The 54,604-nt window shown below is 64.5% G+C and carries 60 protein-coding genes, 1 tRNA gene and 1 pseudogene (2 of these 62 cut by a window edge); 17 read left to right on the top strand and 45 right to left on the bottom strand.

Going from position 1 to position 54,604, the window contains the following annotated elements; genetic code table 11:
- From F2P47_RS01370 to F2P47_RS01340, 7 genes are all read right to left on the bottom strand, one after another.
- Nucleotides 1-182, bottom strand: partial view of a head-tail joining protein gene (locus tag F2P47_RS01370; RefSeq protein ID WP_152214360.1) — the 5' portion only. Its footprint begins 130 nt before the window's first position; 182 of the gene's 312 nt are visible here — the first part of the coding sequence; the start codon lies at nucleotides 180-182; its stop codon lies off the left edge, out of view.
- Complete coding sequence (locus F2P47_RS01365; protein ID WP_152214359.1) at nucleotides 182-517, bottom strand: DUF2190 family protein; 336 nt, start codon at nucleotides 515-517, stop codon at nucleotides 182-184. Before F2P47_RS01365 ends, F2P47_RS01370 begins: the two co-directional genes overlap by 1 nt.
- A gap of 80 nt (nucleotides 518-597) precedes the next feature.
- Nucleotides 598-2,643, bottom strand: a complete 2,046-nt coding sequence (locus F2P47_RS01360; protein WP_152214358.1) for a prohead protease/major capsid protein fusion protein — start codon at nucleotides 2,641-2,643, stop codon at nucleotides 598-600.
- A 5-nt stretch (nucleotides 2,644-2,648) separates the two neighbouring features.
- On the bottom strand, nucleotides 2,649-4,202 hold the full coding sequence (locus F2P47_RS01355) for a phage portal protein (RefSeq protein ID WP_152214357.1): 1,554 nt from the start codon (nucleotides 4,200-4,202) through the stop codon (nucleotides 2,649-2,651).
- On the bottom strand, nucleotides 4,202-4,411 hold the full coding sequence (locus F2P47_RS01350) for a phage head-tail joining protein (RefSeq protein ID WP_023851464.1): 210 nt from the start codon (nucleotides 4,409-4,411) through the stop codon (nucleotides 4,202-4,204). The genes F2P47_RS01355 and F2P47_RS01350 overlap by 1 nt, the downstream gene beginning before the upstream one ends.
- Before the next feature lie 2 nt (nucleotides 4,412-4,413).
- Nucleotides 4,414-6,432, bottom strand: coding sequence for a phage terminase large subunit family protein (locus F2P47_RS01345; protein WP_246176684.1), 2,019 nt, complete (start codon nucleotides 6,430-6,432; stop codon nucleotides 4,414-4,416).
- Nucleotides 6,380-6,940 (bottom strand): hypothetical protein, encoded by a 561-nt coding sequence (locus F2P47_RS01340; RefSeq protein ID WP_152214356.1) that lies wholly within the window; start codon nucleotides 6,938-6,940, stop codon nucleotides 6,380-6,382. The genes F2P47_RS01345 and F2P47_RS01340 overlap by 53 nt, the downstream gene beginning before the upstream one ends.
- A gap of 96 nt (nucleotides 6,941-7,036) precedes the next feature.
- On the opposite strand from F2P47_RS01340, the gene F2P47_RS01335 reads away from it, so the two are divergent.
- Nucleotides 7,037-7,258: a hypothetical protein gene (locus tag F2P47_RS01335; protein WP_152214355.1), complete on the top strand. Its 222-nt coding sequence runs from the start codon at nucleotides 7,037-7,039 to the stop codon at nucleotides 7,256-7,258.
- A 95-nt stretch (nucleotides 7,259-7,353) separates the two neighbouring features.
- Entirely contained in the window at nucleotides 7,354-7,926 is a 573-nt protein-coding gene (locus F2P47_RS01330; protein WP_152214354.1) for a DUF3489 domain-containing protein, read from the top strand.
- Between the two features lie 51 nt (nucleotides 7,927-7,977).
- Here the strand turns inward: F2P47_RS01330 and F2P47_RS01325 are convergent, their stop codons facing one another.
- From F2P47_RS01325 to F2P47_RS01240, 19 genes and pseudogenes are all read right to left on the bottom strand, one after another.
- Nucleotides 7,978-8,205 carry a DUF7220 family protein gene (locus F2P47_RS01325; RefSeq protein ID WP_152214353.1) on the bottom strand — a complete coding sequence of 76 codons (228 nt, stop codon included), beginning with the start codon at nucleotides 8,203-8,205 and terminating at the stop codon, nucleotides 7,978-7,980.
- Nucleotides 8,202-8,774 carry a hypothetical protein gene (locus F2P47_RS17845; RefSeq protein ID WP_246176698.1) on the bottom strand — a complete coding sequence of 191 codons (573 nt, stop codon included), beginning with the start codon at nucleotides 8,772-8,774 and terminating at the stop codon, nucleotides 8,202-8,204. The genes F2P47_RS01325 and F2P47_RS17845 overlap by 4 nt, the downstream gene beginning before the upstream one ends.
- A 115-nt stretch (nucleotides 8,775-8,889) precedes the next feature.
- Nucleotides 8,890-9,396: pseudogene (locus tag F2P47_RS17840) on the bottom strand (DNA cytosine methyltransferase); the annotation flags it as partial.
- 1 nt (nucleotide 9,397) lies between these two features.
- Nucleotides 9,398-10,768, bottom strand: coding sequence for a site-specific DNA-methyltransferase (locus F2P47_RS01315; RefSeq protein ID WP_152214351.1), 1,371 nt, complete (start codon nucleotides 10,766-10,768; stop codon nucleotides 9,398-9,400).
- Between the two features lie 371 nt (nucleotides 10,769-11,139).
- Nucleotides 11,140-11,574: a DUF6362 family protein gene (locus tag F2P47_RS01310; RefSeq protein WP_152214350.1), complete on the bottom strand. Its 435-nt coding sequence runs from the start codon at nucleotides 11,572-11,574 to the stop codon at nucleotides 11,140-11,142.
- Nucleotides 11,571-11,768: a hypothetical protein gene (locus F2P47_RS01305; protein ID WP_152214349.1), complete on the bottom strand. Its 198-nt coding sequence runs from the start codon at nucleotides 11,766-11,768 to the stop codon at nucleotides 11,571-11,573. Before F2P47_RS01305 ends, F2P47_RS01310 begins: the two co-directional genes overlap by 4 nt.
- Nucleotides 11,765-12,301 carry a crossover junction endodeoxyribonuclease RuvC gene (locus tag F2P47_RS01300; RefSeq protein ID WP_246176681.1) on the bottom strand — a complete coding sequence of 179 codons (537 nt, stop codon included), beginning with the start codon at nucleotides 12,299-12,301 and terminating at the stop codon, nucleotides 11,765-11,767. The genes F2P47_RS01305 and F2P47_RS01300 overlap by 4 nt, the downstream gene beginning before the upstream one ends.
- A 409-nt stretch (nucleotides 12,302-12,710) precedes the next feature.
- On the bottom strand, nucleotides 12,711-14,999 hold the full coding sequence (locus F2P47_RS01295) for an AAA family ATPase (protein WP_185680884.1): 2,289 nt from the start codon (nucleotides 14,997-14,999) through the stop codon (nucleotides 12,711-12,713).
- Nucleotides 14,996-15,763: a hypothetical protein gene (locus F2P47_RS01290; protein WP_152214347.1), complete on the bottom strand. Its 768-nt coding sequence runs from the start codon at nucleotides 15,761-15,763 to the stop codon at nucleotides 14,996-14,998. The genes F2P47_RS01295 and F2P47_RS01290 overlap by 4 nt, the downstream gene beginning before the upstream one ends.
- Nucleotides 15,763-16,176, bottom strand: coding sequence for a DUF6511 domain-containing protein (locus F2P47_RS17795; protein ID WP_204886463.1), 414 nt, complete (start codon nucleotides 16,174-16,176; stop codon nucleotides 15,763-15,765). Before F2P47_RS17795 ends, F2P47_RS01290 begins: the two co-directional genes overlap by 1 nt.
- A 3-nt stretch (nucleotides 16,177-16,179) precedes the next feature.
- A complete protein-coding gene (locus tag F2P47_RS01280; protein WP_152214346.1) occupies nucleotides 16,180-17,883 on the bottom strand; it encodes a DEAD/DEAH box helicase in 1,704 nt (567 codons plus the stop codon).
- A 7-nt stretch (nucleotides 17,884-17,890) separates the two neighbouring features.
- Complete coding sequence (locus tag F2P47_RS01275; protein ID WP_152214345.1) at nucleotides 17,891-18,490, bottom strand: hypothetical protein; 600 nt, start codon at nucleotides 18,488-18,490, stop codon at nucleotides 17,891-17,893.
- A gap of 17 nt (nucleotides 18,491-18,507) precedes the next feature.
- Nucleotides 18,508-19,395, bottom strand: coding sequence for an ATP-binding protein (locus F2P47_RS01270; RefSeq protein ID WP_152214344.1), 888 nt, complete (start codon nucleotides 19,393-19,395; stop codon nucleotides 18,508-18,510).
- On the bottom strand, nucleotides 19,395-19,691 hold the full coding sequence (locus tag F2P47_RS01265) for a hypothetical protein (protein ID WP_152214343.1): 297 nt from the start codon (nucleotides 19,689-19,691) through the stop codon (nucleotides 19,395-19,397). The genes F2P47_RS01270 and F2P47_RS01265 overlap by 1 nt, the downstream gene beginning before the upstream one ends.
- Nucleotides 19,688-20,176 (bottom strand): hypothetical protein, encoded by a 489-nt coding sequence (locus tag F2P47_RS01260; protein WP_152214342.1) that lies wholly within the window; start codon nucleotides 20,174-20,176, stop codon nucleotides 19,688-19,690. The genes F2P47_RS01265 and F2P47_RS01260 overlap by 4 nt, the downstream gene beginning before the upstream one ends.
- 10 nt (nucleotides 20,177-20,186) lie before the next feature.
- Complete coding sequence (locus F2P47_RS01255; protein WP_092763684.1) at nucleotides 20,187-20,396, bottom strand: helix-turn-helix transcriptional regulator; 210 nt, start codon at nucleotides 20,394-20,396, stop codon at nucleotides 20,187-20,189.
- Nucleotides 20,397-20,563: 167 nt separating this feature from the next.
- Nucleotides 20,564-21,502 (bottom strand): hypothetical protein, encoded by a 939-nt coding sequence (locus tag F2P47_RS01250; RefSeq protein WP_152214341.1) that lies wholly within the window; start codon nucleotides 21,500-21,502, stop codon nucleotides 20,564-20,566.
- The gene (locus F2P47_RS01245) at nucleotides 21,486-22,673 is read right to left on the bottom strand and encodes a hypothetical protein (protein WP_152214340.1); all 1,188 of its coding nucleotides are present in this window, start codon (nucleotides 22,671-22,673) and stop codon (nucleotides 21,486-21,488) included. Before F2P47_RS01245 ends, F2P47_RS01250 begins: the two co-directional genes overlap by 17 nt.
- A 12-nt stretch (nucleotides 22,674-22,685) precedes the next feature.
- Nucleotides 22,686-22,922 (bottom strand): DUF2188 domain-containing protein, encoded by a 237-nt coding sequence (locus F2P47_RS01240; RefSeq protein ID WP_152214339.1) that lies wholly within the window; start codon nucleotides 22,920-22,922, stop codon nucleotides 22,686-22,688.
- A 136-nt stretch (nucleotides 22,923-23,058) separates the two neighbouring features.
- On the opposite strand from F2P47_RS01240, the gene F2P47_RS01235 reads away from it, so the two are divergent.
- The 8 genes from F2P47_RS01235 (at nucleotide 23,059) to F2P47_RS01200 (ending at nucleotide 31,925) form a co-directional block, all read left to right on the top strand.
- The gene (locus F2P47_RS01235; protein WP_152214338.1) at nucleotides 23,059-23,379 is read left to right on the top strand and encodes a helix-turn-helix domain-containing protein; all 321 of its coding nucleotides are present in this window, start codon (nucleotides 23,059-23,061) and stop codon (nucleotides 23,377-23,379) included.
- Entirely contained in the window at nucleotides 23,376-24,287 is a 912-nt protein-coding gene (locus F2P47_RS01230) for an ImmA/IrrE family metallo-endopeptidase (RefSeq protein ID WP_152214337.1), read from the top strand. The genes F2P47_RS01235 and F2P47_RS01230 overlap by 4 nt, the downstream gene beginning before the upstream one ends.
- A gap of 7 nt (nucleotides 24,288-24,294) precedes the next feature.
- Nucleotides 24,295-24,813, top strand: coding sequence for a hypothetical protein (locus F2P47_RS01225; RefSeq protein WP_152214336.1), 519 nt, complete (start codon nucleotides 24,295-24,297; stop codon nucleotides 24,811-24,813).
- Nucleotides 24,814-24,942: 129 nt separating this feature from the next.
- A complete protein-coding gene (locus F2P47_RS01220; RefSeq protein WP_152214335.1) occupies nucleotides 24,943-28,278 on the top strand; it encodes a nuclease-related domain-containing protein in 3,336 nt (1,111 codons plus the stop codon).
- A 14-nt stretch (nucleotides 28,279-28,292) separates the two neighbouring features.
- Entirely contained in the window at nucleotides 28,293-28,907 is a 615-nt protein-coding gene (locus F2P47_RS01215) for a hypothetical protein (RefSeq protein WP_152214334.1), read from the top strand.
- Nucleotides 28,908-29,758: 851 nt separating this feature from the next.
- Nucleotides 29,759-30,190, top strand: a complete 432-nt coding sequence (locus F2P47_RS01210) for a DUF2924 domain-containing protein (RefSeq protein ID WP_152214333.1) — start codon at nucleotides 29,759-29,761, stop codon at nucleotides 30,188-30,190.
- Nucleotides 30,187-31,524 (top strand): recombinase family protein, encoded by a 1,338-nt coding sequence (locus F2P47_RS01205; protein ID WP_152214332.1) that lies wholly within the window; start codon nucleotides 30,187-30,189, stop codon nucleotides 31,522-31,524. The genes F2P47_RS01210 and F2P47_RS01205 overlap by 4 nt, the downstream gene beginning before the upstream one ends.
- On the top strand, nucleotides 31,521-31,925 hold the full coding sequence (locus F2P47_RS01200; protein WP_152214331.1) for a hypothetical protein: 405 nt from the start codon (nucleotides 31,521-31,523) through the stop codon (nucleotides 31,923-31,925). The genes F2P47_RS01205 and F2P47_RS01200 overlap by 4 nt, the downstream gene beginning before the upstream one ends.
- Here the strand turns inward: F2P47_RS01200 and F2P47_RS01195 are convergent.
- Nucleotides 31,922-32,539: a thermonuclease family protein gene (locus tag F2P47_RS01195; RefSeq protein ID WP_246176679.1), complete on the bottom strand. Its 618-nt coding sequence runs from the start codon at nucleotides 32,537-32,539 to the stop codon at nucleotides 31,922-31,924. The genes F2P47_RS01200 and F2P47_RS01195 overlap by 4 nt on opposite strands.
- Between F2P47_RS01195 and F2P47_RS17835 the strand changes: the two genes are divergently transcribed.
- Nucleotides 32,508-32,951 carry a hypothetical protein gene (locus F2P47_RS17835; protein WP_246176678.1) on the top strand — a complete coding sequence of 148 codons (444 nt, stop codon included), beginning with the start codon at nucleotides 32,508-32,510 and terminating at the stop codon, nucleotides 32,949-32,951. The two genes, F2P47_RS01195 and F2P47_RS17835, sit on opposite strands and share 32 nt — an antisense overlap.
- A 401-nt stretch (nucleotides 32,952-33,352) precedes the next feature.
- On the opposite strand, the gene F2P47_RS01185 is transcribed toward F2P47_RS17835, so the two are convergent.
- Nucleotides 33,353-33,442, bottom strand: a tRNA-Ser gene (locus F2P47_RS01185).
- A gap of 187 nt (nucleotides 33,443-33,629) precedes the next feature.
- Here F2P47_RS01185 and F2P47_RS01180 point away from each other — a divergent pair.
- Nucleotides 33,630-33,917, top strand: coding sequence for a hypothetical protein (locus tag F2P47_RS01180; RefSeq protein WP_152214328.1), 288 nt, complete (start codon nucleotides 33,630-33,632; stop codon nucleotides 33,915-33,917).
- Between the two features lie 71 nt (nucleotides 33,918-33,988).
- Here the strand turns inward: F2P47_RS01180 and lepA are convergent, their stop codons facing one another.
- From lepA to rpmI, 7 genes are all read right to left on the bottom strand, one after another.
- Nucleotides 33,989-35,791 (bottom strand): translation elongation factor 4, encoded by a 1,803-nt coding sequence (gene lepA / locus F2P47_RS01175; protein WP_152214327.1) that lies wholly within the window; start codon nucleotides 35,789-35,791, stop codon nucleotides 33,989-33,991.
- A gap of 91 nt (nucleotides 35,792-35,882) precedes the next feature.
- On the bottom strand, nucleotides 35,883-36,707 hold the full coding sequence (locus tag F2P47_RS01170) for an enoyl-CoA hydratase-related protein (RefSeq protein WP_152214326.1): 825 nt from the start codon (nucleotides 36,705-36,707) through the stop codon (nucleotides 35,883-35,885).
- Between the two features lie 129 nt (nucleotides 36,708-36,836).
- A complete protein-coding gene (locus tag F2P47_RS01165; protein ID WP_152214325.1) occupies nucleotides 36,837-37,622 on the bottom strand; it encodes an alpha/beta fold hydrolase in 786 nt (261 codons plus the stop codon).
- A gap of 5 nt (nucleotides 37,623-37,627) precedes the next feature.
- Nucleotides 37,628-40,060, bottom strand: coding sequence for a phenylalanine--tRNA ligase subunit beta (pheT, locus tag F2P47_RS01160; protein WP_152214324.1), 2,433 nt, complete (start codon nucleotides 40,058-40,060; stop codon nucleotides 37,628-37,630).
- Nucleotides 40,057-41,151, bottom strand: a complete 1,095-nt coding sequence (pheS, locus tag F2P47_RS01155) for a phenylalanine--tRNA ligase subunit alpha (protein ID WP_152214323.1) — start codon at nucleotides 41,149-41,151, stop codon at nucleotides 40,057-40,059. The genes pheT and pheS overlap by 4 nt, the downstream gene beginning before the upstream one ends.
- A 175-nt stretch (nucleotides 41,152-41,326) precedes the next feature.
- On the bottom strand, nucleotides 41,327-41,683 hold the full coding sequence (rplT, locus tag F2P47_RS01150; RefSeq protein WP_152214322.1) for a 50S ribosomal protein L20: 357 nt from the start codon (nucleotides 41,681-41,683) through the stop codon (nucleotides 41,327-41,329).
- Between the two features lie 29 nt (nucleotides 41,684-41,712).
- Nucleotides 41,713-41,913, bottom strand: a complete 201-nt coding sequence (gene rpmI, locus F2P47_RS01145) for a 50S ribosomal protein L35 (RefSeq protein ID WP_152214321.1) — start codon at nucleotides 41,911-41,913, stop codon at nucleotides 41,713-41,715.
- Nucleotides 41,914-42,119: 206 nt separating this feature from the next.
- On the opposite strand from rpmI, the gene F2P47_RS01140 reads away from it, so the two are divergent.
- Nucleotides 42,120-43,601, top strand: a complete 1,482-nt coding sequence (locus F2P47_RS01140; RefSeq protein WP_152214320.1) for an AMP nucleosidase — start codon at nucleotides 42,120-42,122, stop codon at nucleotides 43,599-43,601.
- 22 nt (nucleotides 43,602-43,623) lie between these two features.
- Here the strand turns inward: F2P47_RS01140 and F2P47_RS01135 are convergent, their stop codons facing one another.
- Complete coding sequence (locus F2P47_RS01135) at nucleotides 43,624-44,010, bottom strand: hypothetical protein (RefSeq protein ID WP_152214319.1); 387 nt, start codon at nucleotides 44,008-44,010, stop codon at nucleotides 43,624-43,626.
- Between the two features lie 156 nt (nucleotides 44,011-44,166).
- Between F2P47_RS01135 and F2P47_RS01130 the strand changes: the two genes are divergently transcribed.
- Nucleotides 44,167-45,549 carry a 4Fe-4S ferredoxin gene (locus F2P47_RS01130; protein ID WP_185680882.1) on the top strand — a complete coding sequence of 461 codons (1,383 nt, stop codon included), beginning with the start codon at nucleotides 44,167-44,169 and terminating at the stop codon, nucleotides 45,547-45,549.
- Here the strand turns inward: F2P47_RS01130 and F2P47_RS01125 are convergent.
- The 3 genes from F2P47_RS01125 to F2P47_RS01115 form a co-directional block, all read right to left on the bottom strand.
- The gene (locus tag F2P47_RS01125) at nucleotides 45,546-45,971 is read right to left on the bottom strand and encodes a MarR family winged helix-turn-helix transcriptional regulator (protein WP_152214318.1); all 426 of its coding nucleotides are present in this window, start codon (nucleotides 45,969-45,971) and stop codon (nucleotides 45,546-45,548) included. The genes F2P47_RS01130 and F2P47_RS01125 overlap by 4 nt on opposite strands.
- A 101-nt stretch (nucleotides 45,972-46,072) precedes the next feature.
- Nucleotides 46,073-47,320, bottom strand: coding sequence for an LLM class flavin-dependent oxidoreductase (locus F2P47_RS01120; protein ID WP_152214317.1), 1,248 nt, complete (start codon nucleotides 47,318-47,320; stop codon nucleotides 46,073-46,075).
- A gap of 82 nt (nucleotides 47,321-47,402) precedes the next feature.
- Nucleotides 47,403-47,654 carry a hypothetical protein gene (locus tag F2P47_RS01115; RefSeq protein ID WP_152214316.1) on the bottom strand — a complete coding sequence of 84 codons (252 nt, stop codon included), beginning with the start codon at nucleotides 47,652-47,654 and terminating at the stop codon, nucleotides 47,403-47,405.
- A 257-nt stretch (nucleotides 47,655-47,911) separates the two neighbouring features.
- Between F2P47_RS01115 and F2P47_RS01110 the strand changes: the two genes are divergently transcribed.
- Nucleotides 47,912-48,865: a glycerophosphodiester phosphodiesterase family protein gene (locus F2P47_RS01110; RefSeq protein WP_185680881.1), complete on the top strand. Its 954-nt coding sequence runs from the start codon at nucleotides 47,912-47,914 to the stop codon at nucleotides 48,863-48,865.
- A gap of 70 nt (nucleotides 48,866-48,935) precedes the next feature.
- Here F2P47_RS01110 and infC read toward each other — a convergent pair whose 3' ends face one another.
- The 3 genes from infC to F2P47_RS01095 form a co-directional block, all read right to left on the bottom strand.
- Nucleotides 48,936-49,472, bottom strand: a complete 537-nt coding sequence (gene infC, locus F2P47_RS01105) for a translation initiation factor IF-3 (protein ID WP_152214314.1) — start codon at nucleotides 49,470-49,472, stop codon at nucleotides 48,936-48,938.
- A gap of 139 nt (nucleotides 49,473-49,611) precedes the next feature.
- Nucleotides 49,612-49,980 (bottom strand): hypothetical protein, encoded by a 369-nt coding sequence (locus F2P47_RS01100; RefSeq protein ID WP_152214313.1) that lies wholly within the window; start codon nucleotides 49,978-49,980, stop codon nucleotides 49,612-49,614.
- A complete protein-coding gene (locus F2P47_RS01095; protein WP_246176676.1) occupies nucleotides 49,973-51,217 on the bottom strand; it encodes a glycosyltransferase family 4 protein in 1,245 nt (414 codons plus the stop codon). Before F2P47_RS01095 ends, F2P47_RS01100 begins: the two co-directional genes overlap by 8 nt.
- Before the next feature lie 66 nt (nucleotides 51,218-51,283).
- Between F2P47_RS01095 and F2P47_RS01090 the strand changes: the two genes are divergently transcribed.
- Complete coding sequence (locus F2P47_RS01090) at nucleotides 51,284-52,066, top strand: alpha/beta hydrolase (protein WP_152214311.1); 783 nt, start codon at nucleotides 51,284-51,286, stop codon at nucleotides 52,064-52,066.
- Between the two features lie 77 nt (nucleotides 52,067-52,143).
- On the opposite strand, the gene F2P47_RS01085 is transcribed toward F2P47_RS01090, so the two are convergent.
- A complete protein-coding gene (locus tag F2P47_RS01085; protein ID WP_152214310.1) occupies nucleotides 52,144-52,536 on the bottom strand; it encodes a translational machinery protein in 393 nt (130 codons plus the stop codon).
- A gap of 78 nt (nucleotides 52,537-52,614) precedes the next feature.
- Complete coding sequence (locus tag F2P47_RS01080) at nucleotides 52,615-53,502, bottom strand: SDR family oxidoreductase (RefSeq protein ID WP_246176675.1); 888 nt, start codon at nucleotides 53,500-53,502, stop codon at nucleotides 52,615-52,617.
- A gap of 77 nt (nucleotides 53,503-53,579) precedes the next feature.
- Here F2P47_RS01080 and F2P47_RS01075 point away from each other — a divergent pair, with 77 nt between their 5' ends.
- Entirely contained in the window at nucleotides 53,580-54,368 is a 789-nt protein-coding gene (locus F2P47_RS01075; RefSeq protein ID WP_152214308.1) for a hypothetical protein, read from the top strand.
- Here the strand turns inward: F2P47_RS01075 and queG are convergent.
- Nucleotides 54,329-54,604: the 3' portion of a tRNA epoxyqueuosine(34) reductase QueG gene (gene queG / locus F2P47_RS01070; RefSeq protein ID WP_152214307.1), read on the bottom strand. 897 nt of this gene lie beyond the right edge of the window; the window shows 276 of its 1,173 coding nt (coding positions 898-1,173); its start codon lies beyond the right edge, outside the window; its stop codon occupies nucleotides 54,329-54,331. The genes F2P47_RS01075 and queG overlap by 40 nt on opposite strands.

Below are 54,604 nucleotides of genomic sequence, written 5' to 3'. Positions count from 1 at the left end.
CGCAGGTCGATCCTCGTGGTTTCGGACCAGAGCCGCGCGTCGCCGAAATCGCTGATCGCATCCGCACGCCTGGCGACGGCGCGCACCAGCACGGGCGCACCGCCGTCGGCGATATAGACCGCGTCCCGGCCGACATTGGGATCGGCGAAGAGCGCGCCGACGGCGGCGGCGAAGGCGCTCATCAGAACGTCGCGTTCAGGCGCACCCGGCCGATGGTGTCGCCCGCGCCGCTCGCCACCGCCTCGACGGCCACGCCGATGAGGGTGTTGTCGGTCGCGACCGTCGTGCAGCGCTTGTTCGTGTCGTCCCAATAGACCTTGGCGCCGGCGGTCCATGCCTGGGAGCCGACCTTGGTGATGTCGAACACGCCGACGAGCGCGGTCTCGACGGGCTCGCCGAGGGCGGCCGCGCCAGCGGCGATGCCGAAGATGGAACCGACGAGCAGGCCATCGCCGGAGGCGACGGCATAGGGCGCGGTCAGGGTGATGGTATTGCCGGGCTGGACGTAGGTTTTCATGGGGAGGATCCTTTTGGAAAGACGAAGGGCGGCCCGTCAGGACCGCCCGTGTGTCGGGGTTCAGCATGTTGGGGTGCGGGTTACGCGCCCGGGTTCTTGTAGAGACCGCGCCAGTCGATGGCCTTGGCGCCGAAGTCGAGGCGGCACTTGATCTCGACGCCGTCGACGTCGAAGCCGTTCCGCGTCTCGATGTAGGCGCCTTGCTGGCCTTCGAGATAGGCGTACTCGATCGTGTCGATCTGGTTCGGGCTGGCCGCCAGATACCAGGCGGTTTCGCTGACCGCATCGAGCCGCGGCTCGCTGATCGGCGCGAGCGTGCGGATCGATTGCGGCACCACGCTCGCGGTCGCGGCCGGCACCAGGTTCTGCGCGACCAGCTGTTCCGCCTTCAGCTCCAGCGAAGCCGGCACGATCAGGAAGGCGGGGCGGATATTGAGCACCGTCTTCTTGTCGAGCCCGGTCTGCTTGGCCATCGCCGCCCGAGCCGCACCGACCGCATCGACCGCGAGTGCCGCGCCGGTGCCGGCGAGGTTCTTGTGGTTGGCGTGGAACAGCGCGTTGCCGTCGGCCATCGCCGGGTTGGCGGTGATGATGCCCCAGACCACGTCGCTTTCCAGCTGCGCGATGGAGTTGCCGTACATCGCCGGGATCCGGGTGAAGGCGTCGAGATCGTCGTTGATCAGCGTCTGGCGGGTGATCGCGACCACCCGGCCATAGGTCTTGACCTTGTAGCTCTCCTTGCTCTCACCCAGCGTCCCGCGCTTGAACTCGCCGCTCTCGCCGACCTCAAGAAGCTGCGGCGCTTCGCCGAGCTGGACCCGGTGCATGGCCTTGAAGTCGGTGGCCAGCACCTGGCGGCAGAACAGCATGAAGGTGCGGGGATAGGCCTCGTAGGCTTGCCGGAGCGTCTTGTTGGTGACGGCCGAGAGGATCTCGGGGAAGTCCGAGGTCGAGTGCAGCGCGCGCGTCGCCACCTCGTCGCGCGACAGGCCGCGCGTGTTCACCCCGGCATTGCCGAGGCTTTCGCGGGCCAGTTCCAGCAGCGTCATGCCGCGATACTGGCGTGCCGCATCCTCAAGCTGGAAGAGGGTCGGGCTGTAGCGGTGCAGCAGCGCATTCGCCACCGCGTCGCGGCGGGTGATCCTCTCGTCGCGGCCGCCCAAGGGAACCGAGACATGCGGGAACGTTCTGGTCTCGTCGGACTTCGCGGCGACCTGATCGAGGATCAGGCGGCGGGATTCGTCAACGCTGACACCGCGCTTCACCAAATCCTCGGCGAAACCGCGCTCGAGGTTCAGCCGCCCCGCCAGATCGTAAATGGTGGAGACGCGGTTGCGCTCGGCTTCGCGGGCGCGGGTTGCGACGGCTTCGGTGTCGGGCGCAGGAGTTGCCTGCGCCTTCGGTTGGGAGCGGGTCTCGCTGGCGGCGACCTCGGGTTCGGGCGCAGCCGCATTCGGCTCGGTCATGGGGGTGTCCTCGGTTTCGACCGGCTCGGCCGGCTGGGTTGCGGCGTCGCTCGCCGGGGTCTTGGTCTGGTCCGTCATCGGAATGGGTCCTTTCTTGCTGGAAGGGGCGTCCCGGCGGTGGAGGACGCAGTCGTGAAGGGGGTGCTGGGCGCGGAAGCCCGCGGCGGGGTCGGCCCCAACCGCGACGGCGGAGACCTCGAAGGGCGTCCAGTCCACCGCACGCCACAGCTCGCGCGCGGCCTCGGGCTTCGAGACCTCGAAACGGTGGACCTGGTAGCCGATCGAGACCGCGCGGATGTGCCCGGCCTGGATGTCGCGCCAGATCGGCTCGACATCGGCACGCTCGCTGATCCGCACCAAGGCGATGCCGCGGCCATTCTCGATCCGCGCCGAGCCCGGCACGACCGACCCGATCACCGCATCCAGCGTGTCGAGCTCGTGCACCTTCAGGAAGGGCGCGCCCGCGTTCAGCCGGTCGAGCCGCACATGGGCTGGGTCGAGGCTCAGTTCCTCGTCATAGGGTTCGCCGAAGAAGGTCGCGCGGCGGACGCGGGCCCCGGCCGACCAGACCACCTCGACGGTGCGGGTGTCGGCGTCGGCCGTGTTCGGCGCAAGCTCCGCCGACCGGCGCATGGCCGGCAGTTCAATCATCGTGTCCATGAGGGTCAGTCCTGTTGGTCGGCCTGCGCCGAATCATTGTTCGCGTCGGCGGCCGGTTCGTCGTCGGCCGGATCGTTTGTCTGATCGGCGGCCGGATCGTTGCTCTGCGCACTGCCGGTCTTAGTCACGCGCCGCGGGTCGCTGTCGAGCACCAGCCCGAGCGCGTCGAGCTTGGTGTTGGTCGCGGCGATCTCGGCCAGCACCGCGTCGGGGTTGCGTCCCTGCTTCGCGATCACCTCCGCCAGCGTCATGGTGCCGGAGCGGATCGACAGCAGGTTCGCCATCGCGTCCTTCTGCGGATCGACCGCCTCGAACTTCGGCGGCGACCATTCAACCGGCACGGTCGGCGACGGGATCTGCCCCGCCGCCCAGGCGGCTTCCGTGAACCAGCGCCAGACCGGCGCGCAGAACATCGGGATGAACAACTGCCACTGCACGGCGTCGATCTGGCGGCGGAATTCCACCAGCCCGGCCCGGATCGAGGAGTAGTTGACCTGGGACAGGTCCCCCGTCAGCAACTCGTAGGGCACGCGGAACCCGGCCGAGATGGTGTGCAGGCTCGCCCGCTTGTATTCGCCATAGCCGCCGGTGGCCGACGGCTGGTTGAACCGGATGTCCTTGCCGCCACGGGCATAGGCGATCAGCCCCGGCTCGAACTGCTCGACCCGGTTGCCGTCGGCGTCGACCACGGAAGGCGCGATGCCCTGTTGCGCCTCGTCGTCGCCGAACACGATGGCGGTGACGCAGGCCTCGGTCTTCTTGCGGACCAGTTCGGCTACTTCATAGTCGTCGAGATCGCGCAAGCTGCGGATCACCGGCGCGCCCCACGGAACGCCGCGCGCCTGCGTGCGCTGCTTCTCGTAGATGTGCGCGATCTCGGTCGCGGGGACCGGGCGGCTGTCGAGCCCGCCGCGCAGCGCTCCCCAGGCGTCGCCCGGGTGCTCGGCATGCAGCCAATAGGCCCGGCGCCTGCCGACCGAGTCGAACTCGATCCCCTGCACGAGGCGGCCCGCGCCGAGGACGCCGGACTTGGTGGCATCCAGAAAGTCGGCCTCCAGCACCTGCAGTTGCAGCGGCACTTGCAGGCCATCGCTCGCCCGCCGCAGGCGGCGGCGCACCAGAACCTCGCCCGCCTCGACCATCTCGCGGCAGATCAGCGTCTGCATCCCATAGAAGTCGAGCTGACCGTCGGCGTCGCAATCCGCCGTCCAGCGTTCGAACAAGGCATCGACCTTGCGGTCCAGCTTGTCGTCACCGCTGGCGGCGCGCGGCATGATGCCCGCGCCGATGATGTTGTTGACCAGCACCGCCACGGCCTTGGCCGCATGCGGGTTGTTGCGCACCAGATCGCGCATCCGGTCGCGCAGCAGCGCCCCGGCCACGCCGATCTCGGTGTCGGCCGAGGATCCCGGCGCGCGCCAGCCCTCCGTCCGCCGTCCGCGCGCCGCTCCGTCATAGCCCCGTGTCAGGGTTTCGAAGGCCTGTCGCGCCATGACGCGGCGCGCCGCCATGCGCGGGGCCACCTTGGCGATGGCGTGATCGAACCAGGTCGCCGACATCAGCGATCCCCGCGCGAGAAGCCAGCCAGTCCGGCCACCGGCAGTGGACGGCTGACGCCTGCAATGGCACGTTCGATGGTCCGGATGCGGGCGAGCAGATCCTCGGCCGAGCCGTAGTCCACCGACTTGCCGTCATAGCTGACCCGGGTCGTGCCGCTGGCATAGGCACGGCGCAGCGCCGACAACTCGGTTTCCGTCCAGTCGGTCATCTTCAGAACCATCCTCCGCGCCGTCCGAGCCAGTCGGAGCGGCGCTTGCCCTGCGGGGCCTGTCCCGGCCGGTTGATCTGCCCGGCGGGATCGTTGTCGGTGGGGGCGGCCCCGAGCTGATCCTCGAGGTCGCGCCATTTCTCGTCGGGCCAGCGGTCCGCGCCCGCGATCCAGGCGGCGGCGCGGGCATAGACCCGGCAATCCAGCGCTTCGTTGCGCTCGCGGAGCTTCTGCCACTCCAGCCGGGCGAAGCCGCGCTTCGTGCGCACCGTCACCAGCTGCTCGGCCACGAACTGCTTCAGCCATTCGTTCTCGACCCAGTGCGGCAGATGCACCGAGCCGGGCGGGAACGCGGCCCCGTCGGCCATCTCCTCGTCGGTCGGGCGCGCCAGCCGCAGGAAGCGGTAGGTCTCGGCCTTGAAGGTCGACACCGCCACGGTCCAGAGCCGCGCCCCGCGCCGCAGGCGTTTGCCGCCCTCGGTCGCGTCGACGAAGGTCGGCCCCGACACCGGGCTTGAGCGGTTGAACCCCTCGACGCCCTTCACCGGCGACACCTGCCCAAACCCCTGCGCCCGCGACCAGGAATAGACCGCCGGGGCCTCGTAGCCCGTGTCGATGGCGAGCCGCGCGATGCGCAGATGCGCGCCGCGTTCATGCGGCCACGACCGGTCGAGCAGCGCGGTCAGTTCCGACCAGGCGTCGTGCCGATCCGGCCCGCCCTCGATCACGACGTGATCGATGAGCCAGGACTCAAGTCCACGCCCCCACGCCCAGACATCGACCTCGATCCGGTCCTTCTGGACATCGGCCCCGGCGGTCAGGAACAGCCCGCCCGCAGGCACCGTGCCGGACGTCCAGCGCTCGCGCCGGTCATAGAGCCGCTGCCAGTCCGGGGCTTCCCCGGTCTCGACCCAGGTCTCGCCGAGGATGGTGTTGCGGAACGCCTTGATCGCCTCGTCCGACCCCTGTGCCGCGTCCCATGCCCGCACGATCCGCTCCCAGCTCAGCCAGCCGATCGGCGAATAGAGCGCCGAGAGGTGATACCCGACCGTGGTCGGATCGGCGGCCATGGCGGTCGCCCGCCATTCGCCGCCCCCCAGCATCGCCGTCTTGTGGTGTTCCGCGATGGGCGTCTCGCAGCCCTCGCAGTGATATTCCGCCGTCTCCGGGCGACCCTTCTGCCAGCGCAGCCGGTCGAATTTCAGCCACTGCATCGCGCCGCAATGCGGGCACGGCACGAAGAACCGGCGCTGGTCGCTGGCCTCGAACTCCCGCTCGATGCGCGACAGCCCTCGGATGGTGGGCGTCGAGACCAGCAGCACCTTCCGCCGATGGGCGAAGGTCAGCGACCGCGCCTCGGCCAGCGTGACGGGATCGCCTTCCTCGTCGGCGGAGGCCGGATAGGCATCGACCTCGTCGAGGAAGATGTACCGCGCCGGGGTAGACCGCAGGCCGACCGCCGAGTTGGCCCCGGTCATGATCAGGATGCCACCCGCGAATTCCTTGGACAGCATCGTGTTGCCCGCGTCCCGCGAGCGCGCCGGTTTGACCCGCTCCCGCAGCTCGGGGCTCTCGTCGATCAACGGGTCGATCCGCTGGCGCGAGTTGCGCTTGGCCAGTTCCACCGTCGGCTGGACCGCCAGCATCGGCCCCGGCGCCTGGTGGATCGCGAACCCGATCCAGTTGTTGCCAGCCTCGGTCGCGCCGACCTGCGCGGCCTTCATGAATACCACGCGCTGCGCGGCTGCTCCCGGCGAGAGCGCATCCATGATGTCGCGCATGTAGGGCGTGCGCGCGGTGCGGTACCGGCCTGGCTCGGCTGAGGCGCGGCCCGACAGCATCCGGTGCCGGTCCGCCCATTGCGAGACGGTCAGGTCCGGATCGGGCCGGAGCCCGTTGCCCCAGGCGCGCAGGAGATCGGCGACGCCGTCGAATTCGGTCAGATCATCGGACAGCTCATTGTCTCGCTCAGCGGAATTCCGGCCGGACCTCGGCGAGTTCGTCGAGGTGGGCGCGTACATGGATCTCCAGAGCCTTCTGCATCTCGGCCGCCTCCACTCCGAGCTCCGCCGCCATCAGCGCCGCGGCGCGGGACGGCCAATTGACCCATGAATCCCGCTCCTCGCGTGCGAGCCGGAAAACGAGCGCGGTCGCGCGCGCACGATCGATGAGTTCGCCCTTCATCTTCTGAAGCCGGAGGCGGCGCTCCTGGGCTTTCAGCACCTCGTTCGCCGTCTTGGCTTGCAGGAAGGTCGTGCCCCCTCCCGTCGCGGGCGAAGTCAGGCCGCTTTCGCGGAGTGTGTCGCCGACGGCTGAGAGGGCGACGTCCGGCACCGGCTTCAGCTTCGGTGTGGGAGCCTTCCTGGTCTTTGACGGGTCGGTCGTCTCCGCGCGGCGGGCGTCGCTGGCATCGGCATCAATGCTGCCGTCGGAATGGAGGACGACCCGCTCGGCCGCCTTCGCCTTCTGGATCGCGCCCCGTGAAAGGCCCACACGGGCGGCGTACTGGCGTTCGCTCAGCCCCTGCATCTCGACCCGAACTCCTAATTAAATGATGCACTTATCGACTTGATAAGCGCTGCGATCAGAGCCTGTATGGCGTCACCAACAAGGACGGAGACAGCCATGACCAGGACCCCGAGCAAGCCGCAGGCGATCGACGCCTTCATCGCCCGGAAGGCCGAAATCGACGCGATGCTGGAGCGGCTCGCCGCCCTTAGCGCGGACCATTTCGACACCAGCCCTGACGAGATCAATTGGGGCCATGTCGGAACGCTCGCCCACTACGCCGAGCTCCTGAAGCGCATTACCGACGCGGCCTTCAAGGAGGGCGAGCACGCCGAGTGATTTCCGGCATCGCCTGAACTCCGGCCGCGCCGCCCGCGCGGCTTGGGGTCGTAGAAGGGCCGCGATGGTGCGGCCCCGAACACGGAGACGACCCCATGACCAAGCTTTCCGACACGCAAGCAGTGATCCTCAGCGCCGCCGCGCAGCGCGACGGCCATAATGCCTTGCCGTTTCCACCAAACCTGCGCGGCGGAGCTGCCGCCAAGGTGGTGGAGACGATGATCGCCAAGGGCTTCCTCGAAGAGGTCGACGCCAACCTGCGCGAGGGCGAGCCTGTCTGGCGCGAGACCGGCGACGGCCACGGCGCGACGCTGGTCGCCACCGACGCAGGGCTCGCCGCCATCGGCATTGAGCCGGAGGACGCGAACACCGCGCCTGCAGGCGCGATGGACGCGCCGACCGAAGAGCCCACGCCGGACACCCCCACCGAACCCGACCCCGCGCCCAAGGCGCGCACGCCGCGCGAGGGCACCAAGCAGGCCACGCTGATCGCCATGCTGCGCGCGCCGGACGGCGCGACCATCGGGGAGATCATGGTCGCGACCGGCTGGCAGTCGCATACGGTACGCGGCGCGATGGCCGGGGCGCTGAAGAAGAAACTCGGGCTCGAGGTGTCCTCGGAGAAGGTCGAGGGGCGCGGACGGGTCTACAAGCTCCCCGCCGCCTGACGCACCATAGCCCGACGAGATGACGACCGCCGTCCCATTGGGGCGGCGGATCTATCTCCAAGTCCTGCGAACACGTATCTCCTCGAAGATACGTCTGAGGGCATAGCTGCGAATGATCGACACCACCGTGAAGATCGCGCCCATCATCATGTTCTGAGCCAACGTCGCGTGCAGGCCGAACAGCGGAAAGATCGCCATCTGAGCCATGACGGCGATGCCGTAGCCGACGATCACGTTGGCGACGGACTCGACCAGCGACATGATGCGGGACTGCTTCATCCCGTGACCTCATCCATCGGCCAGCAGTTCAGCCGCGAGAGTTCTGAGCGCATGCGCCGTAACCAAGGGGACCACGCCGTTGCCGCAAAGGCGAAGCCGGTCCACCCGGTGGGCCAGCCCATCAGCGCCTCGACGAACAGCGGGTTCAGTGTCCGGCGCGGCTCGGAGGTATCGCGCCCAGCCATCGGCGTCGCCAGGACCTGGCGGCCAAGCAGGCCGTTCACCGGGGTATTCGCAAGGCTCGTCGCCCCATCCTTGTGGTCGCGCGCCGTCGGCGTCATCCACATCCCCGCCGCATGGGTAAGATCGGCCGTTCGGCGCTTGCCCGCGCTCGGCTTGCAGCCGTCGTTCGCCATCGGCGTCGGCCAGTCCCGCGCCATCCGGTCCAGACCCTTCTCGTCCTTCCGCTCGCCACCCCGGCTGCGAAAGCTGTCGATCTGCGGCGTCGGCCACAGCGCGGCCGTCGTCGCCAGGTTCATCCCATGCTGACCCGCCGCCTGCGACGGCGTCGGCTTCGTCTGCCGGTTCTCGTTGGCGCTGGCCCGGGGCGTCGGCCACAGCCGCAGCATCTCGGTCCGGTTCCCGCCACTCGACCGGGTGCCAGAGCAGGCGCGCGGGGTCGGCCAGCTCGTCTCCCTCGCGGATGGCGAGGATGAACAGCCGCTCGCGCTTGTGGGGCGCGCCGACTTCCGCCGCCGTGAAGATGCCTGCCGCAAGGCGGTACCCCATGCCAACCAGTCCTGCGGCGACTTCGGGGAAGCCGAGGCGGAGATGATTGGCGACATTCTCGAGGAAGACGAAGGGTGGCTCGACCTCGCCGATGATGCGGGCGACATGCGGCCAGAGATGGCGCGGGTCGTCCGCGCCCCGCCGCTTGCCCGCGACGGAGAATGGCTGGCACGGATAGCCCGCAGTGACGATGTCCACCGCGCCGCGCCATGGGCGGCCGTCGAAACTGGCAACGTCGTCCCAGACAGGTGCGCGATCCAGGGACGCGTCTTCCATCCGCGCCACGAGGATGGCTGCGGCGTAGGTTTCCCGTTCGACATGGCCCACAGCACGATATCCGGGGATGGCGATGGCGAGCCCGAGGTCGAGCCCGCCTGCGCCGGAGCAGAGGGAGAGGCCGAACAGGCATGTGTCTCCGGATCCGGAAGCGTGTCCGAAGGAAGGTAAAGCCAGGTCATGCATGTCACGCGGTGGTCTTGCGTTTTCGCGCGGGTTCGGGGGCGGCGGCCGTGTCCGGAGCATCGGCGGGGGCTTCGGCGTGGTCGCCCAGTCGCTCGGCCTTCACCTGCGCGAAGATCCGCCCATCACCATCGAGGAGCGCCTCGCGGCCCGTGTCCGCCTGCCAGCGCTCAACGGCGACATCGACATAGGCGGGGCTGATTTCCATCGCGAAGACGCGCCGGCCGTTCGCCTCGCCCGCCATAATCTGCGAGCCGGAGCCGCAGAACGGCTCGTAGCAGAGCCCGCCGCGAGCAACGTGCTGGCGCATCGGGATACCGAAGGCGTCGAGCGGCTTCGGCGTCGGATGGTCCGGCCGCTCGTCCTTGGCGAAGCTGGGCAGCGCCCATGTGGACGCAAGGGTTTCCTCGGCGACCTTTGGCGGGCGCTTGCCCTTGATCCAGCCCATCAAACAGGGCTCGTGCTTCCAGAGGTAGTGCGACCGGGTCAGGACGCCGCGGTCCTTTACCCAGATGATCTGCTGGTGAACGAACGCACCGGCCTTTTCCCAGCACGCTTCCAGCATCGCCTGGCGGCGCGAAGCGTGCCAGCAATACCAGGCGGCATCCTCGGTAATCGCCTCGGCCACGGCCGCGGCGATGAAGCCGTCGTAGAGCTCCGCGCCCTGCGAACTGTCGTCCCACGTGGTGCCGTAAGACGCCGACCAGTCCTTGTTGCGGGTCGGATGGTTGGAGCCATCGTAGTCGACGAGATAGGGCGGGTCGGTTGCGAACAGGATCGCCCGTTCGCCGTTCATCAGGCGGCAGACATCCGCATGGCTGGTGCTGTCACCGCAGAGCAGCCGGTGATCGCCGAGAATCCAGAGATCGCCCGTTTGCGATGCAGGATTGCGGGGCGGTTCGGGGATGGTGACGGGCGGAACACCGCCGCCGCCTTCCTCGCCTTCGCCCTCGGGCACGAATGCCAGCAGCCTGTCCAACTCGCCATCGGAAAAGCCGACCAGCGACAGGTCGAATTCTTCGGCGAGCAGGTCGTTCAGTTCCGCCGACAGCAGCGCCTCGTCCCACGTGCCGAGTTCGGTCAGCTTGTTGTCAGCGATCCGGTAGGCACGGCGCTGCGCCTCCGTCAGATGGCCCAGCACGATCACCGGCGCTTCGCTCAGCCCGAGTTGCGTAGCGGCCAGGACGCGCCCGTGCCCGGCAATCAGCTCGCCGTCCTCGGCCACAAGGCACGGCACGGTCCAGCCGAACTCGGCCATGCTGGCGGCGATCTTCGCGACCTGGTCCGCGCCATGCGCCTTGGCGTTCTTCGCGTAGGGCTGGAGCTTTGCCAGCGGCCACATCTCGATCGCGTCCGGGGCGAAGCTCAGCGTCATGGCGGACATGGTTCCTTGGTCGGGTGGATACCCGGTGGCTTCTGGACTCCGGATGCCGCGCTGGACTCCATGCGGGGTCCAGCGGCCAACAGCGTGTCCGGCAGAAAGGTTTGTGTTTATTGAGGCTTGCGCAGCATGCAGGTGGATCCGGCTTCCGGGTGGCTTCCCAAAAATCCGGCCCTGTCGCTGGCGATATGCCGCGCTTCGCCCGCCAGCATACGAAATCGCCCAGGAAGGACCCGGAAACTCGTCGGTCAGCGAGAGCAAGACCGCGCCGCGCGCGCCTCTCCCGAGGATAGTCAAAAACCTAGCCCGATCCGCCGTTTATGTCCGTTCGAAAACTGTCCGGCGGACACCTTCCTCGCCATCGCTCAGCGCTGCGCCGCCCCAGCCAGCTCGATTACTTTGCGCTTCGAATAGCTGCGGTTGAGCCGCCGACCATTAAGCCGGAATGCGATCACGCAGAGCGCGTAGAGCCAGTGCTCGTGCGCCGCCGACCGCTGCAATCCGACGGTCCAGCAGATGGTCTTCCACCGCTCGCCATGGGCGCGCATCCAGACGATCTTGCCGTCGATCGGATCGAGCCCTACCGTCCAGCTCAGCGTCTCCTCCATCCGGCTGATGGCCGCAGGCGACGGGATGACGCGCATCGGTTTTGGTTCCTGTCCCACCTTGTCGGCGAAACTGTGGATGATCTCCGGCCAGGTGCTGAAGTAGCCCTGCCGTCGCGGTTCGGGCAGGCGCTTGAGAACCGACGCCGCTTCCGCCAGACGTTCCTCGACGAGGCTCGGTGTCCACTCGGTCATCGGCGCGCCTCCTTCGCCTGATCGCGGTCGCCATAGAGCTTCTCGCCGAGTTGCCGGATCAGTTCGCGTTCGGGCCAGGTCAGCCGGTCGTCATCGAGAGAGACCGCGAGGACACGCTGCTCGCGCCAGCCATCGCGCTTGACCTCTTCGGAGCTGCGGCGCCGGCCGCCATATCCTCGTGGCGTCCACCTCACAGCACACCTCCCCGGGTCTCCATCGCCCAGAGCAGGAGCGCGATGGCGTCGGCCTCGTTGTCGTCGGCGGGCTGGAACCCGCGCTGGCGCATCGCGGCGAGCACGGCGTCCTTGCCGGCATTGCCCTTGCCGGTGGCGAACCGCTTGATGGTGCCGACCGGCACGCCCTGATAGGCGACGCCCTCGCGCTCGCACCATGCGGTCAACGTCGCCAGGAAGCCGCCGTAGAGGTGGGCGGCGTCGGTGCCGATGTGGCGGCGGACCTCCTCGAAATAGATCGCGGCCAGTCCGCCACTGTCGTCGGCCAGCTGTTCGAGCCAGTGCTGGAAGCGCAGGTAGCGCATGCCGCCGCCGTCGAAGCGGCTGGGCCGGAAGGACACGGTGCCGCTGGTGATCAGGCCGTCATGGCCGCGGATCGCCCAGCCGGTCGATGTGCCGAGGTCGAGCGCGAGGATGGTGCTGCCCGCAGCCGCAGAGGCGACGGGTGCAGGTGGGCAGTCGGCTACAAGGAGGGGTGATGGATGCATGCTCATGCGGGTCGATCCTGTTCGAGTGTTGTCGGAGATGAGAGGTCCGGCACGCCATGCGCGCGCGAAGCCCCTGGGGGTGGGCGAGGGAGAACCCGCCTGCGGCGTTCTCCCCCACCCCCGAAGGGGGTGGCTTTACCCCCTAAACTTGACGCCACCAGCAAAGCATTGAGGTGACAGGGGATTTTCCAGTTTGGGGAGCTTCCGAACGCCCTGCCGACCCAATCTGATTGCAGCGAAGCCGGTCTGGTCGCTGCGCAATTCTGAAGGGGTAGTTTCGGCAGCGCGCCCAATCTGGTCACAACTGGCCAGAGCGAAATTCTGCGCGGTGATGACGGGGCAGTTTCGGGACCGCGCCCCATCTGGTTCAAACTGATCAGCGCGCAATTCTGCGGGAGGTGTTTCGCGCGGGCGGTCATGACTGCTCGCCCTCCGGATAGACCCACACATGCGGGTTCTCGACTTCGAGCAGCGCGCCGGTCTGCGGCGACTTGTAGTGGGTGGGCAGAACAGCGACGCTGGCTGGCAGGACCTCGCCCGTCTCGGGGTCGACCGCTTCTTCTTCAGCCGGAGCCGCCATGCCCTCGACGCACAGGAAGCCGAAGCGCGACCTGGACGGCCCGAGCCCATAGGGCGTGCCGTCGCGCACGAATTTCACGAAGCCTTTGGTGGCGAGGACGTTCAGCCGGTCGCGGATCGTGTCCTTGCCGCCAAGCCCGCCCCGGTTCTCGAAGGCTTCTGCGAACTGATTGATGGTGTAGAGCCGCCCTTCGAGCGCCTCGTCGAGGAGGACGCCGAGGATGACGTCGTGCTTGCGCACCCGCTCCGCATCCAGCTTGTCGCCCAGCGCCTTGCGCACCAGGCGCTCGCTCGACCGATCGATCGAGACCCAGCGCCCATCGGCCTTGTCGATGATCATCGGTTCGATGCCGGGGCCGTTGCGCAGCTCGAAATGCAGCATCCGCTCGGGCCGATCTTCGTCGGGCCGGTGCATGATGATGCCGGAGCTGTAGAAGCTGCGGAGGCTGCCCGCGCCCGAGAGCGCCATGAACGGGTCCTCGGCGAGCTGCTTCTTCGTGATCTTGCGGGTGTGATGGCAGAGGATCAGGCCGGCATCCGGGGCTACGGCGTCCCGCAGGGCCTCGACCCGCTCCTGCAGGAAGAAAAGCATCGCGGTGTTGTCGTTCTCCCCGCCGCCGTCCGGACCGCCATCGAAGAGATTGCGGATCGGGTCGATGCAGAGAATGTCGGGCGCGCCGTGTCCGTAGTGGGCACGGACGGCAGCGACGGCGAGTGCGACGCCGCCGGCGTCAAGCAGCATGCGGACCTTGGGCGTGGCGACGAGATTGTCGCGCGCCACGGCCAGGAGCGCCGGATCGATCCGGATCGCCTGAAGGCGCTCCCGGAGGTAGTGGTACTGGATCTCGGCCTGCAGATAGAAGATCCGCAGCGGCTGGCTCGGCGCGAAGCCGAGGAAGGGCACGCCCGCCGCCATGTGGACCAGCAGGCTGATCAGGAAGTCGCTCTTGCCGACCTTGGGTGCGCCGCCCAGCACCAGCATGCCGCCCGGCGTCAGCACGCGCGGTGCAATGATGTCGTCCGGCATCGGACTGGTATCGTCGAGGAGCGCGCCCAGCGTGAAAGCCGGCAAGGCGGACATGGGGGGAGTGGAGAGCCGTTCGAGCGCCGGGCCGTGGCGTTCCTCATGCAGCCGCCAGAGGCGCTGGGCTTCCGAGGCGAGCCGTTCAAGCGGCCAGCTCGGACGCAGCTGCGCGGCGTTGTACTGACAGATCGCTTCCCACGCCTCGTCGCGGCTCATGCGCCCCTCGTGCGCCAGCCGCACGTAGTGGCCGATGGCAGCGCTCGCGCCCTGAAATCGCGTCCAGTCGTCTTCGCCGCCTTCGCGGACCGGGGTGGTCAGAATCTCGGTGATCGAGGGCTTGTCGTTCGATGGTCCAGGCTCTGATCCCACGCCAGCAAGCGGCGGCATGGTATCGACCAGCTCGGCGAAGTCGCGCAGGTGGACCTCGACGCGGGGGCTGTGGCGACGGATGTTGACCAGCCGCTTGAACCCGCCCTTGTGATAGACGGAGCCGGCCAGACGGATCGGCTGGTGGGCGGAACGGAAATGCGTGTCGCCGCCAACCTTCACCGCGATGTCGCCGCGCAGCCGACAGAGAAGCGCGATGTCCTCACCCTCGGCCGGTTCGCTCAAGCGCCACCAGACATGCAGCTTGTCGAGACCGTCCGGCGTGCGGCCGCCGCTTTCGACGAGCAGGGTGGGTTCGCCCAGATGCCGGATGAGGTGGTCGAGCTTGGCGACGATGTCGCCCGCATCGAGATCGACCAGAACCGTCTGCATCTGCAGGACGTCGGCGGCCTTGGCCCTGCCGGTCTCGGCGACCGTTCCCGGCACCACATAGAAGGCAGCACCCTCGCGCGCCGCCCAGCTGGCGAAAGAAACCGCCTTCTCCAGCAGGCTGTCGTCGATCTCGATCCACGCGTTGTGGGGACGACCGTCTATGCCCTGGCCCTTGTCCACGAACCCGCGCAGCGGCGCCCAGCCCTCGCAATAGCCGAAGACGACATCGAGAAAGACGGCGATCTGCTGGGGATCCGGCTCGATGTCGAAGGGATCGGCCTGGGGTGCGGCGTCGTTGAAATCTCGCCACGCGTCGAGGGAGACGATGTTGTTCTCGCTCATGCCGGCAGCCCCCAGCAGCGTTCCGCCCACGGGCACATGCGGCACTCGTGGAAATCGCGGGTGGTGGCGATCCGCGGCAGCAGCTCCCCGGCGTCGGTTGCCTGCAGGATCCGTACGCCCCGGTCGGACATGCGCTGCGCGAGCCCCGCGTCGAACGCCACCAGTTCATGGTGCAGCTCGGCCGTGTCCTTGTTGATCGCGGTGAACAGCGCCGGGTTCTCGCAAATGCCCGGGACCTGCGCTTCCATGTAGGCTTGGTAGATCGCGATCTGGGCGGCGTAGACGGGTTTGGCTACGACCACGCCCTTGGCAACGGTCTCGCGCCAGTTCCTGGCGTTCATCGTCTTGCATTCCCAGAGCGCGGGAACGCGCAGACCGAGGCTCACTGGCCCGGAAGCGATGATGCCGTCGACGTGGCCGCGGATGCGGCCGCCAGCGACCGAGAATCCGAATTGGTCGCCGTCCGGACGGTTGCCCTTGCGGGTGTAGAGATCGAACTCGGCAGCCCGGAGCCAGCGGACCGCGAGATCTTCGAGAGCGTGTCCGATCTCGAAGATCCGCAGCGTCTGGCCGGTGAAATCCTGGCCTTCGTCCTTCGCAGCTCCGGTGAACTCGAACTGAAGTGCACGCTCGCAAGGAGCTCCGAGCCGCGAGCCGCCGAGATAGATTCGCGGCGCCATCGCCGCGCGTTCAGCAATGATCGCCTTGTCGATGACTGCGTTGATGCGGTCGGCGCAGGTAGGACGGCGGTTGTAGTCGAGCATCAGAACGGCACCTCCGCCTCAGCGTCTGCCGCCATGGCGTGCATGGCGTCCTGGAAGCCGCCGACGGCGACCTCTATCAGCGTGAGCACCTGCGCCTCCGAGAGATCGGAGAACCGCGCCTGCCAGCCGATCTCCTCCATGATCTCGGCGACCGGCTTCATTGCGGCACGGATCGCGGCCTGCTCCTGTTCGGTGAGATCAACCATGGCCCAGCCCCCACCGCTGCCCGAGCGCGTCCAGAAGCCTTGGCAGGCCATCGAGCAGAACCAGACCGAGGGGCGCGGCTGCTTCGACCGCACCGGGTCGAACCAGCCAAAGCCACGGGTGGGTCGCCGGCAGACAGCACAGAGCGTTCCACGCGGATGCCAGAGTCGTCGCCGGTCCTCGGCCGTGATGGGATTGAGAGTGGTCATGGCTCATGCTGCCCTCCCGATCGCTGCATCGGGCGCGGCTTCCGCCGCTCCGAAGACGAGGGAGCGGATACCGTCGCGGTTGAACCGGAAGGCGAGCAGCGCCGATGCCTGGTAGCGGGTGAGCCCGAAATCCTGCCGGTATTCGGGCGGCAGGAAGGCGAGCTGCCGGTCGGTGGGCGGCTGGTTCAGCCAGCGGCGGGTCTTGTGCGCGCTCTCGTCGCTCTCATGCTCGTTGAGCCAGTCGTCCGCCGCCGCCAGACAGATAGTGCGCTCGCCCACAGCCAACAGATGAGGCCGCTGCTTCTGCAGGCCCCCGATGCCGTACCAGCGGCCGTTCAGGAAGAAGACACCGCCCCAGGCGTTGAAGCCGTTGGCGATGAGTGCGGCATCGTCGCCGAAGAGATCGCACCAGCGGAAACTCGACCGCTTGAGGAGGTCGATTTCGGACATTACGAAGTCGCCGAGCGGCGTGACCTCGCCCGCGTCCTCTCGCTCCCAGAGGTGACCGCACAGCGGGCATTCGGTGGTGGCGAGCGGCACGATGGCGCCGCAGTCCGGGCAATCCTTGGTCGGCGCCTCGCCGGAGGGCTCGCGTCCGTCCAGGTCGACGTCCTGCTCCAGCGAACCGTGCAGCAGCGTCGAGGTGCCGAAATCGAGCACGACGCAGTCGGTCTTGACGACGCCCGGATGGTCTTCGGGCGAGACCGTGCGCAGGCCGCGACCGACCATCTGGATCATGGTCGACTTGTAGGAGCTCGGCCGCAGCAGCACGACGCAGCTCGTCGGCGGGTGATCCCACCCCTCGGTCAGGACCGCGACATTGACGACGACCCGCAGATCACCGGCGGCATAGGCCGCAAGCGTCGCCTTGCGGGCGGTGTCGGGCATGTCGCCATGGATCAGCCCTGCTGAAACGCCCACCTCATTAAACGCGGCGGTCACGTTGCGTGCGTGGTCGACCGTCGAGCAGAACACCACCGTCTGGCGCTCGCCCGCCTTTTCCCGCCAGTGGCGGATGACGGCGTCCGTGACCGGCGACCGGTTCATGATCGCGTCGACCTCGGCCATGTCGAAATCGTCGGCCGTGCGGCGCACCTTGGTGAGCTGGTCCTGGACGCCGACATCGATGACGAAGGTGCGCGGCGGCACGAGATGGCCGGAGGCGATCAGTTCGCCGATCCGGATCTGATCGGCGACGTTCGAGAACACCGGGCGCAGACCGCGCTTGTCGCCCCGGTTGGGCGTCGCGGTGACGCCATAGATCCGGCACATGGCATTGCGCTGGAGCGCGGTGTCGATGATGCGCCTATAGCTGTCGGCTGCCGCGTGATGCGCCTCGTCGATCACCAGGAGGTCGAGCGCGGGCAGCTGGTCGAGATTGCCCGCGCGCGCCAGCGTCGGCACCATCGCGAAGGTGACCTGTCCAGCCCACGACTTTTCCTTCGCATCGACGACCGAGGTCGTGATCTTCGGGTTCACCCGGCCGAACTTGCTGCGGTTCTGAGCGGTCAGCTCGTCGCGGTGGGCGAGCACGCAGGCCTTGGCGCCCGTGCTCTTCGGGGTTTCGCCGACCATGCGGCCGACGACGCCCGAGAGCATGATCGTCTTGCCGGCTCCGGTCGGGGCGACGCCGAGGGTGTTTCCGTGTTCGTCGAGCGCGCGGACGCTGCGCTCGACGAACTGCTTCTGGCGGGGACGCAGCAGCATGGCAGCCTCACTGCGCCCAGGACGGGCGCGTGCCCGCGGCCGGTGCTGAAGATTGGGGCATGGAAGGCTGGGAAGGCTGAGCCTGCGACTGCGCTACCACACCGGGCACGCCACCCATGAGAGCGGCATACTCCTTGTGATCCGGCGTCACGGCCGCGCGGATCTCGTTCTTCTCCTCGCCGTTGGTGTCGGTGCCGATGTCGATCCGCGCCACGAACTCGAGCCCGTCGAGATCGGCAAAGCCGCTGATGCGACGGGCGGCCTGGGCCTGAGCGGACGTGTCCTTGTCGGAGATGCCGCGAGCGGAGTTCAGCATGCCGCGCACGAGGCTGCGGCCCATGTTCGCCCAGTCCGGACCCTTGGGGCTGTAGAGCCCGATCAGCGTGAAGATCTTGCGCCGGGCATAGGGCCCTTCGAGAACCGTGAACTCGCCCGAGAGGTAGACCGAACCGGTCGTGCCGCGGGTGGCATAGCCCCCGGTCCAGCCCTGCGACGGGTCGTCGAAACCGCCGGGGCGGATGGTCAGGCGCACCTTGGCCAGTGTGCCTTTCGGGATGATGTTGGCGTTCTGCTTGGCGTCGTTGAAGTCGTTCCAGGATCCAGACATGACTGGGGTCTCCTCGTTCAGATGTTTTCGGAAGGGGTGGAAGCGTCGGGGGTCGGAGCGGTCGCGGCAGGGGACGGGCTGCGATAGGCGAGCCGCTCGGAGGCGGGCTTAACGGGCCCGCGGATCTTCGCCATCAGACGGCCGAGATGCGGCTCCTCGATCAGGTCGAGGCGACCGGAGCGGTCCTTCGCGGGGAAGTTCCACGAATTGATCGTCTGGCAGACGAAGACCCGATAGGGTGTGCCGGCGTCGTCCTTGATCTCCGCCATCGTCAGGACTTCATCGACGATGCCCGGCAGCTCCAGACCGGTTTTCGAGCCATCTATCTGCGGCTGGTAGATGCGCCGATTGAAGTCATCGAGCTTCTCGTCGAGGATCCCGACGAACCAGACGTTCTTCGCCCGCGTGTGCTGCAGATGCGTCAGCCACGCGATCATCTCGCGGCCATGCAGGCCGTAGGCGCCGCGGACATCGGGCTTGCCGGTCTTGTCCGAGAAAGCCTCCGGCTGTCCCTTGCTCCACTGGAAGCAGAGCCGCCCGGCGACGGTGATCGAGTCGATGAAGACCGTGTCGTAGCGGTCGAGCGCCGCCGGATCGCCGAAGCGCTCGCACACCGCCGCGTAGTGGGCCTCGCTGTAGACCTGGTCGTCCCGCAGCGCCGGATTGGGTCCGCCGATGAAGACCGCGAAATCGCGGCATTCAGCCCATGTGCGCGGCCGGACGCTGTCGCCGGACCATCCCTCGATGGCGAGGTCGCCCGCCTCGAGATCGATGAACAACGTGGTGGCGGGATCGAGCGTCCAGAGCAGCGAGGTCTTGCCGATCCCGGACTTGCCGAAGATCGTGCCCTTGACCCCGCGTTGCTCGGCGAGACGCTGATCGGCCGAAATGATCGGGAGAGCCATCACTTGCCTCCCTTCGCCGCGATCAGGGCATCGATCGCGATGTCCGCACCCAGCGCGCCGGCCTTGCGCCCCTCGTCGTGAAGGGTGCGCACCGCGTCGATCTCGCGGTAGAGCGCCGATGCCCGCTCGTTCAGCCCGATGAGGGCGAACGCCAGGTCGTCGATCGAGGCCGCCCCGACCGGCTTGACGGTCTCGTCGCGACGTTCGCCGATGGCCGGCACCCGGATGGTCTCGGGCAGCTTGTCCAGCCCGTAATGCTGCTCGCGGACCACCGCGAGATTCTGCGTGATGCTCATGACGTCACCTCGGTGTTCAGGGAAAGACGGAAGCTGGGCTTGCCGGTGCGGACGGTGCGCGCGTCTTCGAAGGCTGAGCGGATGTGGCTCGGCCAAGCCGCGAACTTGCGCTCGGGCACCTTGATCGCGACGTCGACGTACTCGGTGGGGTCGTCGCCCTCGACCCGGATGCGCTCGACGAGGGCGGCGAGCTTGTCCTGGTCCCAGTCGACGCGCTTCGGCAGATCGGCAATCACGGTGACCGCGCCGTCTTCGAAGCGGATCGTGCCGGTGTCCTTGCCGGCTGCCTGGCGCGCCGAATGGGAGCGGTCGGCGTACTTGAGGGCGACGGCGCCATCGAGCCAGTCACTGGCCGTCTTGGCGCGGCGAAGGGCTTCGGCGGCCTCGTCCTGCAGGAGAGCGAGCTGATCGGCGGGCAGAGCGGCGACGTCGCCGACGGCCATGTGCCGGAGCTCATCGAGCGAGATGCGGTTGGAAATCGTCATCACCGCCCCCTCACGCCGCAGGCTTGGCAGGGGTGTCGGCGGTGCTCGCGCGGATCTGCTCGCGCTCGTACTCCTCGACGTCTTCGAGGCGGTACACGACCCGACCGCCGAGCTTGACGAAGCGCGGGCCTTCGCCCGTCCAGCGCCAGCGCTCAAGCGTGCGGTGGCTGATGTTCCAGCGCGCAGCCAGGTCGATCTGGTTGAGGTGTTTCGTAGCCATCTGTGTCTCCTTGGGTTCTTGTCGAAAACCTGCGGAGACGATGGCTGCCGGGCGGGTAGGAGCCGGGGAGGAGCCAGGTAGGGCTCAAGGTAGGAGTCGGAAAAACCGGCTCAGAAATGAAAAAAGCCGCCCCATCGGGCGGCCTTGCAGTTGAGAGATTCAGCGCATCAAAGGAACATCCAACAGCGGCCATTCTCCTCTCTGATGAATTCGCGCCATTCAGGTCTCCCGGAGAAAGCCTTCGCCAGCGTGTTGACGCTGGTGCTGTATCCTGCGCTCTCCAGAACCTCGGCGGTCAGAAGTTCCGGATGGCCGGATTTCCAAGCGTCATACAATTGCCGGATGATTGCGCGCTGTTTCGATCCAGAGAATGCATGCCGTGTTCCGCGAACTGTGAGGGACGCGCCGTCGGCCGCCATGGTGATCAGGTCGTCGTTCAGCTGTGAGCCCGCCGCAACACGGGCAGCCAATAGGTCGGGAACGACAGCAAGACCGTTGTGATCGGCGACATCTCGAACGGCGATCAGCGTATGACCGAGGTGCACGTCAGTCGGCAGGCGATTCCCAGGCGTGAAGCTCAGGACGATTCGCAAGCCGGGCGCCGGACGCTTGCGGGCAGTATCGATGAAACTTTTCCATATCGCTGGTTCGCAGAGCCGACGGCCAATCCAGACGGATGTACGTTTGCTGCGTCCTGGAAGTCGCGCGTCGCCGACCTCCCACAGAAGGTCGGGCACGAGTTCGACAGGGCCAGTTCGCGGCGACAAATCCAGCCGCTCCACCAACTGGCCGATCAGCTTGCTGAAGTTGACGCGGAACATCGCCAACTGATCACCGGGGACGCTCACCCACCCCGCTGTCGGGCTGAAATACCCATATGCCCGATGTTCCGGTGACCAAGTCAGATTGACGGGCTCGTCCTCGTGATCAACGAGTGAAACGGCTGCCCGCGAGTGATCTTTCGGCTGAAGGATGCCGGCCGCCTTCAGCGCTGGCGCGACCCGACCATAGTAGCTGTCGAGGACCGAGCCGCTGATAACCGCGTCTGGAGTCTCGATCACAGACAGGAGTAGGTCTGCCGCCTTCCGATCAATCGGCGGCGGCACTGTCAGCCCCAGAAAGAATGCCCCAGCGGCGCAGGTATTTCTCGCCGATCAGCTGCTCCTCCTCGGTCTGGTCCTTGAGATTGCAGCCATGCGGCATGGTGATCGTCAGCGGCAGCGTCCGGCCACGCTTCGCGTCGCCTTTGGGATGGAACTTGATGGTCAGCTTCGCCTGCGTCGCCACCCATCCACCACCCAGCGGATCATTGGGCCCGAACCGCTCCGCCGACATGCTCCAGATGGTGCGATCGGCTTTCCGCAGGCATTCGAGCGTGACGCGTTCGGCGACATTGTCGATGGGCATCAGCCGCAGCTGCTTGACCTCGACGGCTTCGATCCCGTCCTCCGGCTCCGTCGGGAAGTCGAAGGGGTGCAGCAGGACGGCAAGATCGTAATTGCGGAACGGCACCTTTTCGCTCTGGAACTCGATTCCGAGCAGGTCGCGCGCCATGAAGCGCACCATCTCCTCGCGGCTCTCGCGGTCGTTGGCCACTACCTCGATGACGCCGGTCGCCGGCTCATAAGTCATCGCGGCCTCGAAGACGGGGCGGCGAGCGCGACGGACGAGCGCGCCGCCATCATCGAACGCGAGGAAGTCGTCCAGCAGGCCCTCGCGGTAAATCGCGATCTGCACCAGTTCGCAATCCTCGCCGTCGAAGGTCGGCCGGTAGCGCCCGAAGATGTCGATGTGGATGTTGTTGGAGGCAAACCGCTCGCGGAGTGCCGCCTTGAAAGCATCCAGGGATGCCTCGTCGCGGCGCAGATCAAGGTTCGGCTCACCGATGAACCCATCCCAGCTCCGCCCCCGGCGGCGTTCGTCGGTGTAACGGACCTCCTCGGCATGGCGGAACCGAACCGGCTCGTTCAGGAACATCCAGAGCGCCCGGGCGTGCCCATTGGCGAGATCGTCGAGAACCGTGCGGTCATCGACAACACCATAAAGCGCGGTCTGCCCGGCATCGTCGGCGAGGGCGCCGACCCGCTCGGCGTCATTGACGATGCGGGCGCGGGCTTCGTCGTCCATCTCGTCAACGGCGCGAAGTGTGATGCGAACCACTTCGGGCTCGGGCGCCTCCCAATCGACCTCGGTCGGAAGCTCGATGCCGGTATGGTGGAAATAGGCCTGCAGCGACGAAGCAGGCATGTTGCGGATGAAGGTCGTCACTGAGGCCATGATCGGTTCTCCTTAGCCCTTGATGGTGCGCGGGTCGTTCCCGTGCGAATCGGACTGGCCGATCCGGCCGTCCCGCTTGTGGATCTTGAATTCCGTCCCGGCGTTGCGGCTCATCTCCCGCCCACGGTCGATCGCCTCCCGCTTGGTGTCGAAATGCCCACTGGCGCGGTCGGCGCCGCCGCGGCGAACGTCCCATCCACCACCGGAGCTGGGAAGGATGTGATGCGTGCCTGACGTACGTTTTGCCATCGAAAGGACTCCTCTCTAATACGATTTTGTTCGATGTATATCGAACACGCCCGCGATTTCCTTGTCAAGCACGATGTTGTTCGGCATATATCGAACACGATTTTCTGCGGCCGACGGCCGCCAGTGAGGAGACACCATGGCAGCGTCCTTGGGAGAGAAGATTCGGCGCCACCGTCAGAAGAAGGGTTATTCGCTTGATAAGCTGGCGGAACTGACCGAGTCGAGCAAAAGCTACATTTGGGAGCTCGAAAACAGGGACACGCGGAAGCCTTCGGGCGAAAAGCTGACCAAGATTGCCGAGGCGCTTTCCGTGACGACGGATTATCTGCTCGATGAATCTGCAGAGCCGGACGAGGAAGTGGTCAAAGAAGCGTTCTTCCGAAAGCTGAGCAAACTCGATCCGGATGACAGGAAGAAAATCGAGCAGCTCGTCGACATGTGGAGGAAAAAGGATTGAAGCTTCCAACGACCCCCGAAGGCTGGGCGATTCATCTGTCGAAACTCGTCCGCGCTTTTCATGATGCGCATGGCTCCCCCCGATTTCCGATCAGGGTCGCGGACATCGCGATGGAATATTCAAGGAACGTGTTTCCCGATGCACCTATCACCAAGGTGGACGGCCTTGATCTATCGCGGAGCTTCGAGGGCATGCTCATGCCCATGGATTCTGGCACAAGCGAGTGGGGCATCATCTACAATAATGGGATCACATCGAGAGGCCGCATCAATTTCACGCTCGCCCACGAGCTCGGCCACTATCTGCTGCACCGACATTTGTCCCCTGAAGGGATACGCTGCTCGAGTCGGGACATGGGCGATTGGCGATCGGAGCATGGCCAGGTCGAGGCCCAAGCAAACAGGTTCGCTTCTTTCTTGCTGATGCCGCTTGACGACTTTCGGCAACAGATCAGCGGCCAAAAGATTGAGATAGATCTTCTGCGGCACCTTTCTGATCGCTACGAAGTTTCGATCACTGCAGCGATTCTGAAGTGGCTCAGCATTACCGATCAGCGAGCCATGATCGTCGTCAGCAAAGACGGATTTATCGATTGGGCATGGTCGAGCGAACGCCTATTCAAAACCGGGATCTACTACGCGGCGAGGCAACAGACGATCGAACTGCCCAGCGAATCGCTTGCTGCCCTTCGGGGTGACGAAGTGACGGCGCAGGTCGGCATTATGCACAAAAAAGGGGTTTGGCAGGGCAACGAGGATGTCTACGAAATGACGGTGTTCGCCCCCAAGAGCGAGATGACCATTTCCCTGCTCCTCTACCCCAATGAAGGACCGACTCGTTGGCGGGCTGACGATCTCGATGAGCCCGAAGAGCCGGACGCGTATGATCGGTTGATGCCGCAAGGATGAACGCGCATTGCACGATGAGCGACGAGAAACGACGGCGACTGGCAAGTGGACGCAACCCGGCGTTCCGCACAAGGGCTGGCGTTGCGTCGATATCGAGGAGTTGGAGGAGCAGAATCATCTCTGCGAGATGTGCGAGGCGCGTCTTGTCAGGTTTGTCCATGTTATAGAGCATGACGACTACGACGACATGCTCCGCGTGGGCTGCGTCTGCGCTGGCCACATGGAAGAGGACCTCGTCGGTGCCCGCAGGCGTGAGGCCGCCTATAGGAATGACCGGTCGCGGCGGAGCCGCTGGCTTCAGCGGAGGTGGCGCTTATCGGCAGCTGGCAACGAGTATCTGAACACAAACGACGGATTCAACGTCGTCGTCTATCGCAAGGGGGCGATCTGGGGAGCCCGCATCGAACATCGCGCGAGCGGCTTCGCGCGATCATCGAGGCTACCCTACCAAACATCTGATCATGCAAAGCTCGCGGCTTTCGAAGCGATGCTCGGGATGAAGCACAGCGAGCCATGGAAGCGGTGAAACAGCCCTTTGGAACCACTGTATGAGAAGCATGGGATATCTCTTTGGTCGGCACGCACGAGATGCCGTCACCCTCACCGCCCGTGACTACAATACTTTTCATCGTGGATCGAAGGTCGACGGGAAGCAATGGCCACCGGCAAGATCATAGCACCCAAGATAGAGATTTTTGTCGGATCGCCAATTCAGCATGAGTCTGAAAGAAGCGTGATTGAGCAACTCGTTCGCCTATTGGCGGCAGACTCGCTCCCTGCCGTTATCTTTGCAAATATAAGCCTGTCTTCCCGTCAGGTCGATTTCGTGGTCGCCCTCGCCAATTTAACGTTGGTCATCGAGGCCAAGAGTTACACCCGGCCTATTCGGGGCGGTGAGAATGGACCCTGGCAGGTCCAGGTAGCCTCCGGCGACTGGAAAGAATTCCGGAACCCTTATGCTCAGGCACGCGACGCAGCGCTGGCGGTTAGGGATGCCATGCGTTCGTTTGCTGGCACCGAGGTCCAATATCCTGGGGCAGCACTAATCTTCACACCCGATATCCCCCGCGAGTCTCAGATTTATCCGGGGGACTTCAAAGTATCAGTGGCCGGCTCGAGCGGATTGCATGCCGCGCTTCAAGCGCGGCAAAAGGTCGCCTGGTCGCTCGACCGCTGGAAAGCGTTTGCGGAACACCTTCGGCTCACGCCGGTTTCCACGGTTGCGGCCGCATGTGATCCGGTGCTGTTCGAGGCCGAGGATCTCCTTCGGCAGTACGTGGCAGCCTTCCGCCACACCTACACACACCCCGAGCCGTTAGTCCCTTTCACGTGTCGTTTAGGCGACGAGACGGCTTCCTCCGACGACGTAGTACGTCTGGTTGCCAATCGGCACGCTGACATATTGATCCAGGGTCCTTCGGGATGTGGGAAGACGCTGTTGGCCGGCAAAGCCGGCCTGAGGTTTACTGAGCAAAGCGGGCTTGCCATCACCGTCCCGGTCAAGGATTACGCGGGCGGCCTTAAGAAGGTGCTCGACCGCGAGGTCGGGCTGCTGTCCGGCGCGTCGGCGGCTACAGTGCTCGGTGCCGCGAAGCGGCTCAACCGACCGCTGCTATTCGTAGTCGATGGCTACAACGAGTGTTCGGCGCCGGAACGGTCGTCACTGACCCGGGCACTCGCCGCGCTGGCACGAATTTATGAAGCCAACCTTCTCGTAACCTCGCAGTGTCCACTGGCCCGCGGCGACCTCTTGGCGTTGCGCACGGTCGAGGTGCCGCCGGCCACGCCGGAGACGAAGACTGCCATCGCCCTAAACGCCACGGGTGGCGACGCGTTGCCCAACGAACTGGAACACCTTCTCGGCGCTGTCGCCACCGGCCTGGAGGCAAGGCTTATCGGCGAGGCGGGCCAGCAGCTCAGCCGCGGCAGCAGCCGATATGCCCTGTTCGATGCGTTCGCGCGGAAACGCTTGGACGACATGGCGAGTGACGGCATTCGGCTGCTCTCGCAGGTCGCCGGCTGGCTCTCCGAACGCGTTGCGTTCAGCCTGTCCGTCCGCGATCTCGACCGCTTGATGGGTCAGGACGGTGCACCTCACTCTACCGCGACGCGATTGCGAACTGCGGGGCTGTTGGCGCAGCGTGGGGACCGGATCAGTTTCGCGCACGAGATGTTCTTCGATGCCTTCGCGGCAGAGAACGTGATCCGTCGTGCAGCGGGCCGGCCGGGCCCGGTGCTGACGGCACTTGGCGCCCCGCAGAATGCCGAACGAAAATCGTTCATCATCGGCGCGATCGATGACGATCGCCTGCGAGATCAGGTCTTGGAAGGGTTAACGGACGCTCAATCGATTGCCGCCTGTATCGCGGGTGCATGCGGGCGGGCGGCACGAGAATGGGCCGAGATGCGTTGCGGGGCGCTTTGGGAACGTCTTCGCGCGGAGGCGCTCGGGGTGAGTTTCCGCATCTCGGATCAGGGCTGGATGAACGTCGCCTTCGAGGAAGCAACATTGACAAAGTGGACCGCATTGGAACGCGCCTTCCTCGCCGTGATGCCACAGCGGATGGTCGAGGGCCATTATCTGGACGAGGCCCTCGATACAATTGGGGTCCTGGACCGGAGGATCGCCGAGGAAGGGGCCCGCCTGCGTGATGAGGCCCGGGAACGCAAGGTCGCCCTCCGGAGCGCTCTGTTCGCAAACTCTTACGTCTTTCAGTCGGGCGGGGCGTCTGGGATCACCCATATCTGCGCGCACTTGCATGGCGGCTTCTTCCGTACGACACGTGATGCGGTGGCGCGGACCATCCAACGGAGGCTGGGAGGAGACGGCCTGTCGCCCGGACAGGTGTACCTGCTCCTAATGTTGAGCCGGGGCGCCGAAGTTGCGGCGCCGCTCGTCGTGCGAGCCCTTGAGACGCACTGGGCGGGCGCACCCTATCACCTGCAGCTCGACCTGTTAGATGCAGCACGGATGTGCCGTCCGGCGAATGACAGCGATCGGGCCGCGCTGATCGCAGCCGTGGAAGCGCTGCCGCAGCCGAGACACGTGTTCATCTCAACCATGATCGTGGAGGCCCTGCAGGGCCTTGGCGCGCTCGAAGACTCTGAGCGCGAGCACATTGCCATTGCCCGCGAAGAGGTTAGGCAGTGCCTCGCCGACCCCGAGGACACCGACCGTTGCGCCATGGCTTACGGCCTCCATTCGGCGCAGTTCGATCATCCCTATTGCGGGGCGTACTGCGAAGTGATCGCCGATCTCCCGGAAAACGAGCGGAAGACGCTCCTGACGATGGCGGCGAACGGCGCCGGCGACACGGCGTTCTTCCTGGCACCGTTGCTCATCGACCTTGCATCATTCGGCGATTCGGGCGTCGGCGACAGCATCGCCCGCTGGACTGCGTTGCCGCCGAAGGACAGTGTCATGCCCCAGGATGGCGTCGCCGTCTTCGTGGTCGCGCATATTGCCCTGGCGCGACTCGGTTGCCCCCTGCCCGACAGGCAAGGTGAGGCAGTTGGCCATTCGGCCGAAGCGCTGATTGCCTGCGGGGCGATCCTTTACTGGAGCAATCGTGTCGAACTCGACGAGACTACCAGACGACACGCCTGTGCCGCTTCCCTGCAGGTGCTAGTCCGGCACGAACGAGGCGCCGCGCTCGACGTTATCCGGCATTGCGAACGTGCCCTTATCGAAGGCGTGAGGCATCTGCCCGGGCCGGCCCCGGTGGAACGATCGATCGTAAATAGCTTTCCCGTTGAGGTGGCCGAGATCTGCCGCCACGCCCTTATCGGAACGGTCAGCCAAGTCGGCTATTTCCGGCACTACTCAGAGTACGACCGGCGGCAAAACCTGACACTCGCCATCGATGTGCTGGCATACCACGGGAAGAGCACAGACCTTTCGCTTCTTCGACGATTCGCCACGGACCCAGCCCTCGGAACAAGCGCGATCGCGGCGGTGAGAATGATCGAAGAACGCCTGGCTTCCACATGATGTGAGAGAGTTCCATGGCCGCGTCGACCTTCACTGACCTCCTTGAGAAAGACTTCAGATGGCCGAAGATAGGAGACAAACTATTTTCCCACGACCAACTGGCGTACGGAGCATTCCTGGCGCACCACCCTGGTGAGCGGCTTTATCATTTGACGGAAGGATACAAGCTTGCAGCCGATCTGCTGGTGGACCAAGCCGAAGCCGAGGCATGGCGAAGGCGGAAGCTCGTTTACCCAATTGTCTTTTGCTACCGACATTTTCTGGAGCTTACGTTGAAGGGTATGCTCGAACAGTATGGATCAATGGGCAATGTGACAGCGAATTGGTCACACCACAGACTTGAAGATCTATGGAGAGACTTCCGGACGTTGCTTCGCAACCTCGGTTCTGATCATCCCGAAGAACACGGCACTGACGCCGTCGAGCAGTGCGTCGCCGAGTTCGCGAAGATCGACCCCTTTTCGGAGACGTTTCGGTACCCATCCAGCCGAAAGGGGCAGCCCTTCGACATTGATTGTGAGATGATCGACTTGTTGCAGCTTCGTGACACAGTTCAGGCGATCGAGAATTACTTCATGGGCAGCGATGGGTTTTTGGGCAGTCTTAAGGATGCGCAGCCGGGTTGGTAGCCCATCTCGGCAATTGGAGTGGTCGAGGTGTCGTCCCTGCTTCCGAACTCATGGCGTGGGGCACGCTTCGGTTCCGCGTGAGCGTAGTGCCGGCCATAGCCCTAGTCGGGGCAACGGAGCTCCAGCATCAATGATGATAACGGGAGTGTTCGACTGCGCACGATTGCGCGCCCTCTTGCTTCCACAGTGCTTCCACGGGCGTGATGGAAACATAAGCGTGGAATCAAAGCACCCGCCAAGCCTTTGACTTAGCGGGCGAATTTGGTTGCGGGGGCAGGATTTGAACCTGCGACCTTCAGGTTATGAGCCTGGGGTATCAACGCCGGAGAGAAAATTCATCGGCTGTCAAAGTTACGGGCACACCTGATTTCTGCAGCTTGATTCGAGGCGAAAAATCCCGTGATGAGCAACAAGACGCTTCGGTGCCATTCGAATCCTGCGCAAGTTTTCTAATGATTGCGCACTATCATGATAACACCTTGATTATGCTTGCTTATTGGTGTTTTACGACTACCGTTTCGCCAGTCATCCTCTGTTGCGAACGGTCTCATGCAAGACGCCCGATCCGGCCCCAACCCCATGCCTGCCGACCGCATGTCGGCGGACGAACGCCTCGATGAACTCGCCAGAATCCTCGCTGCGGGCCTGAGACGTATTCAGTCGGAACAGTCCAGTTCTTTATCTGCAGCTGGCGAAGACAGTTCATTCGACATTCTCGCCCTCAAACGCCGTGTTGGTCGTTGCAAACCGAGCAACCGAGTTGGAGGGCAATGATGCCAGAAGCGACGAAACGGACTGAAACCAGACCGCGGCGGCCACGCGAGAGCACCGCGGCGGGCGGGAGCGTGGTCATGCAGCTTGCGGCGCTGAAGCGAATGACGGTGGTCGAACTTAAGACGAAGTGGGAGAGCCTCTTCGGCACGCCCGCCCCGAACAACAGCCGCAGTTACCTCGAGCTCAGGCTCGGCTACCGGATCCAGGAACTGACCCTCGGCGGGCTTTCGCGCGAGACGCGCCGGACGCTGGATCTGCTGGCCGACGAAATCGAGGGCAGGATCGGGCGCAAGGCGATCATCGCGGATTCCCGCAACCCGGTCGTCGGCACCCGGCTCGTGCGCGAATGGGACGGAGTAGAGCACACGGTCACCGTGATGAAGGACGGCTTCGACTGGCAGGGCCGCAAGTTCAAGTCGCTTTCGGCGGTGGCGCGAGCAATCGCCGGCACACAATGGAACGGCTACCGCTTCTTCGGCCTCCGCGAAGCCCGGAGGGACGACCGATGAGCCGCTCTCAGGAATCCGTCGCGATTCTGCCGCGCCGCCAGCGCTGCGCCATCTATACCCGCAAGTCGAGCGAGGAAGGGCTCGACATGGAGTTCAACAGCCTCGACGCCCAGCGCGAGGCCTGCGAAGCCTATGTGACGAGCCAGAAGGCCGAGGGGTGGTCCGCCATCCGCGAGCCCTACGACGACGGCGGCTTTTCCGGCGGCACGCTGGAGCGACCTGGCCTGAAGCGCCTCATCCAGGACGTCGAGGCCGGGCTGATAGACGTGATCGTGGTCTACAAGATCGACCGGCTGTCGCGCTCGCTGATGGATTTCGCCAGGCTGGTCGAGATCTTCGACCGCAATCAGGTGACGTTCGTGTCGGTCACGCAGTCGTTCAACACTACGACGTCGATGGGACGACTGACGCTGAACATCCTCCTGAGCTTCGCCCAGTTCGAGCGAGAGGTGATCGGCGAGCGCATCCGCGACAAGGTCGCCGCCTCGCGCAAGCGCGGCATGTGGATGGGCGGTTACGTCCCGCTGGGATACGACGTGCGCGATCGCAAGCTGGTGATCAATAAAGCCGAAGCCGCGACAGTCAGGATGATCTTCGAGCGGTTCGTTGCCATCGGCTCCGCCACGACGCTGGCCAAATCGCTGGCGGCCGAAGGCGTGCTGAACAAGCGCGGCAAGCTGATCGACAAGGGTTTCCTCTACAAACTCATAAACAACCGCGTCTATCGAGGTGAAGCCGTCCACAAGGGCGCGGCCTATCCCGGCGAGCACGAGGCCATCATCGATCGTGACCAGTGGGACAAGGTGCACAGCATCCTTCAGGAGAGCCCACGTCTGCGAGCGAAGAACACGCGCCGCCAAACCCCGGCGCTTCTGAAAGGGATCATCTTCACCGAGACCGGCGCCGCGATGACGCCGACGGCGACGAAAAAGGGCACGCGCCTTTATCGCTACTACGCTTCGATGGACCTGATCCGCAACCGCCCAACCGGCGACGCCCCGGGTCCGCTGCGCTTGCCCGCAGGGATGGTCGAGGACGCCGTCGTCGGGGAGATCCGCCGCATGATCCGCGCGCCGGAGATCGCGGCACGAACGATCAAGGCCCTGCGTGACGGGAGCCCGACCGTTGACGAGCAAGCGGTCGTCACGGCGCTCGGCGAGTTCGATCAGCTTTGGGCTGCGCTGTATCCCGCAGAGCAGACCCGCATCGTCCAGCTTCTGGTCGAGCGGGTGACCGTCGGTGAGGGCGGCATTGCCGTCGACCTCCGCCAGGAGGGGCTGGGCTCGGTCCTGCGGGACATGATGGCGCCCCGCCAGAAGGAGGCCTGCGCATGAGCGCCACGCCGGACACCATCCGCGTCGTCATCCCACTGACGATCCGCAAGCGCAATGGGCGGCCGAAGATCCTGCCGCCCGACGATGTGGACGCGCGAAACGGCCGGGCGCAGGATCCCCATGTGCTGCGCGCCATCGCCCGAGCATGGAGTTGGCGGCGGCAGCTGGAAACCGGTGCCGCTTCCACCATTCACGATATTGCTGCCGCCGAGAAAGTCTCCGACCGGTTCGTGAGCCGGATGATGCGGCTCGCCTACCTGTCGCCCGAAGTGCTCGAACACCTCGTCATCAGGCGTGTGCTACCGGCGCTTTCGTTGAACGACCTGGTCGCGGTAGCGGACCGACCGTGGGCGGAGCAGATGGCGGCGGTGTTTGGCACGTTTGAGGTTCGGCTGGATTAGTTTCGGGCCCGGCGCCAACCGGCCGTCCGCGCCTCATCCTCGGTGCAGAACCAGCGCTCGCCCTTGCTCTCCGTAATTCTAGTCTTGTCGTAATTCTGCTGGCCCGGCACATGATAAATTCGGGCGCCGTTCCGGCTGATATTGCCCTTGATGTGACACCCTGTCGTTGGACTGACGGACGCCAGCGGTTGCGGCAAGAGACGCTGCTGTGCGTCGATCGGGACGGACAATGCACCAAGGATTTCTGTCTGCGAACCACGATGGCGCCAGTCCCATGGCGCGATGAATGCACCCGACCACAGACCTTCCTGACCGGCACGCGCGGTCTGTTCCTGGCTGACATAGATATCCGAGTAGCGCCGGAAGGCGAGCGCCCAGCCGCTGGCCACCATTGCGGCATTGATGTCCATCCGGTCGACGAAGCAGATCATGATGCGCCGGCCATAGCGGTCGATCTCGTCTCCGGTGCAGGCAACCGGCCGCTTCTGGACAAGTTCGATCAACGCGTCGCGTGCAGCGATCCCGCAAGCGTAGGTTTTGCCAGCCTTGTCGATGCACACCTGATCGGTTTCCGGCGCGTCGATGCCGTTCAGCCGGATCCTCGTGCCCTTCACCGAGATGGTGTCGCCATCGGAAATTCTTGCCGGGCCTGTTATTGTCGCTGCTGCTGCCGGAGTCGCCGAATGTGCAAGCAGCGTCGTAACGGCAATCAGGGGAAAAAGAAAAGGTCGAAGAATCATGGGCGTATTGTCTGCCGTTTCGGCATGGATTGAAAGGCGTCAACAAATAAGGCGTCTTTTCCAGGACGATGCCCGCCAGCTGATCGAGCGAGATCCTATTACAGCCTATTATGATGCACAGCGGGCTGCTGCACGTGCTCGCTTTGCCGGTGATGGGCAGGGTTTCCTTCACTGGGCAAAAGTGGCTGCGGAAGTCGCGCGGATCAGCAACGCGCCAATGAACTATGAGATCGTCGAAAGCATCGTCGACGAAGAGGAGCGTCGGGCGAGGTTATCGCTGGAGTAAATGAACGAGGTTTTGATTGATCCGGAGCAGTGTCCAATGGTTCAACGGAAGCTTGCCTGACCCTCATATCGCCCTCATATCGAAGGGCCCAGGAATGCCCGACTGGCTACGCACGCACGCTTCAGAATGCGCCTACTTCGCGTTCTCTGAATGCTGCGGTAGCCGAACGGTCAGCCACAGAAAGTTCGGTCGGGTGAAATCCACAATCCACTGAAAATGAGCCGCTTTTCGTGACCGAACCAAATCTGGCGAGGTTCGCTCGGTTAGAGACGAAGGCCCTTCAGAGACCGAAAATCGCCGATCTGCCAGTCTCTGAGGTTCGGTTAGTCTGGCCAACCTCCTTTGAATGCTAAAGAAATTCTGCCGTCGTTGGCGCGCCTTTGCGAGTTTGCAAAGGAAACTGGCGGAGGGAGTGGGATTCGAACCCACGTTACGGTTTCCCGCAAACACGCTTTCCAAGCGTGCGCCTTCAGCCACTCGGCCATCCCTCCGGATCGAACCGGCTGACCAGCCGTCCGCGGCCGGCACTATACAAGACAAGAACGCTGAATCAACCAGCCGCAACGGGGATTTGGCGCTTCTGCCCGATAATCAGTGTCCTTGTTTGGGACGGCGCTTGCCGCTACCGTTCTCGCCCGAATTGGTCAACCTTTCGCGTGGAGCTGGGGGGCTCTTTAAATGGTTCTTTTCCGACTGATTGGACTGCTCCTGATAACGCTCGCGCTGATGGCGCTGGGCTCCGATGCCTTGCGGTCGCTTGAAGCCGGCACGGTCGAAATCCGTTCATTCGCCGAACTCTGGGCCATGCTGCACAAGTCATCGCTCGACGCCTTTCTCAGCTGGGTCACGGCCCATGCCGGCGCCATTTCCGGCCCGCTGGACACCGTCTTCAGCTACCCGGCCTGGGCGGTCCTCGGCGTCACCGGCATCGTTATCGCCGGCCTCATCCGCGTGACACGCGGCTGAAAAGACCGACAAAAAAGCCGCTCCCAATAAAGGAGCGGCTTTTTCACATTCCGGCGCCGGTGTGAGGGCGGCTAGTTCTCGTCCATCTTCAGCGCGGCGATAAAGGCATCCTGAGGGATGTCGACACGGCCGAACTGCCGCATCTTCTTCTTGCCCTCTTTCTGCTTGTCGAGCAGCTTGCGCTTTCGGCTGATGTCGCCGCCATAGCATTTGGCGGTCACGTCCTTGCGCATGGCGGCAATCGTCTCGCGCGCCACGATGCGTCCGCCGATGGCCGCCTGAATCGGAATCTTGAAGAGGTGCTTCGGGATCAGCTCCTTCAGCTTCTCGCACATGGCGCGGCCACGCTGCTCGGCGCGCGAGCGATGCACGATGGTCGAGAGCGCATCGACCAGCTCGTCATTGACGAGAATGGTCATCTTGACGAGGTCGCCCTCTTCATAGCCCTCGATGTGATAGTCGAAGCTCGCATAGCCGCGGCTTACCGACTTCAAGCGGTCGTAGAAGTCGAGCACGACTTCGTTGAGCGGCAGCCGGTAGACGAGCATGGCGCGCGACCCGGCATAGGTGAGGTCAACCTGATGGCCGCGCCGGTCTTCGCAGAGCTTCAGCACCGATCCCAGATATTCGTCGGGCACCAGGATCGTCGCCTTGATCCAGGGCTCCTCGATATGGTCGATCTTCATCGTGTCCGGCATGTCGGCAGGATTGTGCATCTCCTGCACCGTCCCATCCGTCATGTGCAGATGATAGATGACCGAAGGCGCGGTCGTGATGAGGTCAATGTTGAATTCGCGCTCGATGCGCTCGCGAATGATTTCGAGATGAAGCAGCCCCAGAAAGCCGCAACGGAAGCCGAAGCCCAGCGCTGCCGAGGTTTCCATCTCGAACTCGAAGCTCGCATCGTTGAGGCGCAGCTTGCCCATCGCCTCGCGCAGATCCTCGAACTCCGAGGCGTCGACCGGGAAGAGACCGCAGAAGACAACCGGCTGCGCGGGCTTGAAGCCCTCGAGCGGCGCGGCGCATTGCCGGCGCTCCTCGGTGATGGTATCGCCGACGCGCGTGTCGGCCACTTCCTTGATCGAGGCCGTGAAGAAGCCGATCTCGCCCGGCGTAAGGCTGGCCACGTTTTCGCGCTTGGGGCGGAAGATGCCGACCTGTTCGAGCGTATAGACGCCGCCCGTGCCCATCATCAGCACGCGCTGGCCCTTCTTCATCTCGCCATCGATGATGCGCACCAGCACGACGACGCCGAGATAGCTGTCATACCAGCTGTCGACCAGCATCGCCTTGAGGGGCGCCTTGATGTCGCCCTTGGGCGGCGGCAGGCGATTGACGATCGCTTCGAGCACATCAGGAATGCCGATGCCGCTTTTGGCCGAAATCTCCACCGCGTCCGAAGCGTCGAGGCCGATCACGTCCTCGATCTGCTGGCGCGTCTTTTCGGGGTCAGCGGCGGGCAGGTCGATCTTGTTCAGGACCGGCACGACCTCGTGGTTCACTTCGAGCGCCTGATAGACATTCGCCAGCGTCTGCGCCTCGACGCCCTGGCTCGCATCGACGACGAGGAGCGAGCCCTCGCAGGCGGCGAGCGACCGGTTGACCTCATAGGCGAAGTCGACATGGCCGGGCGTGTCGATGAGGTTCAGCTCATACATCTCGCCATTCTTCGCCTTGTAGTCGAGGCGGACGGTCTGGGCCTTGATCGTGATGCCGCGCTCGCGCTCGATATCCATCGAGTCGAGGACCTGCTCCTTCATCTCGCGGGCTTCGAGCCCGCCGCAGAGCTGAATCAGCCGGTCGGCCAGGGTGGATTTCCCGTGGTCGATATGGGCGATGATGGAGAAATTGCGGATATGGGCGAGGTCTGTCATGGGCTCTCTACACTCAGGCGCGCTCATATAGCACTGGCGCGGCCCTTAAGCCAATCTCGGGGGTTTTCCGGGGGAGGTCGCCCTCCCCGGATCAGCCCTGCCACTTGGCCTTGCGCTTCTCCATCCAGGCCTTCACCCCTTCCTTGTAGTCGGGATGGGTCGCCATTTCAGACAAGAGCCGCTCGGCCTCGTTGACGGCGCTGGCCGCGTCGCGGTGGAGGTCGGTGTAGATCTGGTTCTTCGTGACCCGGAGCGACCCCGGCGAGACGCCCTCGGCCATGCGTTTTGCATAATCCATCACGAAGGGCATCAGCTCCTCCGGCGGCAGGAGCTTGTTGAGGAAGCCCATCGCCATCGCCTCGTCGGACGTAAAGACCCGGCTCGACAGCAGGATGTCGTTGGCATGGGTGAGGCCGACAATGCGGGGCAGCAGCCAGGAGAGCCCATATTCCGCCGGGAAGTTGAACCGGCCATGAGCTGCGGTGAATTTCGCCCCCGGCACGGCAAAGCGGAGATCGGCATAAGCCGCGAGCACGAGGCCGACGCCCGCCGCCGCGCCGTTGACCGCCGCGATGACGGGCTTCGCCAGACCGAAATGATAGGCGAAAGTCGCGTCGAACTCGGGCGCGACGCCATATCCCGGCCTCGCTATGTCCTCCGTGATACCGGGATCGTAGCGGCCCTTTTCCGAATGGCCCTCCAGCGCGCCGAGATCGGCGCCCGCGCAAAAGGCGTCCCCCTCCGGGTCGCCCGTCACCACGATGACGCGGACGGCGGGGTCACGATCCGCCTGCTCCAGCGCCCAGCGATATTCGGTATGCATGCGGCCCGTCCAGGCGTTGCGCCGCTTCGGCCTCGACAGCGTGATCGTCGCGATCAGATCGGCGACCTTGTAGATGATCGTTTTCAGTTCCATGCCCGTCTCCTCCTGCCTTCACGCAGGATATAGGAGGTCGGGACGGGTGGAGGATAAGTTATTCCTTCTTCTCAAAACTTATCCCCGGTCTGACATCCGTCATGGCCCGAATAAATCGGGCCATGACGTTCACTTCAGGAATTCGAAAATCGCGTCGGCGATCCGATCCGGCTGTTCGGGCAGCATGGCATGGCCCGCATGGGGCAGCTCCACCAGCGTCACCCGGTCGCCAAGCCGTGCCTTCAGATCATGCGCATTGGCGGGAAGCGCGATCGCGTCCTCCGTCGCCTGCACCACCAGCATGGGCTGGCCGCCAGCCTCCCACCAATCCTCCACCGCCGTGCGCCTGACAGCCGAGGACTGCATCAGCATGACCGGCAGGGACCAGCCGTCGCGCCAGACTTCGGGATCGTTACCCTTTGCGAAGAACCCGTAGCGCACGCATTCGATATGTTCCTCGGGCGAGAGCTTTTCATCGAAGCAGCCGATCAGCGCCTTGCGCGCCTCTTCCGGCATTTCGATCAGTCCGCCGCAGGCGAGCAGTATGACCTTGGACACGAGCTCCGGCCGGTCCGCCGCCGTCGTCCGCGCAAGGCGATTGCCGAAGGCGTGGCCGGCCAGCGCCACCGGCCCCTCCGCCACATGCTCGATGACATGGGCGACGTCTTCCGCCAGATCGTGGAGCGTCAGCTCCTCCATCGGGCCCGTGCTGCCACCGAACCCGCGCGGTTCCGGCAAGGTTACGCGGTATCCTGCATTTGCGAGCGTGATCGCCACCTCGTCGAAGTCAGTGCCGGGCCGCCCCAGAGAGGCCAGCATGACAAGCGAAGGGCCGCGCCCGATGCTCCGTCCCCGGAGCACGATGTCGCGGCCCTCGCCGTCTTTTCTATCGAGTTCATAAGCCTCGAAGTTCACGAGTTCTAGCTCCTCAGCGTGCCACCCGTGGCTTTTTCAACCGCGGCGATGATCTTCTTCGATACCGCCTCGATGTCCTCGTCGGTCAACGTCTTCTCGACCGGCTGCAAGGTCACCTCGATCGCCAGCGATTTCTTGCCGTCTCCGAGCGCGCCGCCTTCGAAGACGTCGAAGAGCGAAACATCAGCCACCAGCTTCTTGTCGACATTACGCGCGGCGCGGATCAGTTGGTCCGCACTGACGCCCGCATCGACCACGAAGGCAAAGTCGCGACGAAGCGGCTGGAAGGCCGAAAGATCGAGCGGCGGCTTTGCCTTGGTCGCCTTCTTCTTCGGCTCGGGGATCGCCGCCGGGAAGATTTCAAAGCCCACAACGGGACCGGCGACATCGAGTTCCGCCAGCACGCGCGGATGGATCTCGCCGAAATAGCCGATCACGTTCTTGGGCCCGAGCTTGAAGGCGCCGGAGCGGCCCGGGTGATACCAGGCAGGCGCCTCCGCGCTCACCTGAAGGTTCGGCGCGCCGAGCGCCGCAAGCAGTGCCACGGCATCAGCCTTCGCATCGAACGCATCGACCGGACCGGCCTTGCCCTGCCAGTGACGGCCCGCGCCATTGGGACGCGCCGTGCCGCGGCGAATGCCCGTCGCGGCGGTCGACTGGCCTTCCGGCGTATCGTCGGCGAATTGCTGGCCCACTTCGAACAGCGCGACATCAGCAAAGCCGCGATCGACATTGCGGCCTGCGGCCACGATCAAACCCGCAAGCAGGGTCGGCCGCATATGGCTCATGTCGGACGAGATGGGATTGGCGAGCTTCAGCCCTGGCGTCGCATTGCCGCCACCGAAGAGATTGGCCGCCGCCTTCGAGATGAAGGACCAGTTGACCGTTTCAACGAGCCCGCGCGCGGCCAGAACACGCCGCGCCTGACGCTCGCGGCGCTGCTGCACCGAAAGCACCGGCCTCGAAACGGCATGGGCGCGGGGCAGCGCCACCGACTTCACGGCGGAGAGACCATGCACGCGCACGATTTCCTCAACGAGGTCGGCCTGCCCGTCGATATCGGGACGCCAGCTCGGCACCCTCACATCGAGAAGTCCATCCGACATCTCGGCAACACCGAAGCCGAGCCTCTTCAGGATCGTTTCGGCCTCGACGCGCGGGAGCGTAAGGCCGGTGAGCTTCTCGACGCGCATCGGATCGAAGCCGATGGCCTTCGTCGGCACGGGCTCCTTGCCCGCGACGATGACATTGGACGGCGTACCGCCGCAAAGCTCCAACACCATGCGTGTCGCAAGTTCGAGACCATCGATGACGAAAGCCGGATCGACACCGCGCTCGAAGCGGTAACGCGCATCGGAGACGATGCCCGTGGCGCGGCCGGTCTTGGCCGTGCGGTAGGGATCGAAATAGGCGCTTTCGATGAAGACTTCGGTCGTCGCTTCCGACGAGCCCGACTCTTCGCCACCCATCACGCCGGCAAAGCCGAGAACGCGGGCGTCGTCGGCGATGACGCAGTAGTCGGGCTGGACATCATATTCCTTGCCGTCGAGCGCGAGGAGCCTCTCGCCCTTGCGGCCCAGACGGGCGCGGATATCGCCCTTGAGCTTCGACGCATCATAGACGTGCAGAGGACGGCCGCGATCGAGCGAGATGTAATTGGTGATGTCGACGAGCGCATTGATCGGACGAAGACCGACGGCCTTCAGCCGCTTCTGCATCCAGATGGGGCTCGGGCCGTTGGCGACGCCCTTCACCATGCGGCCCGCAAAGACGGGGCACGCATTATCCGTACCGGGAGCGAATTCGAGCTTGATGCCGGTGGCGCTGTCGAAGTTGCCGGGCAGCGGCTTTACCGAGCCATCATTCAGCTTGCCGACGCCTGCCGCCGCGAGATCGCGCGCGACGCCATAGACGCCAAGACAGTCCGGGCGGTTCGGCGTGATCGCGATTTCGATGACGGGATCGTTCTGGCCAAGCGCTTCGGAAGCCGGCGTGCCGACTTCCCAGCTATCGGGCAATTCGATGATGCCGTCATGCTCGTTGGAAAGCTCAAGCTCGCGCTCGGAGCACATCATGCCGTTCGATTCGACGCCGCGAATCTTGGTCGGCTTCAGCACCATGCCGTTGACCGGAATGGTGGCGCCCGACGGCGCGAAAATGCCGGTGAGCCCGGAACGCGCATTGGGCGCACCGCAGACGACCTGAAGCACCTGACGCTTGCCGTCGACGAGTGCTTCGACCTTGCAGAGGCGCAGCTTGTCGGCGTCGGGATGCGGCACGGCTTCGATGATCTTCGCCACCGCGAAATCGCCGAGCTTCTTCGCCGGATCGACAATGCCTTCGACTTCGAGGCCGAGCATGGTGAGACGCTCGGCAATCTCGTCGAGCGTTGCGTCGGTTTCGAGATGGTCCTTCAACCAGGAGAGTGTGAACTTCACGACGTGAGCCCTCCCGCGAGCGTCGGCACATCGAGCGCCGAGAATCCATAGTGGCGCAGCCAGCGCAGATCGCTTTCGAAAAAGGCGCGCAGATCGGGGATGCCGTATTTCAGCATCGCAAGCCGGTCGAGGCCCATGCCGAAGGCAAAGCCCTGATATTTCTCCGGGTCGACGCCTGCCGCCTTCAGCACGTTCGGATGGACCATGCCGCAGCCGAGAATTTCGAGCCAGTCATTGCCCTCGCCGATGCGAATCTCGTTGCCGAGACGCGCGCAGCGCACATCGACTTCCATTGAAGGCTCGGTGAAGGGGAAGAAGCTCGGGCGCATGCGAAGCTCCACGCCTTCGACCTCGAAGAAGGCACGGAGGAATTCCTCCAGCGTCCATTTGAGATGGCCGAGATGCGTCGTCTCGTCGATGACGAGGCCTTCGATCTGGTGGAACTGCGGCGTATGCGTCTGGTCGCTGTCGCAGCGATAGGTGCGGCCGGGGCAGACGAAGCGGAAGGGCGGCTTGCCCTTCTCCATGGTGCGGACCTGCACCGGGCTCGTATGCGTGCGCAGCAACGGACGCGAACCATCGGCGCGCGGCTCGAAATAGAAGGTGTCGTGCATCTCCCGCGCCGGGTGGCCTTCGGGGAAATTGAGCGAGGTGAAGTTATAGTGATCGCTCTCGATATCGGGGCCCTGCTCGACCGAGAAGCCCATATCGGCGAAGACCGCGACCACTTCATCCCAGACCTGAGAGAGCGGATGGATGCGGCCCGCCTCAATGGCGCTTTCGCGCAAGGGCAGCGTGACGTCGATCTTCTCGCTCGCAAGCCTCGTTTCGAGCGCGGCTTCGGCCAGCGCCGTCTTGCGCGCGGCCAGCGCATCGGTGAGGCGATCCTTGAGGCCGTTGAGCAGCGGCCCCACGGTCTTGCGCTCCTCGGGGCTCATGGAGCCCAGACCCTTCATCAGCTCAGAAACGCGGCCCTTCTTGCCGAGCGCGGCGACGCGCACGTCTTCGAGCACACGCTCTTCCACTGCATCCGCGATGGCGGTGAGGAATTCCGCTTCGAGCTTTTCGACTTCAGATTGAATGTCCGTCATGACCTTCTCAAGCTTCGATGTTCCGCCATTCGCCGGGATGTAACCGCAGGAGCGAGGGGGAACAGAAGTGAGAGATCGACGATCCGCCCTCACCCCGGGAAGGCCCGCGCTGTGACAGCGCGGGGTCCCGACGGGTGTACCGGCCCTGAACGGTCAGGTAAAGCGGCAGCGGCTCTTAAGCGAGAGCGGCCTGCGCCTTTTCGACCAGGGCCTTGAAGGCCTCAGGCTCGTGGATGGCGAGATCGGAGAGCACCTTGCGGTCGACTTCGATGCCAGCCTTGCTGAGGCCATCGATAAATCGGCCATAGGTCAGGCCCAGCTCGCGGACGCCGGCGTTGATACGCTGGATCCAGAGCGAGCGGAAATTGCGCTTCCTGGTGCGACGATCGCGATAGGCGTACTGGCCGGCCTTCTCGACCGCCTGATTCGCCGTACGGAAGGTATTCTTGCGACGGCCGTAATAGCCCTTCGCCTTCTTGATCACTTTGCGGTGACGAGCGTGGGTGGTTACACCCCTTTTGACGCGCGACATGGTTCGAGCTCCTTACAGATTGTTCCGGTTCACGCGTTGGGCATGAAGAATTTCAAGACGCGCGCCGTATCGACGTCCGCCATGATGGTCGTGCCCCGCTTGTTGCGGATCTGCTTGTTCGTCCGCTTGATCATGCCGTGGCGCTTTGCCGTCTGGCCGCGTTTGATCTTGCCGGATGCGGTGAGCCTGAAGCGCTTCTTGGTCCCGCTTTTGGTCTTCAACTTGGGCATTTTGCACTCCTTAATAGGTGGGCTCCGTTCGCTGAAGACCTTGATATCTCAAGGAAAAACGGAGCCAGTCTAGGCTTTTCGGATCGCCACGGCATGCCCTTCATGGCCGGGCGGTCCCGAAGGCGCGGATTTATAAGGGAAAAAGGCCGCAGGTCAAGGTCCGAACCGCTCGACGAGGCCGATGGGGAAACCTAAGCTTCACAGCCATGACGACACCAGTTCTCCCGCCCCATCCCGCCCGCGACCTCGAAACCTTCAACGACGCCGACGCCGCGCTTGCCCGCATCCGCGAGATCTATGAACGATCCGCCGCCGAGGTGCGCCAGCGCTTCACCGCTTTCGCCAGGGGCGAGCGGAGCGGAGCGGCGACCCGTTCCGCCTGTTATCCCTATCTGGGCATGACGGTCGAGCCCGAAAACCTCGTTTATGACAGCCGCCCCTCCTGGGGCACGCTCGCCTATCCGGGCAGCTTCGGAACGACGCTGACGCGGCCGGATCTCTTTGCCGATTACTACCGCGCCCAGATCGCGCGGCTCATCGACTATCACGGCGTGCCTGTGAGCGTCGGCCTATCGGAGCGGCCGATTCCGCTACCCTTCGTGGTCGAGGAAGCGACGACCGACATCGGCCCCGAGGATGTGCGCGCGCTCGGCGCCGTCTTCGCGTTGCCCGATCTCGCCCAGGTGGACGACGCGGTCGCGAACGGCACACATCGGCCTGCGTCCGGTGCCCCCCGGCCGCTTTCGCTCTTCTCGGCCGAGCGCGTCGATCTCGCCGTACAGCGCCTGCACCACTACACGGGCACGAATGCGGTGCATTTCCAGCGCTTCGTCCTCTTCACCAATTATCAGCGCTATGTCGACGAATTCGCCGCGCTTGGCCGCCGCCTCGTGGCGGAAGGCAGCGGCGATGAAAACTACATCCGCTTCGTCGAGCCGGGCGACCTCGTGCAGGAGCGAGGGCAAACGCCCAGCGAAGAAGCGCCGGGCAACCGCGCCTTGCCGCAAATGCCCGCTTATCACCTCGTGCGCGAGGACAGGCTCGGTATCACGCTTGTGAATATCGGCGTCGGGCCCGCCAATGCGAAAACGATCACGGATCATCTCGCGGTGCTGCGCCCCCATTGCTGGCTGATGATCGGCCATTGCGGAGGCTTGCGCCGTTCGCAACAGCTCGGCGATTACGTTCTGGCCCATGCCTATGTGCGCGACGACAAGGTGCTCGATCAGGACCTGCCACCCTTCGTGCCCGTGCCGCCTATCGCGGAGGTTCAGGTGGCGCTGCAGGAAGCGGTCGAACGCGTGACAGGCCTTGAGCCGCCCGAACTCAAGACGCGCATGCGCACCGGCACCGTCGTCTCCACCGACAATCGCAACTGGGAACTTCGCTACGAGGAACTCTACACGCGCTTCAACCAGTCGCGCGCAGTCGCGATCGACATGGAGAGTGCCACAGTGGCCGCAAACGGCTTCAGGCTCCGCGTGCCCTATGGAACGCTGCTCTGTGTTTCGGACAAGCCGATGCATGGCGAGATCAAGCTGCGCGGCATGGCCAACGCCTTTTACCGCCAGCGCGTCAGCCAGCATCTCTCCATCGGCATAGAGGCGATCAGACTCATCCGCAAACGCGGCGTCGACGAGCTTCACTCACGCAAGCTCAGAAGCTTCGACGAACCGGCCTTCAGATAGCGCCCTTCATATCCGCCGCGCCTCAGCGACGGGGGCGTTGTATCGTGCTGCTTCCAGGCCCCATATAAGGCCCGGAGCTGCCGTGCGGCCTGTGGCCACCGTCGGGATGGTAATCGGGCCGGGGCCCGTGATGGTCGCCAAAATCATGCGGCCCTCCATGCCAAGGGCCGCGATAATAAGGCCGCGAGCGCCAATAACGGTGCGGCGCGTCGTAATAGAAGAAGGAGCCGCTCACATAGCCAGGGGCGTAATAGCCGGGCCCGTAATAATAGGGTCCGTAATAGGCATACCCATAGGCTGGCCGATAGACATATTCGTCCGGCCCCACAGGATAGGCCACGCAGCCGGCGAGTCCCAAACCAAGACCCGCCAGCGCTGCCAATCCCGCGAGCTTCAGATTTCTGCGCATGACCACACTCCATACCCCACCACCCCGCTCTGACAGAACGAGCCGGGGTGCTGAAAGGTTGCACGCCCGCAAAACAATATCTCCGGAGCCGACCGCTTGACCGGCTCCTCTATAGTGCATATACATGTTGTAGTTACACTATTTTGAGAGATGAACATGCCGCAGGACGCCACCCCCGCAACGACGGAGCATCCGGACATTGCCCGCTATCGGGCCGGCGGACGTCCCGCAGCGGCCGACCAGGTGCCTCTCTCCGCCGCCTTCCTTCGCGAGTTGATGCTCGCCTGCGGCGCGAATGACTGCGGCTTCGTCTCGCTCGCCAACCCGGCCATCGCGGATCAGAAGGCGTGGATCGACGCACTCCTTCCGGGCGCGAAAAGCCTCGTCAGCTTCGTCATCCGCATGAATCGCGAGAATGTGCGGACGACCGTCCGCTCGGTCGCGAATGAGGAATTCCACCAGACCTATGACGAAATAAATGCCGCCGGGCGAAAAGCCGTGCGCAAGCTCGAAGCCCTGGGGATAGGCGCCGTCTCGCCCACGGCCGCTTTCCCAATGGAAGCGCAGGCCTATCCTTCCGCCATGCGCATCATCTCCCACAAGCCGATCGCCGAGGCCGCCGGTCTCGGAAAGATGGGCCTCCACCGCAATGTGATCCATCCGCGCTTCGGCACCTTCATCCTGCTCGGCACCATCGTCATCGACCGCGAGATAGACGAGCTCTCGACGCCGCTCAACTATGCGCCCTGCCTCGATTGCAAACTCTGCGTGGCCGCCTGCCCCGTCGAGGCCATCGGCGCCGATGGCACCTTCAATTTCTCGGCCTGCTACACGCATAACTACCGGGAGTTCATGGGCGGCTTCATCGACTGGGTGCATGAAGTCGCGGAAGCGGAGGATGCCGACGACTATGACTGCCGCGTGTCGCCGGGCGAGAGCGTCTCCATGTGGCAAAGCCTTTCCTTCAAACCAGGCTACAAGGCGGCCTATTGCCTGAGCGCCTGCCCCGCAGGGTTGGACGTGCTCGGCAGCTTCGTCGAAGACCGCATCGGCTTCCGCAAACGCATTCTCGATCCGCTGCTCGCCAAACCTGAAACCGTCTTCGTGCTCAAGGGTTCGGATGCGGAGGAAAGTCTGCCCGCGCGCTTGCCTCACAAGCAGGTGAAGGTGGTTGACTGGACCATCCCCTCGGACAATCCCTACGGCTTTCTCTTCGGATTGACGCTTACGTTCCAACGGAAGAAATCGCGCGGTCTCGACGCGACGCTGGCGATCTTCGTCGAGGATCACGGGCCTCTGCCTGCAACGCTGTCGGTGCGCAATCAGCGCGTGGCTGTCGAGTTCAGGGCGTCTGCGGCGCCCGATGCAACGCTCACGCTGACATGGCCGGTGCTGCACAAAATCTTCAGGGACGATCTTTCGATCGACGACGCGGTGACGGCATATGGCGCGCGGATCGACGGCGATATCGGCCTCGTGAAGCGGATTCGTGCCTGCTTTCCCGTCTATCGCGTGCGGGCGCCGAAGCGCGCGGGCTAGGCTTTTGAAATCAGGAGATGGAGCGATTTCTTCACGCTGGGCCAGGCGGACCCGAGATTTCCCTCCACCTCGTCCTGCGCCTTGCGCCAGAGTGGCAGGGCCTGGGTCAACACCTTGCGCCCCTCTTTGGTGAGCTTGAGCCCGAGCGAGCGACCGGAGCCCGAGGGCTCCGCCTCGATCAGTCCCTCGCCTTCCAGGAGCTGCACGTTGCGAACAAGGCTCGACCGTTCGAGCGCCAGCGCGTCGGCGAGTTGGGTCAGCGATTTCACGCTGCCTTCCTCGATCGCGATCAACAGCGTGAATTGCGTGATCTTCAGGCCCGTCGGCTTCAGCGCCCTGTCGTAGAGGCGGGTCAATTTACGCGCCGCCATCCGCGCGCGAAGCGCAGCGCAGCTTTCCCGCACATCGGCTTCGGTGGTCATGGCTCTCCCTTTCACAGCATCCTATGTGTAGCTACACATAGGATGCTGTGGGGAAAGGCACAAGCGAAAGCGGAGATGCGGCGACACTCGCGCCGCCTCAATCATTCCGCGGGCGCGGTCTGGTTCACCTGCGCCTTGGCGACGGATGCCTTGACGACCGGAATCTCATCGTCGGCCAGCGGCTTCATCCAGTTCTTCCGCTTAAGCGCCGCCTCGATATACGGCGCGAGTTCGCGCGCCTTGCGCTCTTCGCGCCCGGCAACCTCGGCCTTGAACTCAGGCATGACTTCGGCAGCGAAGAGTTCCAGCGACTCGCAGATATGCTCATGGCGATTACGGCCCGCCTGCTGCATGAAGATCACCTGATCGACGCCCGCATTCTGGAAGGCCTTGAGATGTGCGCGCATGTCATCCGGCGTGCCGATACCGGTGGCGATGGCATCGGCGCGCGCTGCCGCGTCGATCACTTCCTGCGTGCGGTTACCACGCGCCTTGAGGTAGTCGCCCCACATGTCAGTGCGCCCCGGCACCGTGTCATGCGCGACGAGAGCATTGAGCGCATAGCCGAAGAACTCGAAACCTTCATGACCGCGGCGGATCGCTTCGGCGCGGTCGTGATGAACCGAGAAGTTCGAAACCATGGCGATGTTGGCATTGACCGAATGGCCAAGCGGAACGCATTGCTCCGACTTGATGATGCCGTAGTAGATTTCCGACCAGATCTCCGCTTCCTTCGGATCGACGAAGGAAAAGGCCAGCGCGCCAAGACCGAGCGAGGCCGCGACCTTGATCGTGTCGCGGTTGGTGCAGGCCATCCACATCGGCGGATGGGGATCCTGCACCGGCTTCGGCAGCACGTTGCGGCAAGGCATCGAGAAATATTTGCCCTCGTAGCCCGGATAGGGATCGAGCGCCATCATGTTGGCGATCTGCTCGCCCGCCTCGATCGCCATGGCGCGCTTTTCCCGCGCAGGGATATTGAAGCCGCCGAGTTCGAGTCTCGTTGCACCTTCGCCGATGCCGAATTCGACGCGTCCATTCGAGATGATGTCGAGCGTGGCGAGGCCTTCCGCCGTGCGGGCGGGATGGTTGTAGTTCGGGATCACCTGACGAATGCCATGGCCGATCCTGATGCGCGACGTCTTCGCGGCGGCAGCGGCGAGAAATACTTCGGGTGCGGATGAATGAGAATATTCGTCGAGGAAGTGATGCTCGACTTCCCACGCATAGTCGTAGCTGAGCTGGTCGGCGAGCACGAGCTGATCGAGCGCTTCATGGAAAAGTCGGGCTTCGTCTCCCGGCTTCCAGGGCTTGGGCAATTGCAATTCGTAGAATACGCCGAACTTCATTCCATCCTCCCGATGTTTTGTTCTTTTGAGAGGATTGTAGGCGAAGCGTCGGCCAGTGCCAGCGCTTCCAGCTGAAAGACCGTCAGTTGGCAGCCGGCATATCGGGGCCGGATGCGGGATCACAATAGGCGCGCCAGGCAAGATGACGCCGCGCGGCGTCTCCACGCATCGAATCCGGCTCCTCGGCAACGATACGGCGAAGCTCGTCGTCGCTCAGCCGCGTCAGATCGATCGGCCCCAGACTCGCAATGGCCGCCCGCATGGCATGCTGGCTGTCATAGAAGGAGATTCGGCGTCGCCGCGTCAGATGTTTCCAGAAGCTCATGAAAGACATAGCCGCTGCCTCTTTCTGTCCCGGAGCGCCCACAATCCCGGAACGCTCCCACCGGGGAAGCTCTCCGGATGCAACATACACAAACAAGCCTTATGAATATATATCTAATGTTCTATATTATTGGCAATGGCCAAAAGGGGAGTGAGCAATTAGGTCTATCCAAATCAAGCGGTAATCCAGGGCATCCAGCCGCTTGGCTTGGCAGGGCCGATATGTTCCCCTTCACCCCCCATTTGCCCCAATTGCGAGCCCGACCCATGACAAAGCCGCTTCAGATTGCCCATCGCGGGGGCTCCGGCCTTTGGCCTGAAAACACGATGGAAGCCTTCGAGCGCGCCATCGAGCGCGGCGCGGACGGGATCGAACTCGACGTGCATCTGAGCCGCGACGGCATTCTCGTCGTCCATCACGACGAGAGCCTGAAGCCAGCCATCGCGCGAGGGCCGGAGGGAAAATGGCTCGACCGGCCAACGCCGCTCATCAAGGAGCTCAGCTTTGCCGCGCTGCAGGCCTATGACGTGGGCCGACTGCGTCCCGGCTCACGCTATGGCGCTCATTATCCCGACCAGACGCCATTCGACGGCGCACGTATCCCGAAGCTCGAGGATGTCTATGACCTGGTGAAGCGGAAGGCGAAGCCCGATTTCCGGCTCTATGTGGAACTCAAGACCGCACTGCTCGACCTCGCACAATCAGCGTCGCCCGCGCCCCTGGCGGAAGCCGCCGTGGCGCTCGCCCGCCGGAAGGGCATGGCTGAGCAGACCACCTTCGTCTCCTTTGACTGGCGCGCGCTTGCCCATGCGAAAGCCATCGCGCCCGAGATCGGCAATGCCTTCACGACATCGCCCTTCTTCCAGATCGACCCTGCCGACACTTCGGCAACGCGCGACGCGCCCGGATCGGAAGATGCGGCAATGCGCAAGGCGTCAGCCAATGGCGCCGATTTCTTCGCGGGCTTCGACTGGCGTGCCCAGCAGGGCGCGAACTTCGCCGAGCGGCTGCTCAAGGCCATCGCGGCGGCGCCCGCCAACGGTTGGTTCGCCTGGTATGGCGATGTGACATTGGAAACGACAGCACTCGCGAAATCGCTGGGGCTTGAAGTATCCTGCTGGACGGTCGACGCGGCAGATGACATGCGTCGCCTCGCAGGCTTCGGCGTCGACGGCATCCTTACCGACCGGCCCGACGTGCTGAAGGCAACGCTCGGCTGATACGCAAAAAGAAGGGCCCGGCGCCTCACGGCGTCGAGCCCGTCCTCGTCCCGATCAGGGCGCGGCTGCCTTACTTCGGCGCCAGCACCATGACCATCTGTCGGCCTTCAAGACGCGGATGCGCCTCGACCTTGGCGATATCTTCTACCTGGTCCCTGACGCGAATGAGAAGCTGCATACCGAGCTCCTGATGCGCCATTTCGCGGCCACGGAAGCGAAGCGTGACCTTGACCTTGTCGCCTTCATCGAAGAAGCGAAGCATGCTCTTCATCTTCACGTCATAGTCATGCGTGTCGATGTTCGGGCGCATCTTGATTTCCTTGACCTCGACGGTCTTCTGCTTCTTGCGCGCTTCGTTGGCCTTTTTCTGGGCCTGAAATTTGAATTTGCCGAAATCCAGAAGCTTGCACACGGGCGGCTTGGAATTGGGCGACACCTCGACGAGATCGAGTCCTGCCTCTTCCGCCATCCTCATGGCTTCCACTGTGGGGATCACGCCCCGCTTTTCGCCTTCGGCATCGATGAGCAGAACGGTCGACTCATCAATCATTTCGTTGATGCGCGGGCCCTCGCGGGTGGGCGGCGCCTGAACTGGTCTGCGAGCTATGTAACCTTCTCCTTTAGCTGGTCCGCCATGCCCGGGGAGCGGGATTCGCTCGGCTGAAAGGGCTCAAAGGCCCGAAATCGGGCCATCGACGGACGATCATTGCTGCAAAGCTATAGATTTGAAGTGCGCCCCCCGCAAGTCAAGAAACGGGCTTCACCTGCGGCAGAGCCGCTCGAAGCGCCTCAGGCCCATGCCATTGTGGCATCGGCCACACACAAAAGCGCATGAAACGCGTGAGGGCGGACATCTCAAGATCGTAGATATGTCCGATATGGGCCCAGGAGATGCGCCGCACAAGGGCGAGAAGCCGGACAGGCCCTCGCGCCGCGCCATCGGTCCAGATCGTGGTGCACAGCCCTGCAAGACGCGGAGCCGCGTCGGGCGTGGTGAGCAGGATCACTTCCGACCCCGGATGGAGCCGGGCAACCGCGTCGAACATGTCGCGCGGCGTTTCTCCATGCCTGCCTGCATCGAAGAGGATCACGAGGACCGGCTTCGGCTCAGCCACCGCGCTTCGCCCCACCATGCTTCGCAGCGCTGCGTTTATCCCGGCTGCGAGCGATCAGCCGCGCATAGACGTCGAGCGTCGCCCCGGTCATGGCCCCGACCGAATAATGGGCGAGCGCATTTGCCCTGCCCCGCTCTCCCATGCCGCGGCGGGCTTCAGGCGTGAGTTCGAGGACGGCCTTCATGGCCGCCGCGAGCGCCTTTGCGTCATTGGGCTCGACCGCGAGGCCCGTCGCATTCTCGATGCCGCCCGTCATTTCCGGCGTCAGCACCGTTTCGCGCTGGCCGCCCGCATCGCTGACGATCACCGGACGGCGCATCGACTGCGCCTCGACCGCGACGCGGCCGAAAGGCTCCGCCTCGATCGAGGGAGAAAGCACGACATCGCTCAGCGCATAGGCCGCCGCCATATCGTCGCAGTGGCCGACAAGGGCGACATGGCGGGCGAGGTCCGGATCGCCGATCATGTCCTGCACCTCCTTCACGAAGGCGTTGCGCCCCTGCGCGTCGCCGACAAGGAGAAGCCGGAAGCCGGTAACGCCGCTCGACAGCAGGTCCGCCGCCGCCTGAATGGCGAGCTTCTGCCCCTTCCAGCGCGAAATGCGCGCCGGCAGCAAAAAGATGGCGCGCCCGTCATCCAGAATGTTCCAGCGCAGGCGCAGCGCCGCCATGCGCTCCGGCTCGACAGCGGCTTCGTCGAGATAATCCGTGTCGACACCACGCGGCACGACGAAGAGGCGAGCTGGATCTGGCGCATGAACGCGGCCGATGCGTTCCGCCGTATAGGAAGAATTCGCGATCACAGCGTCGCCGCGCGTCATCACGGAATTGTAAAAGACCTTGAGGCGCGGCGCTTCATGCACCTTGGAATGATAGGTGGTGACGAAGGGAAGGCCGAGACGATGGGCGGCGGCGAGCGCGCTCCACGCAGGCGCGCGGCTTCGCGCATGAATGAGGTCGATCTTCTCGCGCTCGGCGAGGCGCGTCAGACGCTCGACATTGAGCGCCATGATGATGGGATTCTTGGAGTGGACATCCATGTCAACATGCTCGCCGCCGGCGGCAATAAGCTCATTGAGCAGCCGTCCGCCCGAACTTGCGACGACGGCGCGCCCGCCCGCCGCAATGATGGCCCGGGCCATGTCGATGGTCGTGCGCTCCGCGCCGCCAATATTGAGCGACGGAATCACTTGCAGGATCGCGGGGCGTGGCGACAGGTTTTCGAATGAAATGGACACGGCTCGTCTCTGCCTGATGTATGTTTTGCCGGTCGACCCGGCCATCACCGCGATACATAACAGACAATGACCGACAGCCCAGACCCCCGCAAGCTCGCCCGTCCCGACGGCGAAAGCCTCGCTTACCGGATCGAGAGGCCCGCGGCGCCCGCAGGCCCCACCGGCCTCACATGGCTCGGCGGCTTCAAATCCGACATGACGGGCACGAAGGCTGGGGCTTTGGCCGAATGGGCAAGGCGCGCACGGCGCCATTTCCTGCGCTTCGACTATTTCGCGCATGGCGCATCATCGGGCGATTTCAGCGAGGCGACCATCGGCCACTGGCGCGAGGATGCGCTGGCCGCAATTGACGCGCTGGCCGAGGGGCCGCAGGTGCTGGTCGGATCGAGCATGGGGGGCTGGATTGCGCTGCTCGCAGCCCTCGCGCGGCCCGAGCGCGTCAAGGCGCTCATTCTCATCGCGCCCGCGCCGGACTTCACCGAAGAACTGATGTGGAAGAACTTTTCGGACGAAGTGCGCGAGATATTGCTGCGCGATGGCGTTTATCGCCGCCCGTCCGAATATGACGAAGAGCCCTATGAGATCACGATGAAGCTGATCGAGGAGGGGCGGAGCCACCTTCTGCTGGACCAGCCCATCCCGATCAAGGTTCCCGTACGTATCCTGCAGGGCATGGCCGATCCCGACGTGCCGCGGAAACACGCCATGCGGCTCGTCGATGCGCTGGAATCGAACAATGTCGCCATCACGATGACGAAGACCGGCGATCACCGCCTCTCGACACCGGAAGACATCGCACGGCTGACGCAGACGATTGAAACGCTGCTCGCCGAAATCGAGTCTCGCTGAATCCAAACACCGGCGCAAAAACGAAAGAGGCAACCCAACCGGATTGCCTCTCGCGTCGGAATCCCGAACTGCCTTGCTCAGAGCTGCGGCAGTGTGCGGTCTTTCTTGTAGAAATAGGCGCGAGCGTAATTGGTAAGCTCGCCATCGCTCGGGTGGTCGACCGTTTCGATGCCGACGACCTTGGCCGCAAGCGCCGGATGCTTGGCCTGAAGATGCTTCAGGAAGGCGAACTTCGCATTGGCCGGACCGACGATCAGAATTTCGCCGAAGCCGTCGAGGCCCTTGGCGACTTCCTCGTAATAGGCCGGGTCTTCCGGGGCGCGCCAGTTGCGCGACTTTCCGGCGCTGTGCTGCGTATGCTTGACCGCCTGATGATGCTGCAACGTAGCCGTCGCATGTTCGTCCGGATTGAAGGAAACGATGCGGGCTTCGTGATGGTCGATCCAGACAGCGGCGTGATAGTGAGTCATTCAGGTATCTCCCTTGTATGCAGTCACATTAGCTCAAACGCAGGCATGGCTCCCTGAGCCAGATCAATGCCGCCCGCGTCAGTTTGTCTCGAGTTCGACAAGCGCGTCCAACCCCTCGCGATAGGTCGGATAGGCAAGCAACACCCCAAGCTCCTCGCGGATGCGCCGGTTCGAGACGCGCTTCGATTCCGCATAGAAACTCCGCGCCATCGGTGAAAGCTCGGCCTTCTCGAAGGGGATCTCGGGCGGTGGCTCGCGCCCGAGAAGCAGGGCCGCGTAGGCCACAACATCCTGCGGCGGGGCGGGCTCGTCGTCACAGACATTATAGACCGCGCCGGGATTGGGCCGCGCGATCGAGGCCTCGAGCACGGCACCTATGTCCTCGACATGAATGCGCGAAAAGACCTGCCCCTCCTTTACGACGCGCTTTGCGGTGCCGTCGAGAAGGCTGCGGATCTGATTGCGTCCGGGACCATAGATCCCGGCGAGCCGGAAGATATGAAGCGGAAGCCCCGCGTCGGCGGCGAGCCCGCGCCACGCCTCCTCGGCGGCAAGGCGACGGCGGCCGCGCTCCGTCGACGGCGCGAGCGGCGCATCCTCCGTCACCCAGTCGCCGCCGCGATCGCCGTAAGGCCCCGTTGTCGAGAGATAACCCACCCATTCGAGGCTGGGCGCCAGTGCCGCAATATCCCGCGCATGGGCGGCGAAAGCCGGGTCGCCCGCCGCGCCGGGTGGAATGGATAGGAGAAGGTGGGTCGTGCCGCCAAGCGCCGCCGCCGGACCGGCGAGCGGATGCCCCTCGTCGAAAAGATGCATCTCAAAGCCCTTCGCGGCAAGCGCCACGGCCTTTTCCACGCCCCGACAGGTGCCGGCAACGGCGAAGCCCTGTTCGCTCAATCGCCGCGCCAGCGCCTCGGCGCTGAAGCCAAGGCCGAAGCAGAAAAGTCGTTTCCCCGTTTCTTTCACCACGGCTCCGTCTATAGGCTGCCCCATTACCGGCTATTGACTTGCAATGCGCCCGCGCCTCGGGGAGGTTATCGCCCATGATGACCGTCAGACAAAGCCTCCCCCTTCTCGCCCTGCTCACCGCGCTTGGGCAGGCCTCGCCCTCCCGCGCCGCAGAGCCTGCCAAACCGGCGGAGCCGCACAGCTACGAAGCTTGCGTCGCACTGACGGACCGCGAGCCCGTCAAGGCGCTCGCCTATGCCCGGGACTGGAAAGCGGCGGCTGGCGGCAATGCGGCGCTTCATTGCGAAGCGCTGGCGCTTTCCGCACTGGGAGAACTCGACGAAGCCGCGGCCCGCTTTCAGGAACTGGCCGATGCCATGACGGACGCGCCGGCCGAAACACGCGCCGAAATTTACGGGCAGGCGGGAAGCGCATGGGCGGTCGCAGGCAATCTCGCCAAGGCGCGGGCGGCCTATGACGCAGCGATAGAGCTTCTGCCGGGAGTGCCCGAACTCTACCTGGGCCGCGCGCAGGTCCGGGCGCTCGAAAAAGACTGGGACGGCGTGCGCAAGGATGCGGGCGAGGCCTTGGCCGAAAGCCCGTCTCTCGCGGCGGCTCTCACGCTCCGCGCGACCGCCTTGCGCAATCTCGGCCACCCGAAAGCGGCGCTCGCGGATGTGGAGCGCGCAGTGTCGCTCGCGCCGCACAATCTCGATGCGCTGCTGGAACGCGGGCGCATGCGGGCCGAGACGGGCAATCTTTCCGGCGCGAAGGCCGACTGGATGACAGTTGTCCGTTTCGCGAAGCAGACGGGCCGCGCTTCCGATCCCGCAGCCGCAGCGGCTCAGGCGCTGCTCGACAAATCGGAAAAACCCGCGCAATAGCGCCACTCTTCCCGGACGCTCTCATCCTCCTCGCGCGACAGCGCATCGGCGGCGAGCGCCCTTGCCTCATCGGGTACGAGCACGCCCAGCGCCCAGACCGCCATGGCGCGGACGAGCGCCGCATCATCGCCGAGCCGCTCGCGCACCAGGGCCAGGAAATCCTTGTCGCGCGAATTGCCGATGGCGATCAGCACATTGCGGATGAAGCGGTCGCGCCCCACGCGCTTGATCGGCGA

The organism is Parvibaculum sedimenti (assembly GCF_009184905.1).
In the GTDB taxonomy this organism is placed as follows: domain Bacteria; phylum Pseudomonadota; class Alphaproteobacteria; order Parvibaculales; family Parvibaculaceae; genus Parvibaculum; species Parvibaculum sedimenti.
The sequence above is the reverse complement of the archived record's forward strand: the minus strand, read 5'-3'. Positions and strand labels throughout refer to the sequence as shown.

Bases quoted from the DNA above. Each gene is read 5' to 3' on its own strand.
- F2P47_RS01365 (WP_152214359.1), bottom strand. From the start codon at position 517: ATGAAAACCTACGTCCAGCCCGGCAATACCATCACCCTGACCGCGCCC.
- F2P47_RS01360 (WP_152214358.1), bottom strand. From the start codon at position 2,643: ATGGACACGATGATTGAACTGCCGGCCATGCGCCGGTCGGCGGAGCTT.
- F2P47_RS01355 (WP_152214357.1), bottom strand. From the start codon at position 4,202: ATGTCGGCGACCTGGTTCGATCACGCCATCGCCAAGGTGGCCCCGCGC.
- F2P47_RS01350 (WP_023851464.1), bottom strand. From the start codon at position 4,411: ATGACCGACTGGACGGAAACCGAGTTGTCGGCGCTGCGCCGTGCCTAT.
- F2P47_RS01345 (WP_246176684.1), bottom strand. From the start codon at position 6,432: ATGTACGCGCCCACCTCGACGAACTCGCCGAGGTCCGGCCGGAATTCC.
- F2P47_RS01340 (WP_152214356.1), bottom strand. From the start codon at position 6,940: ATGCAGGGGCTGAGCGAACGCCAGTACGCCGCCCGTGTGGGCCTTTCA.
- F2P47_RS01335 (WP_152214355.1), top strand. From the start codon at position 7,037: ATGACCAGGACCCCGAGCAAGCCGCAGGCGATCGACGCCTTCATCGCC.
- F2P47_RS01330 (WP_152214354.1), top strand. From the start codon at position 7,354: ATGACCAAGCTTTCCGACACGCAAGCAGTGATCCTCAGCGCCGCCGCG.
- F2P47_RS01325 (WP_152214353.1), bottom strand. From the start codon at position 8,205: ATGAAGCAGTCCCGCATCATGTCGCTGGTCGAGTCCGTCGCCAACGTG.
- F2P47_RS17845 (WP_246176698.1), bottom strand. From the start codon at position 8,774: ATGCTGCGGCTGTGGCCGACGCCCCGGGCCAGCGCCAACGAGAACCGG.
- F2P47_RS01315 (WP_152214351.1), bottom strand. From the start codon at position 10,768: ATGACGCTGAGCTTCGCCCCGGACGCGATCGAGATGTGGCCGCTGGCA.
- F2P47_RS01310 (WP_152214350.1), bottom strand. From the start codon at position 11,574: ATGACCGAGTGGACACCGAGCCTCGTCGAGGAACGTCTGGCGGAAGCG.
- F2P47_RS01300 (WP_246176681.1), bottom strand. From the start codon at position 12,301: ATGAGCATGCATCCATCACCCCTCCTTGTAGCCGACTGCCCACCTGCA.
- F2P47_RS01295 (WP_185680884.1), bottom strand. From the start codon at position 14,999: ATGAGCGAGAACAACATCGTCTCCCTCGACGCGTGGCGAGATTTCAAC.
- F2P47_RS01290 (WP_152214347.1), bottom strand. From the start codon at position 15,763: ATGCTCGACTACAACCGCCGTCCTACCTGCGCCGACCGCATCAACGCA.
- F2P47_RS17795 (WP_204886463.1), bottom strand. From the start codon at position 16,176: ATGACCACTCTCAATCCCATCACGGCCGAGGACCGGCGACGACTCTGG.
- F2P47_RS01280 (WP_152214346.1), bottom strand. From the start codon at position 17,883: ATGCTGCTGCGTCCCCGCCAGAAGCAGTTCGTCGAGCGCAGCGTCCGC.
- F2P47_RS01275 (WP_152214345.1), bottom strand. From the start codon at position 18,490: ATGTCTGGATCCTGGAACGACTTCAACGACGCCAAGCAGAACGCCAAC.
- F2P47_RS01270 (WP_152214344.1), bottom strand. From the start codon at position 19,395: ATGGCTCTCCCGATCATTTCGGCCGATCAGCGTCTCGCCGAGCAACGC.
- F2P47_RS01265 (WP_152214343.1), bottom strand. From the start codon at position 19,691: ATGAGCATCACGCAGAATCTCGCGGTGGTCCGCGAGCAGCATTACGGG.
- F2P47_RS01260 (WP_152214342.1), bottom strand. From the start codon at position 20,176: ATGACGATTTCCAACCGCATCTCGCTCGATGAGCTCCGGCACATGGCC.
- F2P47_RS01255 (WP_092763684.1), bottom strand. From the start codon at position 20,396: ATGGCTACGAAACACCTCAACCAGATCGACCTGGCTGCGCGCTGGAAC.
- F2P47_RS01245 (WP_152214340.1), bottom strand. From the start codon at position 22,673: ATGGCCTCAGTGACGACCTTCATCCGCAACATGCCTGCTTCGTCGCTG.
- F2P47_RS01240 (WP_152214339.1), bottom strand. From the start codon at position 22,922: ATGGCAAAACGTACGTCAGGCACGCATCACATCCTTCCCAGCTCCGGT.
- F2P47_RS01235 (WP_152214338.1), top strand. From the start codon at position 23,059: ATGGCAGCGTCCTTGGGAGAGAAGATTCGGCGCCACCGTCAGAAGAAG.
- F2P47_RS01220 (WP_152214335.1), top strand. From the start codon at position 24,943: ATGGCCACCGGCAAGATCATAGCACCCAAGATAGAGATTTTTGTCGGA.
- F2P47_RS01215 (WP_152214334.1), top strand. From the start codon at position 28,293: ATGGCCGCGTCGACCTTCACTGACCTCCTTGAGAAAGACTTCAGATGG.
- F2P47_RS01210 (WP_152214333.1), top strand. From the start codon at position 29,759: ATGCAGCTTGCGGCGCTGAAGCGAATGACGGTGGTCGAACTTAAGACG.
- F2P47_RS01205 (WP_152214332.1), top strand. From the start codon at position 30,187: ATGAGCCGCTCTCAGGAATCCGTCGCGATTCTGCCGCGCCGCCAGCGC.
- F2P47_RS01200 (WP_152214331.1), top strand. From the start codon at position 31,521: ATGAGCGCCACGCCGGACACCATCCGCGTCGTCATCCCACTGACGATC.
- F2P47_RS17835 (WP_246176678.1), top strand. From the start codon at position 32,508: ATGCCGTTCAGCCGGATCCTCGTGCCCTTCACCGAGATGGTGTCGCCA.
- F2P47_RS01180 (WP_152214328.1), top strand. From the start codon at position 33,630: ATGGTTCTTTTCCGACTGATTGGACTGCTCCTGATAACGCTCGCGCTG.
- lepA (WP_152214327.1), bottom strand. From the start codon at position 35,791: ATGACAGACCTCGCCCATATCCGCAATTTCTCCATCATCGCCCATATC.
- F2P47_RS01170 (WP_152214326.1), bottom strand. From the start codon at position 36,707: ATGGAACTGAAAACGATCATCTACAAGGTCGCCGATCTGATCGCGACG.
- pheS (WP_152214323.1), bottom strand. From the start codon at position 41,151: ATGACGGACATTCAATCTGAAGTCGAAAAGCTCGAAGCGGAATTCCTC.
- rplT (WP_152214322.1), bottom strand. From the start codon at position 41,683: ATGTCGCGCGTCAAAAGGGGTGTAACCACCCACGCTCGTCACCGCAAA.
- rpmI (WP_152214321.1), bottom strand. From the start codon at position 41,913: ATGCCCAAGTTGAAGACCAAAAGCGGGACCAAGAAGCGCTTCAGGCTC.
- F2P47_RS01140 (WP_152214320.1), top strand. From the start codon at position 42,120: ATGACGACACCAGTTCTCCCGCCCCATCCCGCCCGCGACCTCGAAACC.
- F2P47_RS01135 (WP_152214319.1), bottom strand. From the start codon at position 44,010: ATGCGCAGAAATCTGAAGCTCGCGGGATTGGCAGCGCTGGCGGGTCTT.
- F2P47_RS01130 (WP_185680882.1), top strand. From the start codon at position 44,167: ATGCCGCAGGACGCCACCCCCGCAACGACGGAGCATCCGGACATTGCC.
- F2P47_RS01125 (WP_152214318.1), bottom strand. From the start codon at position 45,971: ATGACCACCGAAGCCGATGTGCGGGAAAGCTGCGCTGCGCTTCGCGCG.
- F2P47_RS01120 (WP_152214317.1), bottom strand. From the start codon at position 47,320: ATGAAGTTCGGCGTATTCTACGAATTGCAATTGCCCAAGCCCTGGAAG.
- F2P47_RS01115 (WP_152214316.1), bottom strand. From the start codon at position 47,654: ATGTCTTTCATGAGCTTCTGGAAACATCTGACGCGGCGACGCCGAATC.
- F2P47_RS01110 (WP_185680881.1), top strand. From the start codon at position 47,912: ATGACAAAGCCGCTTCAGATTGCCCATCGCGGGGGCTCCGGCCTTTGG.
- F2P47_RS01090 (WP_152214311.1), top strand. From the start codon at position 51,284: ATGACCGACAGCCCAGACCCCCGCAAGCTCGCCCGTCCCGACGGCGAA.
- F2P47_RS01085 (WP_152214310.1), bottom strand. From the start codon at position 52,536: ATGACTCACTATCACGCCGCTGTCTGGATCGACCATCACGAAGCCCGC.
- F2P47_RS01075 (WP_152214308.1), top strand. From the start codon at position 53,580: ATGATGACCGTCAGACAAAGCCTCCCCCTTCTCGCCCTGCTCACCGCG.